Raw genomic sequence first — 56,663 nt, forward strand, 5'->3', positions numbered from 1 at the left:
GGCAGGTGAGAGTCGTCTGAAGCATCCATCAAGATAACATTCACCTGCTATTTTACCACTGCCAAAAGCAGAACACTGGAGTGAGTTTGATAATAAAGTATTGTCTCTAAGTAGTGAAAACTTAACCCGATTAATAGATGGGTTATGTTTAAGTGAAGCTCATGGAGTACTTATTAAAAAATATCTGTCAGCAGCAGATTCTGAAGTCAGAGAGTTGATAGCGGGCGCACGCAACCTACATATCGCTTGGGAAAGGCGTGGTGGTAATTGGGGAAATACGTTATCGGGAGAACAGATAGATGGTTTTGGAAATTATCTACAAAAGGCGCATGAGAACCTTTCTCATAGATTTAGTACTGCAGTTCTTGAGGCAGAGTCATTTGCCCGTCTAACTAGAGTGTATATGGGTTTCAGTGATATTGAGGCTGTGCAGTCAAGTTTTCAAAATGCCTCTTATCTAGTCAATGACCATTTACTAGCTCACCTAAATTACTTTAAAGCCATTTCTCCTAAATGGTTGGGTGATGTAGAGCTTCTGGGAAGGTTTGTTCTAAATGTAGAAGATAAAAGTTTGAAAAACTTGCTGAAGTTGATGTATGTAGTTGAGTTGTATAGTGATAAGTATTATAGTACATATGATGAGGCGAAAGTGAATTATGAAAAAGCAAAATTCGATTACGTGTCCAAAATCCTATCGGATATCCACCCTCTTGAAGATGATTCGCTGATAGGGATTTATACAAATAATTATATTGCCTGCTTATATAGGATATTAGGTATGCAGCTAAAAGAAATAAAAATGAGCAAATATCTTGTTGCAAGACGTACTAATTATCCATGGGCTTATTTTGGGTAATTAGTGATTAACGTGATGTGCATAGTTAGATAACTTGCTTCTATCTGACTAATCGCACAATGCAGATAAGCGCAATAATGTAAAAATAGCTTTTGTCTGATCTTACTTAATCATTTGTTACTAGGCTATCTACCGCCCCAACTCTACACCAGCCACACCCGCCCGCCGGAACAGCCACCCCGACAACACCCACAGCCCGGCGAAAATGGTATTCAGCACAGTCACCCACAGCACACCCATGGTCAACTCGGGTTGCTTGATAAGCAGGGCCACGAACGGCACGGCAAATTGAGTTGCGGCCGCCGCAAACATAGCGCGAGCCATGCCCAGTGGCTGAAGTTTCGCCAGCATGGCCCCGATGAGGCCCACGGCCAGCACCGCGCCGTACAGCAGATTCATGGGGTTGTCTTCGCTGCCAATGAAACCCACGGCCAGGTTGCCCCACACCAGCAGCAGGGCGGCCGCCGCGGCTACCCCCGCGGCCAGCTTATACGTGCCGCTGCGGCCCCGGCTGGCGACCAGCAGGTAAAGAATTCCCAGGACCAGGAGCAGGATGCCGGCCATCACAACATGGGCTGTGCTCATATGAGTAGTGCGTAAAGTTGAGGAATGATAGGTACTAGGCCAGTTGCTGCTTGAAACCAGAGCTAGTGGTGTCAGCGCGGCGGAACAGGAGGCCCGCAACGGCCCACAGCGCGGCAAAAACGGTGTTGGCTACCACCACATTCAGCAGCGGAGCGGCGGGCTCGGCGGCCGCCCCGGTGGGCGTCCAGACAAACAAAGCCAGCACCGTGATGAGGGCGTAGGTAGAGGAGGCCGCGAACATGGCATTGGACGTACCCCGGGGGCGGAAGCGCGCCACCATGGCCCCGCCGAGGGCCACCACCAGCACTGCGCCGTAGAGCAGGTTCACGGGGTTATCCTCGCTGCCCACCAGGCCTACCGCCGCGTTGGCCCACACCAGCAGCAGCCCGGCGGCAACTGCCACGCCCGCCGCCAACCGGTACGTGCCGCTGTTGCCCATGCGGTCCACCAAAATAAAGGTCAGGCCGGCCCCGAACAGCAGTACCCCGGCGAATACAAAGTCAGAGAAGGTCCAGTTTACTTCCTGGGTAAACTGCATGGCTACCAGCGGGATAAGCAGCAAAAAGGCCGTAGCCAGGGCGAGGCGAACAAGGCTTTTGGTGAGAGACATGATGGGAAGAGGTAAGATGTTGGGACGAAAGAAGAATCCTGGAAAGCGGGTAGCAGCCAGCGGCAAAGGGGGCAAGCGTGGCCGCCGCCGGAGAGCAGCCCGGCACTAAGTGAAGCAGCAGCGGTATAAAGCAAATAAAAGAACTTTGAAATACAAAGTTAGTACGCGCTATTTTTCTTGAAGGTTGGTTGTGAAGTCTTTAAATAAGGATGTTGCTGCTGATAGTAGGCCAGGCTTTGCCAGGGGCTTCCGGTGCTGCATTCAGAGGGCTCTGGTAAGCAACCGGCGGACGGAGGCCAGCCTACGCGCCGTAGCCGGCCGCCGCGGCTGCCACCAGGGCAGCCCCACTACCGCGCCAAGCGTAACGGTGAATTTGCTATCTTCAGGAGTCTGCTCACCTTCCGGTCATCTTACCGCCTTCTGCCATGGATACTGCTACCCTTCTGGGTCCGCTCAAGGACGCCACCCGCCGCGAAGTAGGCGGCGTGCAAGTTGACGTTGTTCGGACCAGCGGCTCCTCGCGGGTGAAGCGCGTGGTGTATCCCGCGGGGTTCCGCTGGTCGAAGGACCTGAAGCCCGTGCTTGGCACCGAGCTGTGCCAGCACGCCCACGTAGGGTTTTTGGCGGCCGGGCGCCTGGCCATTCAATACGCCGACGGGACGCAGGAGGAGTACGCGGCACCCCAGGTGGTAGCCATTGCCCCCGGCCACGACGGCTGGGTGGTGGGCGAGGAGCCCGCCATCCTGATTGAGTTTGATTTCGAGGGCGAAACGGTGGAGCGTCTGGGGCTGAAGCGCCCGTAAACGCCGCTTCCTGCCTTCCCTGGAACGGCAGCCCCCGCCAAGCCCATGGTGGGCCGGCTACTTGCTGGTCGCGTGCAGCTGGGTGTTCATCAGGGTAGCCAGCATGGAATCGGGGAGGAGCAGGCTGGAAAAGAAGTTGACCTTGGCGCCCAGAGTGGGTAGGGAACGGGCCGCGCCTTCCATCAGGGCGTCGTAGCCTTCCTGGGCTACCTCGCGAGCCGAGGCCGGGTGCTGCGCGGCGCGGGTGTTTTCGGCGTGGGCCGTGCGGAAGAAGTTGGTGTCAGTAGGCGGCGGGCAGAGAATGGTCATTGTAACGGCCGACTTCTGCTGCTTCAGCTCGTGCTGCACGGCCTCGGCGAAGCTGAGCACGAAGGCCTTGGTGGCAGCGTACACCGCCTGGCAGGGGCTGGGCGAAAACGAGGCCACCGAACCCAGCTGCAGAATCCGGCCTTCATTGCGCGCGACCATATCCTGCAGGTAAAGCTTGGTGAGGTGCACCAGGGAAGCGGCATTCACCTGAATCATGCGCAGCTCCGTTTCCAGGTCGGTATCCGTGAAGTACCCGGTTTCGCCGAAGCCCGCATCGTTCACCAGCGCGTCAATCTGCAGGCGGCGGCGCTCGGTTTCCGCGTACAGCTGTCCGGCCGCGTCGGGGTGGCTCAAATCGGTGGGCAGCAGCACAATATCAACGGTACTGAACTCCTGGTGCAGCAGGCGGCGCGCTTCCTCCAGCTCGTTGAGGTGGCGGGCTACCAGCACCACACGGTAATCGTCGCGGGCGAAACAGCGCGCCAGCTCGAAGCCAATGCCGCTGGAGGCACCGGTAATCAGGGCAGTCTGGTTATTCATGGCGAAAAGCAGGATAAGAAGTACGGGATAGTAATAATATACTGATTTTCAGCTGAATTACTGCCATTTATCTGCCCTGGCTGCCGCCGTTGCTACCCGCCTGGCCCGCCGGGGCAGCGCCCTGGCCCACTTGCTGCCACCTGCCACCTTGCTCCGCTTCCGGCGTTCCGCGGCTAGAACGCAACGCCGGCTTTCAGACCGAAAGCCCGGTAGTGCAAGTCAACAGCGCCCGTTGCGGGCGGCGACCAGCGTGCGCCGCACAAAGTAGCGGCCGTCGTGCAGGCGCAGGGCGCGTAGCTCACCTACCTCCTGGTAGCGGCGGGTGGGGGCCTGCGCATCGGCCCGGAATACCACGCCGTTGTTCAGGGCAAACTGCGGAATGGTGAGCCGGCCGCGCAGGGTGTCGCCGGCGGCCGTTACCAGGTAGCCCGGTTAAGTACGACCGGGTTCCTAGGCCAGCGTCAGGGCTGGAAGCAGCTTGCCGCCGCACTCAGCGCGCCCGGCGGCAAGAAGGGTAGACGTGAAGTGCCGGTGATAACGCCCCGCACCACGCCGGGCGAGCCCGCCCGGGCCGCCCTAGCGCGGCGGAACAGAATAAAGCTGAACCAGATGACTTGGGAGCGAAAACAACGGAATTTGGCGTACGCGCCGGATAATGGGGAAGGCTTACTTTCCGGCCGCTACCCCTAAGAAAACCCGCTTTTCTACCCGGCAACTACCGACCGGGGGCCTGTGGTTGCGCGGCGAGCCGGGGCAAAGCCCGCCGATAAGCGACTGATTAGGGCGTAGTTGTTTGGATGACAGTACGCTATCTGATAATTTTGAGCCTTGATTTTTCTGCTTAGTACCGCTTTTGCTTATGTTGATTGCTGATTTACTGGAACTAGGCTTTCGTGACTCCTCGGAGTGCCCCCCCGCCTGGCAGGATAAAGGGCGCGTGGTATGCCGGCATTTCGACAAGGCCCTGATCAGCGTGCTGTGGTATTCTGACTCTTCTGAAATTGAAGTTCTGGTGGGCCCCGTACACTCCCCGCTGCTGCACTTCCGCTCCTCGCTGCTGACGCTGGCAAACCTGCAAGCCCTGTTGCGCGACTATTGGTCGGCGGCTTAACCTGCCCTCAGGGTAGCCGGGGTAGCGTAACCCTCCTGGCTAAGCATAATGCCCTTGCAAACAGGGGCCCGGTACACACTGTACCGGGCCCCTGTTTGTATGATTCTTGGTAGTATGCTGATAACGCGGCGTTAGGCCGCTTTTGCCGGCATAGTTTGTTGCAGCAGCCACTGGTAGAGCTTCTCCACGTCTGCTTGGCGGAACAGCTCGGTACCGGGGTTCATGGTAGCAGCCGTGCCGCAGGCCACGCCCAGGCGTACCGTTTCCCGCACCGAAAGGCCCGTGGACAAGCCGTAGACCAAGCCGGCCACCATACTGTCGCCGGCCCCCACGGTGCTGCGCTTTTTCACGGCCGGGGCCGGCACGTGGTCTACCAGGTCCTGGGTAACCACGCAGGCCCCCTGCGGGCCCAACGACGTCACCACGATTTCGCACTTGCCCTCCCGCACCAGATTGTGGGCGGCCTCGGCCACGGCTCCGCTGTCCAGCTCACTAACTCCGGCCATCTTGCTTAGCTCGCCCACGTTGGGCTTGGCCAAATACACCCCCTCGGCTAGCACCTGATGCAGGGCCGGCCCCGAGGTATCAATGACCACCTTGATGCCCAGGCCTTTGGCGGCCCGCACAATGCGCACCAGGAACTCAGGCTCCACGCCGGGGGGTAGGCTGCCGCTGATAACCAGGAATTCGGGTACCGTGGCCAAGCCCTTCAGGGTAGTCAGAATCTGCTGCTGCTCCTGGGCAGAGAGCGGGGTGCCGGGCATGCCAAAGCGGTACTGCTGGCTGGTGGTGGCATCTACCACAATGAAATTTTCCCGGGTGCGGCTCACGGTTTCCACCGGCTGCTGCTGAATGTGCTCCTGCTCCAGCAGCTCCCGCAGCAGCACGCCGCTGGGGCCACCCACCGGAAACACCGCTACTGAGTCGGCGCCGAGGCGCTTGAGGGCCCGCGAAACGTTGATGCCGCCCCCGCCGGGCTCGAATTTGGGGGCCGCGCAGCGCAGCTTCTGATCAGGAATGATCTGGTCGGCGGTGGTGCTTTTATCGACGGCTGGATTCAGGGTCAGGGTGACAATAGGCTTCATAGGAGCAGCAGTAGCAAATGAGTGGGGCCAGCACAGCGCTGGCCGCCAGCAAAGTAGTACGCGTATGTACTGGTAGCAGCTTACTTGGTTGCGCGGCGCCCGGCTACCCCCGGCTGGCTTTGGCAACCTCAGCCAGCCACCGGGCGCCGGCAGCAGCTTCAGAAACTACCGGAATTATCCGTCCTTTGCGGGCCTATTCCCTTCTTTTCCGTGCAGTATGCAGGTGAGCGACCTTTCCTTACGAACCGTTGACGTAACGCGCTACGTCACCCCGCTGCGCGAAGGCGGCTCCCTGCCGGCCTTGGTAGAAGCCGATGACGGCTTTCTGTACGTGGTGAAATTTCGGGGGGCCGGCCAGGGGCTCAAGGCCCTGATTGCCGAGCTGATTGTGGGCGAAATGGCGCGGGTTCTGGGTCTGCGGGTGCCGGAGCTGGTATTTTGCCAGCTCGATGAAGCCTTTGGCCGCACCGAGCCCGACGAGGAAATTCAGGATCTGCTGCGCTTCAGCACCGGCCAGAACCTGGGCCTGCACTACCTCTCCGGGGCCAGCACCTACGACCCCCTGGTAACCACCATTGAGCCCCGCCTGGCTTCCCTGATTGTGTGGCTGGACTGCCTGACGCTGAACGTGGACCGCACGGCCCGCAACACCAACCTGCTCATGTGGCACAAGGAGCTGTGGCTGATTGACCACGGCGCAGCCCTCTACGTGCACCACGCCGGCCCTGGCTGGGCCGAGCCGCGGCCCCGCCCCTTCGCTCAAGTCAAAGACCACGTGCTGTTACCTCAGGCCAAGGAGCTGGCCGCCGCCGATGCCGAGGGCCGTGCCCGCCTCACGCCCGAGCGCATCCAGGCTATTGTGGCCGCCGTGCCGGCCGACTGGCTGGCTGAGCCCTCGGTAACCGTGGAGGAGCAGCGCCAGAACTACGTGCGGTTTCTCACCGCCCGGCTCGCCGCATCAGAAACCTTTGTTCAGGAAGCCGAAAATGCCCGAAAAGCACTTGTTTGAGTACGCCGTTCTGCGCGTGGTTCCCCGCGTGGAACGGGAGGAGTTCCTGAACGTCGGGGTGATTGTGTACTGCTCGGCCCAGGGGTTTCTGCAGGCGCGCTTTGATGTGCCCGAGGCCCGGCTGCGCGCCTTCGCCGGCGACCAGCTCGACCTGGCCGACCTAACCGAGCGCCTCCGGTCCTTCGAGCGAATTTGCCGGGGGCGGAAAGAAGGCGGCCCCATTGGGCAGCTGCCGCTGGCCTCGCGCTTTCGTTGGCTCACGGCCACGCGCAGCACCGTCGTGCAAACCTCGCCCGTACACCCCGGCCTCTGCGAAGATGCCGCCGCTACCTTGGCCCGGCTGCACGCCGAGTTAGTGCAGTAACTAAGCACCGTGTAGAGCCTTTGCTACCCTTGCGTGGCTGTACCTGCACATTATTTACGGTGTCCGTTGCAGCGCCAAACCTGTCATTCCGAGCGAAGCGAGGAATCTGGGTTACTCACCAGAGGCTAACCCAGATTCCTCGCTTCGCTCGGAATGACAGGTTTGGCGCGCATATCACCCGGCCAGGAGCTGTTGCTCGCGGAGCCAGTCGAATATCAGCTGGTCCACGGCGGATACGGCAGGCCGGTCGTGGTAGGTAAGCCAGACTACTTCCTCAATTTCAGCGGCCGGCTGCAGGGTGCCTGTATACTCAGCGTAATAGCAAGTCATCTGCACCAGAACGCCTTGCGCGTGGCCGTGGGCCGGCGCCGTGAAGGTGCCGGCGTGCACCACGGTAGCCAGGTCCAGATCCACGGTCAATTCTTCCTTGATTTCTCGCAGCAGGGTTTGCGCGTCCGTTTCGCCGGCTTCGCGCTTGCCGCCAGGAATGTAGTACCGGTCTTTGCCGCGGCTGCGGGTGCTGAGCAAGCGGCCTTCGTGCAAGTGCAGCCAGGCAATTTTGTCGATGAGGGGCATGGGCAAACGGTTGAACTCGGAACGGGCTATAAAAAAGCTTGCCGACCTGTAAAAGGCCGGCAAGCTAATAAAAGAGCAACTAGAGGTAAGCTAGTTTACGGCCTGGTAGGGCACACCCATGTTCTGGAACAGGAAGGCCCACTTATCGGTCTGCTCACTGATAACCTGAGCCGTAGAGCGGCCGGCACCGTGGCCGGCTTTTGTCTCGATGCGGATGAGCACCGGAGCGGGGCCCTGCTGGCTTTCCTGCAGCTTGGAGGCAAACTTAAAGGAGTGGGCCGGCACCACCCGGTCGTCGTGGTCGGCGGTAGTTACCATGGTGGCGGGGTAGGCGGCGGGCTTCAGGGCGTGGTAGGGCGAGTACTTGTAGAGGTACTCGAACATTTCCTTGGAGTCCTGGGCCGTGCCGTAGTCGTAGGCCCAGCCGGCGCCGGCCGTGAACTGGTTGTAGCGCAGCATGTCCATCACGCCCACCGCCGGGAAGGCTACCTTGAATAGCTCGGGGCGCTGGGCCATGGTAGCGCCCACCAGCAAACCGCCGTTCGAAGCGCCCGAAATAGCCAGGTAATCCTTGGAGGTGTAGTTGTTTTTGGTCAGGTACTCAGCCGCGGCAATAAAGTCGTCGAACACGTTCTGCTTCTGTAGCTTGGTGCCGGCCAGGTGCCACTTCTCGCCGTACTCGCCGCCACCCCGGATGTTAGGCACGGCATAGATGCCCCCATTTTCCAGCAGAATGATGTTGCTGGTGCTGAAGCCGGGCGTTACGCTGGAGTTGAAGCCGCCGTAGGCGTAGAGCAGGGTCGGGTTCTTGCCGTTCATCACCAGCCCTTTTTTGTAGGTGATAATCATCGGAATTTTGGTGCCGTCCTTGGAAGTGTAGAACACCTGCTTCGACTCAAACTTGCTGGGGTCGAACTGCACGCCGGCCCTCTTATAAACGGTAGACTTGCCGGTGGCAATGTCGTACTTGAAAATGGTGGGCGGGTAGATGTAAGAAGTGAAGGTGTAGTAGGTTTCCTTTTCCTCCTTTTTGGCGTAGAAGCCGCCGGCCGTGCCCACCGAAGGCAGCGTGATGGCGCGCTCCTTCTTGCCGCTCATGTCGTACTGCTCAATAAGAGAAGTAGCGTCTTTGAGGTAGTTGGCGAAAATTTTGCCGCCCCCGGTGCTCACGTTCAACACGTTCTGGGTTTCCGGAATCAGGTTTTTCCAGTTGGCGGGCTTGGGGTTGGCCGCGTCTACGGTTACTACCCGGTTATTGGGCGCGTTCAGGTTGGTGAAGATGTAGAGCTTGCTGCCCACGTTGTCCACCACATCCACGTTGCTTTTCTCGTTGTCTACTACCTGCACAATGGGGCTGCCGGGCTTGCTCAAATCCTGGATGTAGAGCTCATTGCCAGTCGTGGTGTTGGCCCCGCTAATAACCAGGAAACGCTCGTCCTCGGTAAGCGAAGCCCCAATGTAGCGGCGCGGTGTTTTTTCGCCCCCGAACACCAGCTTATCAGTGCTTTGCTTGGTGCCCAGCTTGTGATAGTAGAGCTTGTGAATCTGGGTTTTGCCGGCCAGCTGGCTGCCCGCCGTGGGCTTGTCGTAGGAGCTGTAGTAGAAGCCGTCGTTGCCCTTCCAGGCCAGGCCCGAGAACTTCACGTCCTTGAGCGTATCGCCCACCAGGCTCTTGTCGGCCGTTTTCAGCACGATAACCTTGCGCCAGTCGGAGCCGCCCTCCGAAATCTGGTAAGCGGCCAGGGAGCCGTCCTTGGTAAAGTTGATGCCCGCCAGGGAGGTAGTGCCATCCTTGGAAAACTGGTTGGGGTCGAGAAACACCTCCGGCGCCCCGTTGCCCACCTGCCGGTACAGCACCGACTGGCTCTGCAACCCCGTATTCTTGCTGAAGTAGGTGTACTTGCCCTCCTTGTAAGGAGCGCCGTACTTCTCGTAGTTCCAGAGCGTTTCCAGCCGCTTCCGGATGGCCTCCCGGTAAGGAATCTGGCTGAGGTAGGCCTGAGTCACCTTGTTTTCCTCCTGCACCCAGGCCTTGGTGTCGGGGGCCTGGTCGTTTTCCAGCCAGCGGTAGGGGTCGGCCACCTTGGTGCCGAAGTAGGTGGTAACGGTGTCTACCTTCCTGGTTTGGGGGTAGGGCTGGGTTTTGATGGGCGCCTGGGCGACGGCTTGGGAGCCGACGAGCAGGACCGCCAGGGAAGGAAACAGTCTTTTCATCGTGTGGAAGTAGGGTGCAGGAAGAAGATGAGCTTCTGACTAAGTGAACTGTCACAGCCAAGATAAGAAAGCTGCATGCAGTCTGCGCTACTTCCGCAGAGGCGGGCTGCAGAAAAGCTACTCGCCCCAGAACCTCAGACCCGGCGGGCTGCGTAGGCGCAGGGCCGGGCCGCCCAACCGGCGTACTTGCTCGCTCTCTGCCTATGCCCACTACCTACATCGGCTGCTCCGGCTTCTCCTACCGCGACTGGAAAGGCGTGTTTTACCCCGCCGACCTGCCCCCGCGCAAGTGGTTTGCCTACTACTGCACCCAGTTTACCACTCTGGAACTGAACGTGACCTTTTACCGCATGCCCGAGCTAAAGGCCTTTGAGCAATGGTATCAGCAAAGTCCCGAAGGCTTCCGGTTTGCCGTGAAAGCGCCGCGCCAGGTAACGCATTACAAGAAGTTTGGGCCGGAAGCGGAGCCTATCCTGGCGGCGTTTTACGCTACCATCCGGGAAGGGCTGGGCGAAAAGCTGGGCCCGGTGCTGTTCCAGCTGCCCCCGAAAGCCGCGTATACGGAGGAGTATTTGAGCCGCATTCTGGAGCAGCTTGACCCTGATTTTCACAATGTCATCGAGTTTCGGCACCCGAGCTGGTGGGATGGGGAAGTGTTTCGACGGCTGGCTCGCCACGGCGTCAGCTTCGTGGGCCAGAGCCACCCGCTCCCCCTGCCCGATGAGGTAATCATTAACACGCCGCAGGTGTATTACCGCTTCCACGGCGTACCGGAGCTATATAAGTCGGCGTACAGCCCGGAATTTCTGGCCCGGGTAGCCCACGAAGTTGCCGCCGCCGGACAGGTCCGGGAAGTGTACCTCTACTTCAACAATGGCATTGGTGGGGTAGGGGCCTTGAACGCGCAACAGATGCAGCAGGTATTCAGCCAGAGCGCACAGCAGTAGGACGCGTACGTAAACCGACGGCCGTTTGCTCCCCTGAAACGCCCCGGCGTACTTGCTGATGCGTCATCTCGGCCGTAATCGAAAAAGTGCGTCTGCACCCCAAACGCCTGTCATCCTGAGCAAAGCGAAGGGCCTTGTCACGTCAGCGTAAATCGTTTCAACGATGTTCGTGCTGGCGTGCTAAGGTCCTTCGCTCTGCCCAGGATGACAGGCAGAAGAGTGTGGTTGCCTTCTGGCGGTGTGTCTGTCACCCTCCGTGCCTTTTGTACTCTGGCAGAAGTACATTTTCTGCTAGCGGTAACACGGCGCGCGGCGGGTAACTGAGTCGGGAGGCGTGGCCTAGTCGTTGCCGGCGGTGGGGTTTTTGCTGGAAGAGGTGTTCATGGCGGTTTCACCGGTTTGGCCTTCGCCGCTCTTGGCGCCGGCTCGGTTGCCTTTCTCCGTGGGGGCCGTCATGCCGGTGCCACTGTCCAGGTCGCCGGCAATTTGGTTTTTAAAGGACTCAGGGCGGTTGCCCACAGCTACGTGCGGCTGACTGGCCTGACCCGGCAGGCCACTGCGCACCGAGCGGTCCTGATCGGTGGAGCCCAGGTGCTGGGCTTGTTCCGAGGACTGGTTGCTGATTTTATCGTTGGCGTTGGCCCCGGAGTTGGGGTCGTGCTGGCTGCGTTTTCCAGATTGCTTAGACATGCTCGTAGAAAGTATGGTGAGAGAATGTGGCCGAAAACCTGGCGTGTGGTGCCAGCTTGGGGCCCGTTAGTGGTACGCTGCCCAGCGGGCTCAGTTGCATTGGCGGCGGAAAAATCAGCTGCCATAGTTTTAAGCTCATCTGTTGTTAACCAGATGGTTAGGTAGTCAATGTTAGCAGAGCATCGTGCCGGCCTTATGCTATTGTGGAAGCCGTGGTTTGGTGCTCCGGGGTGCGGGCAGGGACCGGCTGCGGTTAGCTCGACATAACTTTTCGGCCCGGGTGCTACGTACGCTCCAGGTATCCCTTACGCATCTGTTCAGCCATGATGAAACTGGTAGTTGCTACCTGGCTTACCAGCCTACTTCTGCTGACTGGGCCTGATGCCTGGGCCTGCCGGGTGTGCCGCCCCCGGGTGCAGGCTGGCATTCACACCGCCGACTACACCGCCAACCTACTCTTGCTGCTGCTGCCGGTGGCAGTGGTGCTCCTCGTGGGCGTGGGCGTATTCTTCGCGCCGGCCCTGAAAGCCCGCCTAACTTCTCCCTCCGCCCATGACTGAACCCCTGCACCGTACCCCCCTTATTGCTGCCGGCCTGCTGATGGGGGCCGGACTGGGCGGCTTCCTGGATGGCATTGTGCTGCACCAGATTCTGCAGTGGCACAACATGCTTTCCAACCAGCTGCCTCCCAATACCCTGGTAGCTGCTAAAGTAAACATGTACTGGGACGGGGTTTTTCACGCGGCCGTGTGGGTGCTCACGGCTATTGGGCTGCGGGTGCTGTGGGCTGCTAGCCGGCGCCCGGACGTGGCCTGGTCGGGACGCACGTTGGTGGGCGGGCTGCTGCTGGGCTGGGGGCTGTTCAACGTAGTGGAAGGCCTGATTGACCACACCCTGCTCGGGCTTCACCACGTGTATGAGTACACCGAGGATAAGCTGCCCTGGGATATGGCCTTTCTGGCTTTTGGGGCCCTGCTGCTGCTGGCGGGCTGGGGCCTGATCCGGGCCGGCCGCCGGGACGTAACGCCGCGAACCGCCTACGGGGCCTAAGGTATGCCGATGCTTCCTCCGGGTGCCGCGCCGCTCCCAACCACCTACCACATTGGCTGCTCGGGCTTTCACTACAAGCACTGGAAAGGCGTATTCTACCCCGAAAAGCTACCCCAGCGCCGCTGGTTTGAGTTTTACCACCAGCACTTCCGCACCCTGGAGTTGAACGTGACCTTCTACCGCTTCCCCCAGCTTGCAACCCTGGAGAGCTGGTACCAGCAAAGCCCCCAAGACTTTCGTTTTTCGGTGAAAGCTCCCCGGCTGATTACCCATTACAAGCAGTTCCACGCCACTGAGCAGCTACTAGCCGACTTCTATGGCACGGTGCAGGAGGGCTTGCGCGAAAAGCTGGGGCCGGTGCTGTTTCAGTTGCCCCCGCGCCTGACTTACTCCGAGGAGCGGCTGGCCCGCATCGTAGAAAGCCTTGACCCCAGCTTCCGCAACGTGGTAGAGTTTCGGCACCCAAGCTGGTGGCTGGGCCACGTGTACCAGGAGCTGGCCCGGCGGCGCATCGCCTTCGTGGGCCAAAGCCATCCGGCCCTGCCCGATGAAGTTGTAACCAACACGGAGCTAGTGTACTACCGCTTCCACGGCGTGCCGGAACTCTATAAGTCGCCGTACCCGGAGGAGTTTCTGCGCCGGGTGCTGGGCGAAATTCAAGTTGCCGGACAGGCCCGGGAAGCCTACCTCTACTTCAACAACGACATTGATGCCTCGGCCATCGGCAACGCCCGCCAGATGCAGATTTTAGCAGGGGGCTAGCCGGGGACAAACCAGGTGCGAACGGGGCTGGCACGTTACCCAATGGGTACGGGCCGGGTAGTGTCAAGTCAGCGCGGCGCTGGTTCGCACTACAGTCACCAGAAACACAACCAGTATGCCCCGCACCCTGAAAACTGGTTTGAGAGATGAATTTCTTGTATGATTTGTCTGATAAAAAAGATAAATTAACAGGCACACTCTTAACCACTTACAACTATGGAGACAAGGCCAAGAAGATACATGGGCTTGGGATACCGCCTGGCGCATATGCCCTGGTGGGCCTATGTATTGGTAATCCTGGGTGTTTATCTGTTGGGCTGGGTGATGCGCCTGACGGGCATCATACCTGGTCACTGAATAGCTGCATGAACCAAAACCCAGGCGCGGGTAGTAGGCAATCTACTATACTGCCTACTACCCGCGCCTGGGTTTCAGCTTCACTGGCCAGCATACTTACTGGCTGGCCGCCACTGCGCCGTTGGGTGCCGGGGCCAGGCGCAGTAGCAGCACGTACAGCATATGGTAGATTTCCTGCAACTGTGCCGGATCGGTGATGCCTTCTTCCTTGGTACAAGAGAGTACTACTTCCGCACCAGGCTCAGACGAAGTGGGCGCCAGGCTCAGACGCAGTTCCGGGTAGGCGAGCAGGGTAGCGCGCACGGCCGAGTCGGTCAGCAGAGCACGTAGGGTTCCGGCGTCGTTGGTAGTAATAATGAAGGCGGCATCCAGCTCAGGGTCGTCAAGTTCTACGTCAGTCAGGCCGAGCAGCTTGCCTATTTCATGCACCCAATCCTGCTCGTGGAGAGCAAAGTGAAAGTCCGGGCGGCCCGCCACTACGGCCCGGAATGTGGTTAGCTCGTAGCCGCCTTCAAACCCGCCGCCCAGGTCAATATCCAGCTCAAACTGAACAGAGTAACCTCCTTGTCGCAGCTCGGCCCGGTACGCATACTGGTTTTCTTCCTGGGCCAGGTCGGCGGCTACTTGTTGCCACAGGGCGGTTTCGGTTGGGGCGGAATAAATGCGGCTGGTGCTCATGGGCAGGAAAACAAGGTCACAGGATACAACAATGCACCGCTCGGCCGTAAACCAATGGGTCGCTCTGTTCCTGCCGTTACGCTACAGCGGCGAAACCTGTTTCCCGCAGTGTTTAGCCGGAGCACGTACTACGGCAAGCGCAGGGCGTCCAGGGCCTATTACCAGGCAGCTCCAATCCGGAAACCCAGCGGAATATAGCTTCCCTCGTGGCCATAGTCGCTCATGCCACTGGTGTAGCGGGTACCATTCACGGTAGAGCGGGAGGATGCCTTGCGCAGTCCTATCCCAAGGAAGGCATCAACAAACAGAGGAGTGCCGGGCAGAAACGTCTGGGTTCCTATCACGGCGCATACCCCGTACCGGTCTATTACTTCGGTTTGGGGGCGCAACCGGTACTCATAGTACGTGAGGCCATTGGCTCCCAGCTCAGGTGCCCAGCTACGACTCTGAAACGCCAGGCGGAAGTGCTGGTAACTGGGGCCATAAGCTATGTAAAAACCCTCGACGCCGGTGGTTTCCTCGCCCAGGTAGATGCGGTGCTGCACATCCAGGCCATAGCCGCGCACCCGGTCCTGTTGCCCCTCGCTCAAGTCGGAGGTGAAGTTGGACACTGGGCCGTAATAAAGCTGGGGCGTAACTACCCAGGCGCTGCGGGAGGCGGGGCTCCACAATTTCTCTCCGCTGACATGAAAGCCACCGGCCACTACGGGAGCCATGCCCAGCTTTACGCTGTGCAGCCGCCCCGCCGGACGCGGCCCCACGGACTGCGCCGCTGCCGCAATACTTAAACTCAACAGCCCCGCGCTCAGTATTCCCCACATCGGCAAGCTGCGCATTAGTTGGTCGGAATAATGGGTAGATGACTCAGGGGCGTCAGTGTGCTGCCGCTATAGCGATACTGGTACAGCCCTCGGGGCCCGATGGCCAGCAACAACCCACGGTGCGGAATAACGTCGGACAAGCTGACACTGAACGTTTGCGGGGGCGGCAGTACCGGCGTCGTGCGGGTGCTGAAGACTTTCAGTTGGTCTTTGTCGCACACAAACAGCAGAGTACTATCTACGCCCAGCCCCAGCGGGTGCGTCATGGGGTACGATTGAACCAGGCGCGGGGCGCGCAGATTAGTCAGGTCGATAACCTGGAGTTGGTTGGGGCCACCTCCGCAGCTGCGGCCGTCGCGCAGGGTTACGTAGGCGTATCGGTCGTCCACTACCACCGGGTCGCAGCTGACCACGTGCTGGTAGAAGGCTAGTTGCTGGGGCTGGGCCGGCTGACTGGCATCGAAGATGTACATGCCCCGTTGGGTACCCAGAAACAGGTAGGGCGCGCGCGGGTAAATAGTCTCGATGCCGAAGCCCAGGGGTACTACCGTGCCGCGGGCCGGAGCGGTCGGTATCGTCAGATCGAAGAGACGCAGGCTCTGGTTATCAACGACGTAGAGGGTATTATTAAGCACGGTAAAGCGGGCCAGGGAGCCACCTTTTCCGTCGCTACCGGGGGCCACGTCGGCACTGGCAGGGGCGGCGTCGCCTTGGGCCGAGCAGCTGCTTAGAGCTAGGCCGAGGCCACCGGCGAGGGTAGCCAGTAAGAGAGTAGAAAGTAAACGCATATCGGCAGAGAAAACAGAATTATAGCTTCTGCCAGCCGACCACTACCGCATCGGCGGGGCGGTTCTGGACCTGATATTCGGCGGGAACCTGGGCGGTTTCGGGCATGGGTAGCTCCGGTACGGCCTCCCGCACGCGGTGGAGCAAACGAGCCGCCCGCACGTTGGAAAGGTCGAAGGTGAGCAGATCCGGGCCGCTGTCGGCGTAGAGTAGGTTGCCCTTCATGGCCACGTCCACGTTGCCGGGAATGCGCAGAAAGGCTACCGGCTGGGGGTGGCTGGGGTCCTGGTTATTGATGATGTGCACCCCCTGATACTGCTCATTGATCAGAATGTACGGGTCGCGCAGGTAAATTTTGCCCGTGTTGTGCAGTTCTTGAGGCGGCAATACGGCTACGGCCTGCTCCAACTGGGTTCGGGCCATAAGCAGGGGCTTGTAGGATGGGAGCGGCACCCGGTCAACCGGCTCCACCAGGGGGCAAGCCGTGAGACTCAGCAGAAACGTGCTGCCTACTAAGAGAGAGTACAGTTGGCGCATAGCAAACATCGAAAAGTGGGTATCGGCAAGAGTGTACCCACCCGCGCAATGGTTGCACTGCGCCCCAAGAATAGCGGGCTCAATAACCCCGCTGCAGGTCCACCTGGTTTTCCAGGGGCTGCTGCTGGAGTAGGCGCCGAAGGTTACGCAGGAACACGGCCACTTTGCCCTCGTCTTCGCCGGGCTGGCCGCCCCCGCTGTGCTGGGTGAGCAGTACGCGCGGCAAACTCCAGAGCGGGCTCTCAGCAGGCAAAGGCTCCTGGGCCGTTACATCCAGCACGGCGCCCCCAAGCCGGCCCGCTTGCAAGGCCGCAATCAGGGCAGGCTCGTCGGTGGTGTTGCCGCGGCCCACGCTGGCGTAGAGGGCATCCGGGAGCATGGCGGCAATAAGGTCGGCGGAGAAAAAGCCTTCGGCGCTACCCGGCAGACAGTTCACCACAATGTCGGTAGCGGGCAGGGCTGCGCGCAGTTCTTCCGGGGAATGAAGCTGCGCCTGCGGATCGGTGCGGGCCAGAAACTGCACGGAGCACCCGAAACCCGTGAGTTGTTGGGCTACGGCCTGGCCAATGGCGCCGCTTCCCAGAATAACAACGCGCTTACCGCGCAGTAATCCGAGTTTCGGGCGCACGGGGCCACCTACCCACTGTTTTTTGGCTTGAAGCACCGCTAGCTCAGGCACGTAACGCAGCAGGCCCAATAGGCCTGCCACCATCGTCTCGGCGCAGGGCCAGGCAAAAAAGTCGCCCATGTTGGCTACCGGGCAGCTAAGCGCTACCTGCTGATACCGTTCAATGCCGGCCGAATCAATTTGCCAAAACCGGAGCCGGGGCGGCGCGGGCGTTAGCCAGGCCGCAGGCGGGTTGCCTAGCAGCACATCTGCCGACTGTAGTGCCTCCTGCTGGGTCGGAGCTGCCAGCCCGGAGCGGAAGGAAACGGTGACGTCGGGGGGGAGTTGCGCCAGCAAGTCGGCCTGCGCTCTAGGGTTCAAGTCAGAGTAAACAAACACGTGCATAGTAGCCATACTCGCTAACTCCGCTTGGGGGTTGCACGCGGAGGGGCCGGCAGCCGGTTCGCAAGGTGCCAGGGTAGGCGGCTGGCCCGTTCACAAAAAAGCCCCGAACCGGGTGGTTCGGGGCTTTATAATCTGCTACAGCTACTCTTGCGTTAGTCTCTGCGCGAATATTGTTCGTGACGAACAGGATCTTTTTTCTTGTCTTTCTTACGGCCAATAATGCCACCGGCCGCTGCGCCAGCTACGCCGCCCAGCACGGCTCCTTTACCGCCGCCTATCACGGCCCCGGTTACGGCGCCGGCGCCCCCACCAATGGCAGCCCCTTTTGCTTTTCTGCTCCAGGTTTTCTTGGGTGTGGTTTGTGCTTCCGCAGTCGATGTTACCACAGTGCTTTCCATCACGAAAAGGGCCGAAAGCATGGCCGCATATATCTTGAACGTTTTCATGGTCAGTATGATAAATCCTGAATGGATGGAGTTTAGCCTTTTAACGAAGCGACAAAAGGCGGGTTTCATACTGGCTAAAATTTTATACAATCGGCTATTGTGTAGTATATAAAAAACAATATAGATAATGGCTGCAAAAAAAATACCCCCAGACCAATGGCCCGGGGGTAGTGCAAACAATACCAAACAGCGCTTACCGAACGTCGGCCTTGGTATTCTCCGTAGCGGGCGCGGTGCTGGCTTTCTTTACGTAGGTGTCGAGCCAGGTATTCATCTCCCACAGCATATGCATGATGGACTCGCGGGCTGAGTAGCCGTGCGACTCGGCCGGTAGTACTACGTAGCGCACGGTAGCGCCGTGGCCCTTCAGCGCGTTATAAAACCGCTCGCTCTGGATGGGGAAGGTGCCGGAATTATTATCAGCCTCGCCGTGAATCAGCAGAATTGGGGTTTTGATTTTATCGGCGAAGTTGAAAGGCGACATGGTGTTGTACACTTCCGGTGCCTGCCAGTAGGTGCGCTCCTCGCCCTGGAACCCGAAGGGCGTCAGGGTGCGGTTATACGCGCCGCTCCGGGCAATACCTGCCTTGAACAAGTTGGTGTGAGCCAGTAGGTTGGCCGTCATGAATGCCCCGTAGCTGTGGCCCATTACGGCTACTCGCTTGGGGTCTACCACCCCCAGCCGCTGCCCTTCGTCGATGGCCGCCTTGGCCGAGGCCGTAAGCTGCTCCACGTACGTGTCATTGGGCTCCTTCGTGCCCTCGCCCACAATTGGAATGCTGGTGCCCTGCAGAACGGCGTAGCCCTGGGTTACCCAGTACACTGGGGAGCCCCAGTTCAGACGGGCAAAGGTGTAGGGCGAGCCTTTTACTTGGCTGGCGTCCTTCTTGTCTTTGAATTCTACCGGGTATGCCTCCATCAGGGTTGGCAACGGGCCATCTTCCTTCTTGTAGTTCGGGGGTAGGTAGAGGTTGGCCGTCAGCTCTACCCCGTCGGCGCGCTTGTACTTCAGCACCTGCTTCTGCAGGTTGCCGAGGCTGGCGTAGGGATTTGGAAATTTGGTCAGAGGGGTGAGTTTCAAGCTCGGAGCATCGCGCAGGAAGTAGTTTGGCGACTCTTGGGGCGACTCCCGACGGGTCACGAACGTACGCTTGCCCGCATCCAGAATCGTGACGGGCATCTCGTAGTAAGGCGCCTCGGAACGCCACCACCGGGCGCTTTTCTTGGTGCGCACGTTTAGCTCGTCAATGAAAGGCCGGTCGCCCTCGGGCGAGGCACCCGCACCAATGAAGTACACTACGTCGCCGGCCCCATCCGTAGCCAGAACCTGGCGGCCCTGGCTGTTGCGGTGCAGGTACGGGGTTCCTGGGTCAGTGTAGGTGTCCTGGGAAGAACGCTCAAACAGGGGCGTGAGCGAGGTTTTGGTGGCCAAGTCCAAGGTCCAGGTGGTTTCCTTGCGGTCAGCCCAGCGGTAACCTTCTACCAGGGCCAGCTTATCGGTACCCCAGTGAATGTCGCGGAAGCGCAGGGGTAAGGCCGCCAGCTCCTGGGGCTGCCCATCGAAGGGGGCCGCTAGGGCGAAGAGCTTGTCGCGCACGGCCGCCTCTGTTTTAGGATTGCCACCGTCTTGGGCCTCCACCCAGAATACGGTGTTGGGGGCATCTTCGCGCCACCCGAACTGACGGCGCCCAGTAGGCACGGCGTCAAAGCTGGTGGGTACGTTATCGGCCAGGGGCAGTTCGGCTAGCTCCTTTACTACCAACCCTTCCAGGTTCAGTACTTCTACTCGTTGCGGGAAGCTGCTGACGGGCAGAGTGTACGAGTAGGGGCGGTGACGGGTGCGCACCAGCACGTAGCGGCCATTGGGCGAGGGAACGGCCTGCTGAATCATGCCGGGCTGACCCAGCGGGGCCATGCGGCCATCGAGGCCCACCTTTACTACCTGAGCCAAGGCATAGTAGTCGAACAGACGCTCATCAACCGGGCTTTTCAGCAAATCCTGATAGGTGCGGGCAGCGGCGGTGCGGCCAATATTCTGCTGAATAGCCGGGCCTTTGGGCACTTCAGTAGGGTTGGGAGCCTCACCCCGGCCACCTACCACCGCGCGGGCAATGATGGTTTTGTTGTCGGAAACCCACTCGAATGGAGTGCCAAAGACGCTGTTCAGAAACAGGTTGGGCACCAGGCGAGCTGAGGCCGAGGCCACATCCGCAATCCACAGCTCCACGTGGTTGTTGGTAGTGTGGGTAAAGGCAATTTTGGTATTGTCCGGCGACCATTGCACGTCGCTGATGCGGGCATTGGCGGGCAGGCCCGTAATAAGCAGTTCCTTGCCATCGGGCAGCTTACGCAAGCGCAGGGACGAAACGTAGGCCGTGCGGCTAGGTCCGTTGGTGCGCGGGTTGATGCGCAAGCCCGCCAGCCGCAGTTCTGGCTGGCTTAGCTCGGCAATAGATGGCATGTCGCGCACATCCATCAGCAGCATCCACTGCCCGTTGGAGGCAAAGCTAACCCGCGGGGTAGGGGCAGCATCGGCCAACGCGGCAATGGCCCTGGGGGGCGTTTGGTACGGCAAGTCCTGCGCCGTTGCCAGGCTCAGCGTGCTCACGCACAAAGCCAGGGTGAGTCGAAATATTTTCATAGAAAGAGGTAAGCAACAGAAAATTACTACAAAGGACGGCACAATCCGTCAGATTTTCTAAAGGATGTACAACTCCTTGCCGTATTCCCACGTAACGCCGAGCTTTTGCGGCTGGCTACAAACGGCAAAGCCCCTACCCATGGGCAGAGGCTTTGTACCGGCAATGTGCATTTTTGCTGAATACGCTGGCTTTTAAAGGCTTAGTGGTTGATAGGTGCTTCAATCAGCACAAAGTGGCTGGTGGCCTCCACCTGAATAGACACCAAATCTGTGTCCCAGAGCCCGATGCTTTCCCGCGCGGCCACTACCTGCCCGTTCACGGTTAGCTGGCCTTCCATCACGAACACAAACACACACTTATTAACTGGGTTTAGGCGGTACTCTACCTGCTGGCCGGCGTCAAATAAACCCAGGCTGAGCCGGGCGTTCTGGTTGATCCAGCAGTGGGCGGTGCCTTCCTCGTTGCTGACAATGGTGGTGAGCTGGTTGCGGCGTTTTTCGCGGGGGAAGGCGCGGCGCTGGTAGCGGGGCGTCACGTTCTGCAGCTTGGGCTCAATCCAGATCTGCAGGAAGTTCACTTCGTCCTCGCCGATGTTGTGCTCCTCGTGGCGCAGGCCGCTGCCGGCGCTCATAATCTGCACCGAGTCGGGTCCTACCTCTTCCGAGTAGCCCAACGAATCTTTGTGGTTCATGCGCCCGGCCAGCATCACGGAAATGATTTCCATGTTGGCGTGAGCGTGCAGGCCAAAGCCGTTTCCGGGCTGCACAAAGTCATCGTTGAATACCCGCAGCAGCCCGAAGCCGGCACGCTCGGGGTTGGCGTAGGGGCCGAAGCTCAGGGAAAAATGGCTTTGCAGCCACCCAATGTCTTTCAGGCCGCGGTCGGCGGCTCGGGTGAGGCGGAAGGGCATAGTTTAGGCGGATAGGCTTTCGTGAAAGACAATTTCGGTGAGCGGCTTGCGCTGGCGCGGGGCTTTTTCGCGGCTCAGGAAGGGCTCCTCCAGTTGTTCGGCCGCGCCCAGGTAGCCCAGGGCAATAAAGGTTACCGGCTGCAAATTCTCCGGGATCTGAAACGCCTCCCGGGTTTTGGCCGCATCGAAGCCGCCCATGAAGTGGCCGTGCAGGCCCAGAGCCGTAGCCTCCAAAATAAGGTTGGCGTTGGCCAAGCCCAGGTCGTGAAGAGCAGCGCCGTTGGGGTTGCCGTTGTCGTACTGAGTTTTGGCCAGGGCCAGAATCAGAACGGGGGCATTTTTGGCCCAAGGCTGGTTACCGGGCAGCAGGCAGTCCACCATTTTCTGGAATGCTTCCTGGTTGGCGTGGTGGGCGTAGATGTAGCGCCAGGGCTGCTCATTCATGGCGCTGGCGGCCCAGGAGGCAGCTTCAAACACCTGCTGAAGCGTTTCCGGGGCTACGGGGTAGCTGGCAAAGGACCGTGGACTCCAGCGTTTGCGGATAGTTTCCTGAACGGGAAAAGTAGTGGGGGCGTGTTTCATGGTAGCTAGTAAACCATACTTCCCGCCATTGTTTGGGCCGAGGCAAAACAAAGAGCGGGAAGCAGGCAAAAACAGGTGTGTAGTGGTGAAAGTAAATCGGGCGTCTTGACCCTCCGCCGTAAGTCGGCAGACAACGCCGGTTCGTCGGTGAAGCCTACGCGCTGGCCCGCCGGAATGATGCAGGGCAGCGGGGCCTTACAGGGTCATGGGTACTTCCATCAGCAGCAGGCGCGTAGCAGAATCGGCTTGCACCGTAAAGCTTTCCGCGTCCCAGATGCCGAACCCGTCGCGGCGGTGCAGGGCCTGTCCGCCTACTGTCGCGTCGCCTTCCAGCACAAACACATACACGCCGTTACCGGGCTTTTTTACCTGATATTCTGCCGTGAAACCTGCGTCAAAATCGGCTAAATGAAACCACGCGTCCTGGTGAATCCACACGCCTGCATCATCGGGATTCGGCGACAATACCTGCTGAAAGCGGTTGTGGCGGTCCTCGGCCCGGAACGTCTGCTGATCGTAGCGGGGGGTAACATTACGCTTGTTCGGGAATACCCAAATCTGCAGGAACTTCACTTCCTCCCGCTGGCTGTGGTTTTTCTCGCTGTGGGCAATGCCCGTGCCGGCACTCATTACCTGCACGTCGCCGCTTTGGATAATGCCGTGGTTGCCGGCGCTGTCCTTGTGCTCCAGCGTGCCGGAAAGGGGAATGCTGATGATTTCCATGTTGTCGTGGGGGTGGGTGCCGAAGCCCATGCCGCCCGCCACGGTATCATCGTTGAGTACGCGCAGCACCCCAAAGTGCACCCGCTCCGGGTTCTGGTAACCCGCGAAGCTGAAGGTATGATACGAAGTAAGCCAGCCGTGGCTAGCGTGGCCCCGGGAGGCCGCTGTATGAAGCAAAGTCTGCATGGTTGGTAAAAGGGTAAGATGAATCGAAGCGCACAATCGTATGTACATACATGAATTGTAGTTCAAAGATTCACTTCTTGCTATACTTTTGCAAGCAGGTACACAGCTGTATATTAATACCCTGCGTGTAACCTTTGCTGATAACCAAGTACATACGATGGCTACACGCGCAAAAGAATTTCCACAGTGCGCATTCCGGCAAACGCTGGACGTACTAGAAGGCAAATGGAAGTTTGCCATTATCGACAGTTTGCTCCAGCATGAGGTGCTACGCTTCAAGGAGCTGGAGCGCGACGTAGCCGGCATTACGGCCCGCATGCTGGTTAAGGAGCTGAAGCTGCTGGAGGCCCACGGCATTGTGCGCCGCCAGCCCTACGCCACCGTTCCACCTACCGTGGAGTACTCGCTCACCGACTGCGGCCACAGCCTGCAGCCTGTCATTGAGGCCATCCGAACCTGGGGCGAGCAGAACAAGGCCGCGCTGCAGCCTGCCTAGCAGGGTAGGGGTTACTTTTTTGTTACTAATTTATGCACCTGCATGACTTTCCGGTTGTTTCGCGGTTGGCGCCTACCCCCAGCGGCTTTCTGCACCTGGGTAATGCCATCAACTTCACGCTGACGTGGCTGCTCACGCGCCGGGCCGGGGGCACCCTGCACCTGCGCATTGATGACCTAGACCGGGCCCGGTTTCGACAAGCCTACCTCGACAATATCTTCCGCACCCTGGAGTGGCTGGGCCTCGACTACGACCACGGCCCCACCGGCCCCGATGATTTTGAGCGGCACTTCTCCCAGCGGCATTTTCTGCCCGACTACGAGGCCATCTTGCAAGCGGCCCAGCAGGCTCACCCCGCGGTATTCTACGCCTGCCGCTGCTCCCGCTCCGAACTCGCCCGCCTGGTCTTACCCGACGGCCGTTACCCCGGCACTTGCCAACACCAGCCGCTACCCCTTACAACTCCTGACGCGGCCTGGCGTGCCCACGTACCCACGCCTACCCCCGTCCGCTTCCTGGATCTGTTGCAAGGACCAGTAGCCCTCCAACTGGACGAAAGCCTGGGCGACTTTATTGTGCGCAAAAAGGATGGCGCGGCCGCCTACCAAGTAGCCTCCATAGTGGACGATGTGCGTTTGGGTATTACCCTTGTGGTGCGGGGCCTGGATCTGCTGCCCAGCACGGCCGCCCAACTCTGGCTAGCCCAGTACTTGCCTGGGCAGCACAGCTTTGCCACAACCCAGTTTGCGCACCACGGTCTCATTCTGGATACCGCCGGGCAGAAACTGTCCAAATCAACCCAGGTCAGTGAGCAGCGCGGTATAATAGAGGAGGCAAAAACTCCTCGGATAGTATACCAAGCCATAGTGCAGTTGCTTGGGCTGCCACCCGAAGCTGGGGAGTCGTTGAGGGCATTGCTAGCGGAAGTGAAGAGCAGTAGGTAGCACAAGGCTGCTGAAGCGCTTCGCATTGCTTTCTATGAAATCAGCGCTGTTTGATATAGATAGTCTAATGTCCAGATTGTTCATCCACTAGGCAACATGCAATAAGGTTTATAGACATAGAAATTAACAAATACCATTGCACTAATTATTGATGATATCAAAAAATATAGCAGCAGATACCCTAATTACCTCAATATGGGCAAAGGGTTTTTGCGATTATTTCATTTTTGGCATATGTTTATGAGGCCGACACGGTAGAGTTTAGTGAAATAACTAAAATAATAACCGTTGTTTTATCTCGTCCGGGCCGGTAGTAATCATCTTATTTCCCATTTTTCACTCATATGCGTAAAATTTTACTCAGCGCGTTACTCATGGCTCCAGCCCTGATGCAGCAGGCAAACGCCCAGACGCGTGAAATCTCAGGACGGGTTACCGACCGAGCTACGGGGCAGGGCCTGCCTGGTGTAACAGTGCTTGTGAAAGGCACCACCGTGGGAGCATCCACGAACAGTGACGGTACTTATGCCATTACTGTACCGGCAGGTTCTAGCGTGCTGGCATTCAGCTCCATTGGCTTCGTAAATGTGGAGCGCACCATAGGCCAGGACAACGTTATTAATATAGGCCTGGCCTCTGACAGCAAACAGCTGGGCGAGGTAGTGGTAACTGCCCTCGGGCGGGAGCAGCAGAAAAAGGCGCTTGGTTTCTCAGTTTCCGAAGTAAAAACAGAAGAACTAGTGCAAGCACGTTCCACCAACGTGGTAAACTCGTTGGCTGGTAAGGTAGCGGGCGTACGGGTGCAAGCATCCAACGGCATGGTAGGCTCCTCCGCTAACATTTTTATCCGGGGTCTAACGACGTTTACTGGCAGCAACCAGCCTTTGTTTGTGGTGGATGGTATTCCAATTGACAACGGTGGTGGAGGAAACGCACTGCAAGCAGGTGTTTCTAACTCCAACCGTGCCATTGACATTAATCAGGATGATATCGAAACGATTTCGGTGCTGAAAGGACCGGCCGCTGCTGTACTCTACGGTTCTCGGGCAGCCTCAGGAGCCATCCTGATTACTACCAAGCGGGGAGCTCGTCTGGGTTCTAAAAAGCAAAGTGTCACGTTGTTCTCCAACTACAACGTAGTAAAAGTGGGCCGTCTGCCGGACTACCAGAACGTGTACGGCCAGGGCAACCGCGGCGCGTTTAACGTTCTGTCGCAGGGTTCTTGGGGCCCTCGTGCCGAGGGGCAGACTATCACGAACTACCGTGGTGAGCAGGAATCCTTTACCATTAATCCGGATAACGTAGAGAACATCTTCAAAACCGGGTCCAACTTCCAGAATAACGTATCCTTGTCGGGCGCCACGGAGCGCACCCGATACTTTGCCTCATATGGCAACCTGCACGAGGTCGGTATCCTAGATAATAATGACCTAAAGCGCAACACCGTTACGTTCAACGGTTCTGCAAACCTCACGGAAAAGCTGCGGTCGGGGGTAAGCTTTGTGTTCACCAATACGGCTTCTGAAAGAACTGCTCAGGGTAACACACAGGCTAACCCTTTCTTTCGGACGTGGTTCTTGCCCCGCACTTACGACGTAACAAAGTACCCATTTGAGACAACTAACGGCGGGCAACGCTCCCCAGCCAGCACGGCAGCTTCAGAACTCACGCCAGCCAACTCCTGGTATAGCACGGACGATAACCCCCTATGGTCTATCAAGAACAACCGCTATAACGATGAACTAAACCGCATCGTGGGTAACGTCAACATCAGCTATGATTTCACGGATTGGTTGACCCTGGACTACAAGCTAGGAACAGACACCTACTCGCAGATTATCAAGTACGTGAACCCACGTGATGGTCGCGGTACGTTCATTGCGGGTACGCCTACCCTAATTGGTAACATCCAAGATGAAACCTTCACCCGTCGGGAACTTAGCTCTTATGCTAACCTGACTCTTAAGCACAATTTCAACGAGAACTTCGGTGGTCGGCTGCTGCTGGGTAATGAAATTAACCAGCGTCGTGCCACTGACGTGGGCATTGTCGGGAGCGATATTCAGGTGCGCGGATTTGACAATATTACCAACACGCTGACTTATACTCCCTTTGCTACCACATCGGAGCGCCGGCTGGTGGGCGTGTACGCTGATTTACAACTGGATTTCCGCAACTATCTGTTCCTAGGCCTGACCGGGCGTAGCGACTGGTCGTCTACGTTCGGACCTGAGCAACGCCGATATTTCTATCCCGGCGCATCGGCTAGCTTCGTCTTTACTGATGCCATTGCGGCGCTCAAGGGCAATAGCATCCTTACAAGCGGTAAAATCCGAGCGGCGGCAGCCAAAGTGGGCCGCGAGGCTCCTGAGTACAGCACTGATACGTATTTCGCATCTACTAATACTCCGGCCGACGGCTTTGGCCCTACGGTGGTGTATCCCTTCCGGGGGCAGCTAGGTCAATCACTGAATAACACGGGCGGTAACCCCAACCTGGGGCCAGAATTCACGACCACTTACGAGGGTGGCGTTGATCTGACCCTACTTAAGGGCCGCGTGGGCTTGGAAGCCACGTACTTCCACCAGAAGAGCGAAGACATCATCTTTGCTGTGCCGGTAGCCGGTGCTTCGGGTTACACCAACATTTTCCAGAACGTGGGTAAGTCGGAGTCGAAAGGTTTCGAAGTGCTACTCACATCCACGCCCGTAAAAATCGGCAGCTTCACCTACAGCAACTCCATTAACTGGACGCGCATCCGCAACCGGGTAGTAGAATTGGCTCCCGGTGTAACCCAAATTACTCTTGGTGGCTTCGTAACGCCTAGCACCCGGCTTATTGCCGGGCAGCCGTACGGCGTACTGTTTGGCAGCGTATTCGAACGCAAAGACGGTAAGCTCCTGATTGACGCCAGCGGCCGGCCACGTCTGGCACAGGACAACCAGATCATCGGGGATCCTAACCCGGACTGGACGGGAGGTATGACCAACACGTTTACGTTCAAAGGCCTCTCGCTGAGCGCCGTACTGGACGTGCGCTACGGTGGTGACCTGATTTCGCGTAACGTAAGCGACTTGCGTCGTCAGGGAGCTGCCAAGGAAACCCAGGACCGCAACCGCCTATACATTCATGACGGGGTAACAGCTGATGGCCAGCCCAACCGGGTGCAGATTACAGCCGAAGACTACTACAACGACCTTTACGGTTTCGGCCGCGCTGAATTTGTAGTGTTCGATACCTCGTGGCTGCGTATGCGCGAGCTGGCGTTAAGCTATAACCTATCTAAGGAGTTGCTTGATAAGACGCCGTTTGGCGGAGTTGAGCTGGGGGTAAACGCCCGCAACGTGTTCTTGTATGCGCCCAATGTGCCCCACATTGACCCAGAAGTGAATGCTCAGGGTGTAAGCAACTCGCAGGGCCTTGAGTTTAACGCCCTGCCACAGGCCCGTACGTTTGGCGGCTCCATCAAACTTACTTTCTAACTTTTTTCGTTGACCCTAATTATGCGTATTCCGCGCTTTACTAAATACTTGGCCGTTGTTGCTACCCTGGGCTTAGCTACGGCCTGCGACGACTTTCTGGATATAAACCAGGACCCCAACTCTATTCTCACTCCGCCCACGAATAACCTACTGGTAGCAGCTGAAACCAACCTGGGCTTCCTGATGGGCTCAGATTTGCACCGCTATACCTCGTTGTTTGCGCAGCAGTTTGCGGGCCAGGGCGGGTTGGTGCAGCCCGTCGACTACGACCGCTACATCATTACGGCAACCGACATGAACAACCTGTGGCGCACCAGCATTTATGCTAACGCCCAGGCCGACATGAAAAAGCTGATCGAGCAAACGCAGAGCAGTAGCCCGAAATACGCCGGCATCTCTAAAATCATGCAGGCCTTCCTGTTTGCCGTCACGACCGATGCTTTTGGCGATATTCCTTACAGCCAAGCGTTACAGTTTGAGGCTCAACTGCAGCCTACCTACGACAAGTCAGAGGACGTATACAAGGGCTTGATTACGCTAATAGATGATGGCGTAGCTGATTTGGACAAGCAATCGGTTCTTACTCCTGGCGCCGACGACCTGCTGTACAATGGGGACCTGACCAAGTGGAAAAAGCTGGCTAATGCGCTAAAATTGCGGTTGTATGTACACTACTACCCCAAGTTCGCGGCTACAGCTACTTCCAACATCAATACGCTGTTGTCGTCGGGGGCGCCCCTGATGACCAGCGTATCGGATAACTTCCAGCTCAACTTCCAGGCACTAGCAAACCGGACCAACCCGATTGACCAGTTTGAGCCGCGCCGTCCGAATCAGTTTTTTCCTAGCGCAACGCTGGTAAACCTGATGAATGGCAAGAGTGATCCGCGGCGCACGACTTACTTCACGGAGTCGCCGGCTGGTCAGTATACGGGGGTAGTAAACGGCACGGGCACTACCATCTCCACCAGTTTTTCGCGGATGCATACCTACCTGCGCGGCACCCGCACGGGAACTGGAGTTCAGGATTACGCCGGTGATGCTCCCATTCGTATGCTTACGTTTGCTGAGCAAAACCTGATTCTGGCCGAGCACTTCCAGCGCACCGGCAACGTAGCGCAGGCTACGAGGTACCTGACCGATGGCGTGCGCGCTTCGCTGACCATGGCCGCTATACCTGCGGCGGCAGCTGATGCCTACGTGGCAACCTTGCCTGCACAAATTGCGTCGCAAGGCCTGCTACGCACCATTATTGAAGAGAAGTTTGTGGCCAACTTTGGCGTTGCCGTTGAGCCTTGGAGCGACTGGCGCCGGACTAAGTTCCCGGCACTGACCCCGTCCGTGGGCGCTACCTTGCCCGCAATTCCGCGGGTGCTGCCTTACGCCGACTTGGAGCGGGTAACCAACCCGAATACGCCGGCGCGTAGCTCCTCCGACCTGACTATGCCACAGGTGTTCTGGGACCCCGGCGCTTAATTCCTCCTCAAACTTTCCTTTTTTGACTTCATGTTCTCTTTGTTTCCCATGAATAAATCCTTCCTTCTGTTGCTTTGGGTGCTCTGTGCAGTCGGCCCGCTTATGAGTTGTGAGAAGGACGACGAGGTGGTAATGGTTATGCCCAAGGCCAACATCGTTTTTGATGACAACATCGAAAAAATATCAGCTGATTACAAAGTCAATCAGCCGATTACCCTGAAAATAAGAGTTGGCAACGAAGCTACTTCGGTAAGGGTCATCAGCAACTATACGGTGGCTGCGGGAGCTAAAACCAAGGAATTCACCCTGCCTGTAACCAATGGAGTTGCTACGTTCACCGTTGCTGCCAACGACCTGCGCAACACCAGCGACGGAGCAGTGGTAGGTGCTGGCACCGCCCCAGCTTCAACCCGCGCCGCTAACACATTTAACCTGCGGGTAGATGCGCTTTTGGCTGGAGGAGCTTACGAAAGCCGCTTCTATACATTGACTGTGGTGCAGTAAGCATCTTTGTAGTCTTCTCTCCTAATGCAAAAGAGCTTGACCATATGGTCAGGCTCTTTTTTGTATCGGTGGTATTACTGCGGGGCAAGAGGTTACTCTGTTGGTGGCGAATGTCTTACCACAGCTCCTTTTTGAACTCCTCGGCCCAATGGTCGGCTAGGCGGGTGGGCTCCGGGAGCTTGTAGCCGCGCAAGCAAGCCAGCGTAAGGCGGGTAGCTGTGGGTTGGTCGCAGCGGTGGCCAGGGCTCACGAACAGCGGATTTACCTTGTCCTTGGAGCGAATGACTTCCCCTAGTAGCTCACCGTTTCTTTCGGTAAGGGGCGTGATGCTGCCCTTGGTTACGGCCGGCTCCTGGTAGGTGCCAGTGAGGCGCTGTTTGGCTACCCCAAACGTGGGCACATCCAGCAGCACGCCTAGGTGGGCCGCAATACCCATACGACGCGGGTGGGCAATGCCGTGGCCGTCCACCATGATTATGTCGGGTTTGTGCTGAAGCTTATCGTAGGCTAGCAGCAGGTTAGGGGCTTCCCGGAAAGCCAGCAGGCCCGGAATGTAAGGTAAAGTGACCGGGCTGGTGTGGTATACTTTCTCCACAATTTCCAGGGTAGGAAAACGCAGCACCACGAAGACCGAGAGCACCGTTTCCGGTGTGGGGAAGGAAGAGTCGCAGCCGGCAATAAGCTGGGGCTCCCGGGGTATGGGCTGCAGACGAACCTGGGTGCGTAGCTCATCCTGCTGGCGGGTAAGGTCGCGGACGAGAATGGGGTCGGCGGGTGGGCCGGGCGGACGGTAGTAGGCCATCGGGTGAAGAAAAGGTGGAAGCTGCTTGTACTAGCCCCGGAACGATGGGGTTGTAGGGCCGGCCAGCGAGGGGCTACAACCTGCGCGGTTGCGGTACGTTAGGTTACCAACTACCTTCCTTAGTTATGTCCAAAGCTGAGCAACCCGCCCATACCGGCAGCGGCCCGTTTTTCGAGCGCCGTTACTGGGTTGATGTGCAGCACCCGCGCCAACCGGCGGCCGAGTTGCTGCAACACATCAAGTGCCATTTGCCTGAATACTCGCCCGATTTGCTGGCCGATTTTGAGAAAAAGCACGGTGCGGCCGGCAACCTGCAGGTCGGCGACGAGTTCCGAATTAAGATTCTGGGTCCGTGGAACGGGGAGGTGCGCGTGACGGAAATCGGCGCGGATTATTTTGAGCTGACTACCCTCGAAAACCACCCAGAGGCCGGCAAAATCTGCTTTTCGTTGCGGCCCCACGCTACCCTGCCCGATACCCTCCGGTTCGAGATTCACTCCAGGGCCCGCTCCCGCGACGGACTGGTGGCCCTGACCTACGACACGCTAGGTATCGGGCGGAAAGTGCAGCAGCAAACCTGGGAAACGTTTTGCCAGCGGGTGGCCGAGCACAGTGGCGGCCTGCAGCTGGTGCCAGTGCAGGTGGAAACCATCAAGCAGGAAAGTTCTGGAACTCACGTCAGCCACGATGCCTAAGCCGCCGCATGAGTTGCAGAAAGCTCGGCTGGCGGCCTACACCCAGGCGGGCTACAACTTCGACCTGACGCGCACGGCCGAGTACACCCCCGAAAATGGCTGGCGCGTAGATGACTACGAAACGGAACTGCCCCTGGAAGCGCCCGGTCCGCCCGATGCGCACGGCTCCTGGGCGGCCGCCCGGGAAGTGCTGCGCAACTACACTTTTCCGCCGCCCGACCTGATTACCGGTATTTTCCTGCCCGACCAGCCCCTGGAGCAGCGTGTGATGGTGTTGCGGGGGCGGTTTTTGCTGTTCACTTTCTGGTTCGGTGTGCGCATTGGAGGCGTCACGGATGAGGTGCGTACGCTCCCAGACGGGCAGCAGGAGCAAGTGTGGGGCTATAACTACCGCACCCTGGAGGGGCATTTCGAGCGGGGCCAAATCGACTTTACCATTCATAAAAACCTCACCACCGGCCGGGTGCGGTTTCACATTCACGCGTTTTCTCAAACGGGCCGCATCAGTAACCCATTTTACTGGTTGGGCTTCAAGCTGTTCGGTCGGCGGCTGCAACGCAAGTTCTCCACGGAGTCGTTGCAGCGGATGCGGGCCCAGGTGACGGAAATGCTGCGTAAGGGCTGGCAGGCACCAGCCGCACAGGCTGGTCCGCCGGTACAGGCCGTGTCAAGCCAGCCCGGCGCCCAAGAGCAGCTTCGCAAGTCTGGGGGCTAGCGAAAGGCGCTAGAGCCGGCTGTACAGCGCAATGCCTACTACTACCAGCCCCATGCCCACCCAACTAATGGCCGGCGGCAGCGGAGCGCCTAGCAGCGTGACTTCCAGCGCCACCGTAGCCAGCAGCTCCACCGTTTGGGTGGCTTCCACGGCCCCGAGTTGGGTAGCGTTGTGGCCTACCAGCGCCAAGGCGTAGTAAAAAAGCCCGGTGGCCAGCACGCCTGCCAGCACCGCCACCACAAACGTATAGCCCCATTGCTGGGGGGTAGGGCCCGGGCCGCTCAGGCCGCCCCACACGCTCAGCAGCGCCCAGAACGGCAGGCTGCCCAGAGTCAGGCCCAGCACCATTTGTGCCGCCGAAATCGGGGCGCCCGTGCTTTCCAGGTACACCAGCACCTTGCGGTTAGCCAAGGGGTAGAGAAACGTGGACAATACCACCAGCCCAAACCCCAGCACTGCCCTGCCCGAAAAGCCCTGCAGCAGATGAGGAGCCTGCATCAGCAGCACGCCCACTACTACCAAGCCCGCCGTGCGCAGAGCTGGAAAATTCAGCGCGGCTCGGTGGTCAGAGTAAATAAAGGGCGTGAGCAGCAGGCCTGACAGCAGCACTAGCTGAAACGAGCCGGCTATCAGCCAGGCCGGACTGAACTGCGCCGCTACGGCAATCAGCGAGTAAAACACGCCTATACCCACGCTGCCCCACAGCACCCACACCCGCCAGGAGCGGCGCCAAAACAGCCAGAACGGGCCCCACTCCCGGCGCACAAGCAGATACCCTACCAGCAGCAAGGCGGTGTACACGTACCGAAGCACGGCCGTCCAGACCCAGGCGCCACCCGTGGTGGCCATCAGGCGGTTCAGCAGGAAAGTGGAAGAAAACAGCACTGCCCCCAGCGTAGCCAGCAACACGGCGCGGTAGGGTAGGGCAGCAACGGACGACGAAGTACGCATGAACGAGGAGCGGCTTGCTTGTGGCCGCTACGGCAAGGTCGCCCTTACGCCTGCTCGGCGGGGCCGCCCCCATGAATCATATCCGAAACGATGCCCCGGTTTTTGGTCAGCTCGGCGTAAACAACCCCTAGCAGATGAGCGGCGGTAAAAGCCAGTACGAGGTACATCGTGAAGTTGTGCACTTCCTCCACGGTGTGCTCTATCTGGTGGAGCGCTTCCACGTCGTCGGCGTATAGCAGCACCAGCCCCGTTGCTACCATCACCACCAGCATCAAGTAATAGGCGAGGTAGGAATATTTCACGAGCAAGGAATGCCGGGAATCCTGCAAATCGGGGCCGCGCTGCCGGAAAATGCGGCGCGCCACGGCCAACTTTACGCTGAAGCGCTGCCCGCCTTTCTGCGCAACTTCTACCACCACGCGCAGCGCCAGGAGCGCCGTGAGGGCCACGCCCAGCCCAATGTGCCAGTCCCAGATACGGTGCGAGACAATGCGCGTCAGGCCCCGCACCTGCTCCCGCGAAAACGTAACGCCTTCCGTGGCCAGCACCTTCTGAAATTCCGGCCCCACGGTCTTCATCTTGACAATAACGAACAGGAACAGAATGGTGAGCAGCAGGCCACTGACCACGGCCGTGTTGGCCCAGTGCCAGAGGCGTAGCCCCAGGGAGTTGCGTTTCAGGCCGGTCGTTGGCCCGGCTTGTTCGGTTTGCGGAGTCATGGAGAAGTGAAAGGGAAGAGAACTTTTGTTTCGTAAGGTAGCGCTTGGCGGCATCTTCCTAAACAATTGGCTTCTGAAACCGTTGTTGCGGTTCGTTCCTGCGTTTCAATCCTCTACAACCAACCCTTCTCATGTCAGAAGCAAAAGGCTATGCTGCTCCGGCAGTTAACGCTCCCCTCGTTCCCTTTGATTTCCAGCGCCGCGAGGTAGGCGCCCACGATGTACGCATCGAAATCCTGTTCTGCGGCGTCTGCCACTCCGATTTGCACCAGGTGCGCGACGAGTGGGGCGGCTCGGTATTTCCCATGGTGCCCGGCCACGAAATTGTGGGCCGCGTAACGGAGGTAGGCGCCCACGTAAAAGGCTTTAAAGCCGGCGACCTAGCCGGCGTGGGCTGCATGGTAAACTCCTGCCAGCACTGCCCCGAGTGCAACCAGGGCCTGGAGCAGTACTGCGACGAAGGCTTCGTGGGTACCTACGGCGCCACCGACCGCGACGGCACGGTGACCTACGGCGGCTACTCCAACAGCATTGTGGTCACGGAGAAATTCGTGCTGCACGTGTCCGAGAAGCTGGATCTGGCCCGCGTGGCCCCGCTGCTGTGCGCCGGCATCACCACTTGGTCGCCGCTACGCCAGTGGAACGCAAAAGAAGGCGACCGGGTAGCGGTAATGGGCCTGGGTGGCCTGGGCCACATGGCCGTGAAATTTGCCGCCGCCATGGGCTGCGAGGTAACCGTGTTCAGTACCTCGCCGGGCAAGGAAGCCGATGCCAAGGCCCTGGGCGCCCACAAGTTTGTGGTAACCAAGGACAAGGAGTCAATGAAGTCCGTGTCGAATTACTTCGACCTGATTATCAACACCGTATCAGCTCCCATGGACCTGGCGCCCTACATCAACACCCTGCGCGTAGATGGCACCATGGTACTGCTGGGCGTACCGCCGGAAGCTCCGCAGCTGCACGCCTTCAACCTCATTGCCAAGCGCCGCCGCATTGCCGGCTCCCTGATTGGCGGCATCCAAGAAACCCAGGAAATGCTGGATTTCTGCGCCGAGCACAACGTAATGAGCGACATCGAACTCATCCGCATGGACTACATCAACGAGGCCTACGAGCGAATGCTCAAGTCCGACGTGAAGTACCGCTTCGTGCTGGATTTGGCGACTATCTAGTTGCAAGGACTTAGCATAGAAAAAGCCCGGCTGCCAGAAGGTAGTCGGGCTTTTTGCTGCAAAATTCAGGGTGCCGCAGCTAGGCGGCTTTTTGACGAAAAGAGGCGACCAACCAGCGTGGCCCAGAGGCCTATACTGGCAACTGTGAGCAGGTTAGAAAGCCAGCTACCCAGTTCAGTGAGCGTATAGCCAGCCACTGCGGCGGCAATACGGCCAGACGTATCCACGGCGGTGAAATCTTGTGGGAAAGTAATGTCAGCTTGAAGAAGTGTATCAAAGTGAATAGGAGCGTAATACCAGTTGCCATTGTGCTGGTAGGCTACCTCCAAGCCATTTTGGCTTTCTGATTCCAACACTACCTCTTTGCCAGAAGTTAGCAAATACTCTACCCATTCAACCTGCCATGTTCCTTTGGGGTATTGCCACAGGAAATACAACTTGTCTACGTGGTGCTCAGGGTTTTTGATGATAACCGAACCAGGCGTAGAAGCCGCAGTACCCGGTGAGCTTAACAGAAAATTAATTCCGGTTAGCGGTATGGCCACTATGATAATGGTAAGAATAATGGGCCACTTGACCGATGCAACACGTGGCCTCAAAAGCAATTTTGCTAGTAGGCTCACGATGAAAAAGTCTGCCGCAATAATCAGGATGGCTAATGGCGAGTTTAGTTGATATAGCACAAGCAATAGTAGATTTAGTAGGTAAAATCACCTTTTTACTCCTTCTCCACCGGATACCGAAACGTGCCTTCCAAGGTCAGGCGCTTGCCCCCACGGCCTGATTCGCAGACCTGGCAGCGGTAGGTACCCATCAGCCAGTGCCGGGCCGCATTTACGCCGGTGATGGTAACGGAGCCGGGGTTATCGGGGCAGGATTTGGAGTAGGCGGCGGTGCTGCCGTAGCGGTAGGAAGCGTCGCGGTTGCGCCCGCTCAGGATTTCCTGGAAGCTGTATGTGCCGGCCTGAATCGAGAACCGGTCGATGATGATGGTCAGGCCTTCCCCGTCGGGGTCGTCGACCCGCACGATATTAAGGCGAAGGGCCCGGTCGGCGCCCAGGTAAAAGCGGGAGCTGGTGGTGTCCGTCGCCACCGCTTGTCCGTTGATGCGCAGGGTAAGTACGCGGGCCGAGTCGGGGGTAGGGCGGCTGCTTTTGGGCGCCAGACCCAGTAGCGGAAGTAGCAGGAGAAGCAGGAAGCGGTTCATCGGGCCTGGGAAAGGCAAAAATCAGCCCAGAAGATCTGGAAAGTATGGAATACAAGGCGGGATTGCTGCTAACAGAACGTGCAGTTCCCTCAAGCTAGTACTATCCAGCTAAATCGATGAAAGCACCTATCATGCCGAGCGGACGCCAAGTTTCTAGCGCGCTGACGGCAGCGTGGGTGTAGAGACGCAACATCTTGCGTCTCGATGTTGCACGACTGGTTTAGAACAGCAGGTCTAGCACTATACCAGGTAAAACAACCTCAGCACCGACGAGAGGCAAGGTGTTGCGGTTCTACAACCGCGCAACAAGCTAAGCCTGAGGCTTGACCTTGGCAGAATGGACGCGGGTGTAACAGCAGGTGCCTTTGGGTGGCAGCAGTTTCTTCCCAATTGATGGCTACTCCTGCCGGCCGGGATAGTGCTGCAGGGCTACCTCCAGGCAGTCCATGGCTTGGTTGATAACGTGCTGGTTTACCACGTAGGCCAGGCGCATCTGCTGGCGGCCAAGGTGGGCAGTAGCGTAAAAACCCGCCGCCGGCGACACCATCAGGGTCTGGCCCTGATACTGAAACTCCTCCAGCAGCCACTTCGCAAACCGCTCGGCATCATCCACGGGGAGGTGACAGAGCACGTAGAAGGCCCCGCGGGGTAGGGGACATTGCACGCCCGGCATGGCCCGCAGGCGGCGTACCATCAGGTCGCGGCGGGCCTGGTATTCGGCTTTGGTGTGGTCGAAGTAGTCCTCGGGCAGGTCGGCGGCAGCTTCGGCCAGCAATTGGCCCAGGCCTGGTGGACATACCCGCAGTTGGGCCAGCTTGAAAATAACGTCGCGCAGGGCCTTGTTTTTCGTGACCAGCGCCCCAATGCGGGCCCCACAGGCACTGTAGCGCTTCGAAATCGTGTCGAGGAGCACAATGTGGTTATCGGCCCCTGACAGGTGCAGGGCGCTGGTGTACTCGTCGTCGTAGCAGAACTCCCGGTAGGCTTCGTCGGAAAGCAGGTACAGGTTATGGCGTAGGCACAGGTCCTTGAGCTGCTCCATTTCCTGGCGGCTGTACACGTAGCCGGTTGGGTTGTTGGGGCTGCAGATAAGGATGGCCTTGGTGCGGGGCGTGATTTTCTGCTCGAACTCCGCAATGGGCGGCAAGGCGAAATCCTGCTCCAGGTGCGAGGCTACGGGCACTACGTGCGTACCCGTGGCAACGGCAAAGGCCTGGTACGGACCGTAAAACGGCTCGGGCACAATAAACTCGTCGCCGGGGTTCAAGCAGGCCAGCAGGGCAAAGGAAATAGATTCGCTGCCCCCGGTTGTTACCAGAATATCCTCGGCCACCACGGGTAGACCCAGGCGCTGGTAGTACTCGGCCAGTTTTTGGCGGTAGCTCAAGGTACCGGCGGTAGGGCCGTACTCCAGCACCCGAATATCGGCCTGCTGCACCGCCGCTAGCATGGCCGGTGGCGTTTCAATATCAGGCTGGCCAATATTAAGCGGATGCACCGTAATGCCGCGCTGCCGGGCCGCATCGGCATACGGAGTGAGTCGGCGGTAAGGAGAGGGGGGCAGGGCCAGCCCACGCTGCGAAATCTGAAGCATGGGCTTAAAGATAGGCCACGGGGGCAGAAGCACCAGCTTTTTCGAAAGTTCTTGGTGGCCAGGCCGCTCGTCAAGAATTGGTAAAAATCATCTTGCTGAGACCCTGGAGCCGAAATAACGCGTGGTACTAGCGTACCCAACGCCAAGAAGGCTACCCGTGGTAAGTGCCGGCAGCCAAACCCCGCGGCTGGCGGGCTGGTTATGCTGCCATGACTGCATCTGCTGCTAACCTGCCGGAAGTGTGGCTGCGGGGCCCGCTGCCCGATGTACCGCCCCTGCTCCAGCCCGTGGCCCACGCCCTGCTGCAGGCCCGCGAGGAACTCCAGGCTGCCCTCCACGATTTCCCTGACCACCTGCTTTCAGCCCGGCCCGCCGGGGTAGCGTCAGTAGGGTTTCACCTGCGCCACCTGGCCGGCGTCCTCGACCGGATGCAAACCTACGCCCGCCACGAGCCGCTTACGGAAGCCCAATTTACGTTTCTGGCGGCCGAAAAAGAGGGTTCCGAGCCGCCACAAAGCACCCAGGACTTGCTCCAGGCGTTTTCCGTGCAAGTGGAAGGTATGCTGGCTACCCTGCGCGCTACCTCTGAGGCCATACTGCCGGAGTTTCGGCCGGTGGGGCGGGCCAGGCTGCCGAGCACCGTAATGGGGCTGCTGGTGCACGCCGCCGAGCACACCACCCGCCACACGGGCCAGGTGCTAGTAACGGCCCGCGTGGTACGGGCTGGATTAGGAGTAGGGTAAAAAGAAGGTGGCTGTTCGGCTAAGGTGGCTTGGTGTGGCTTGATCATTGGACAATTTCTGGGTAGGTTGCGGTAGTACGCGTTGCCCCATCCTACCCACCCCGCTATGATTACCCCGCTTTCCGCCCCCGATTTTCTGGAGCTGCACTACCGCGACGACCTGCAGATTTTGTTGGGCCGCTGGACTAGGCCTATTACCCTGGAAGAGTCAAGAAAGGGGTACACCCGCATGCTGGAGGCAGCGCGCCAGTACCAGGCCCGGTTCTGGCTCCTGGATATCCGGCGGCGCCCACATGTAGACAATGCCAACGTGCAGTGGCTGGTCAGCAGCTATTACCCGGAGCTACCCCTGGCGCTGGGCGGCACCGTGTACCTGGCCTACCTGCTGGCCCCGGACCTGAAGCGTGAGTTGACCGAGAGCGGCTTGGTTCCGGCCGATGAAGCCTACGAAGGTCACTCCTTCCAGATGGGAAAATTCACGGCCGAGCAGGAGGCTACGACGTGGCTGCAGGCTAAGCAAGCAACTGAAAAGCAACTCTGAACCCAGACTCCACCATAACCCCTCGGGCCTTCCTGGCGTTGGGTAAAGCTCAATCCTTTACCACTGCTATGGAAAATAAACCAACCACCTTGCCCCCGCAAGCTCAAGATCAGCAACCGGGAATCGAACAGGAAATGACCCCCCAGCCGGAATACATCCGGGCTGGCTATAAAGGAAGCGAGAAGCTGCAAGGCAAAGTAGCCCTGATTACGGGCGGCGACTCCGGAATTGGCCGGGCCGTTTCCGTACATTTTGCCCGCGAAGGCGCCGATGTGGCCTTTACCTATCTGCCCCAGGAAGAGCAGGACGCTTACGAAACGCGCCAGCTGGTGGAAGCCGAAGGGCGCCGCTGCCTGACCTTGCCCGGCGACCTGCGCGACCCGCAGTTCTGCCAGTCCATCGTCGATCAAACGGTGCAGGAGCTGGGCCAGCTCAACATCCTGGTGAACAACGCCGCCGAGCAGTTCGTGAATCAGGATGTGGCCGACATCCCGGATGAGCAGTGGCTTGATACGTTCCAAGTCAACTTCTTCTCCTTTGTGCGCGTGACCAAAGCGGCGCTGGCGCACCTGCAGGAGGGCGACTCTATCATCAACACGTCCTCCATCAATGCCTACCGCGGCAACCAGCAGCTCGTAGACTATACCTCCACGAAAGGCGCCATTACGGCCTATACCCGCTCTATTGCGCAGCAGCTGGCCGAAAAGAAAATTCGGGTAAACTCGGTAGCACCCGGCCCCATCTGGACCCCGCTCATTCCGGCCTCTTTCCCCCCCGAAAAGGTAGCTTCCTTCGGCAAGGATACCACCATGAAACGGCCCGGCCAGCCCTCCGAGGTTGCGCCTGCCTACGTGTTTTTGGCCTCCGAAGACGCCTCCTACATCACGGGCCAGGCCATTCACCCGAACGGGGGAGAGGTGCTCAATACCTAATAGTGAGCAGGGCGTATTTCAGCAAAAAAGGGCACCCGGTTTCGGGTGCCCTTTCTGATTATACCAACCCCTGACGGCTTAGTACATGGCATCAATGCCGCTCTTGTCGCCAGCCGAAAGGCCCGCGCGCTGAATCTCAAACGTGGAGCCGTCTTTTTTCGTGATGGTGGGCTGGCCGTTGGAAGAGAACGAGAACGAGCCGTACATCATGATGGAGCCGAAATCGAGCATGCCGTAGTCGGTGCCGCTGTAACCGGAGGTGGAGTACTTCGAGAAGTTGTTTTCGTAGCCGGCCTGAATGTTCTGGGTGAGAATGTTTACGTAGGTGTCCCGGTCGTTGCGGGTTTGCTCGTGGAACAGGCCCAGCGCGTGGCCGATTTCGTGGATGTTGTTGCCCGTAGTGCAGCCCGAAGCCAGGTTAATGTACTGGCGTCCGCCTATCATCCCGATGTTGGAAGAGCAGCCTGAACCTACCCGGAAGGTAACGTAGTTGGCTTGGGTTGTGCGCTTTACGAAGCGGATGGGCGTGTTGGCCTGCCAGTGGGCAATGGCGTCAGTTACGCGGGCCTGGTTGGGCAGCGCAGCATCAATGGTGTAATACACCACCGCGGAAGGCCACCGCCCGGAGGTACGGCCGGCGCTTTCGGGCTGGGCCGTTCCGTTTGATTTTGCTACCTGGTCGGCCGTCAGGATAATGTCGCCCTCATAAATCAACTCGCCATTAATGCTGCGGTACTCAATGGGCTGGCCGCTGAGGTAGCCCGCCCGGCTTTCGCCAGTCTGGCCGGGGTAGGCCTGCTCCACTTTGGCGTCTTGCTGGTGGCTGGCTACCGGCTGCACTGCGGCCGACTCGTGGTCTTTGCTGCAGCTAAACAGTGAAACGGTGCCCAGGGTAGCCAAGAAGGCCAAGCGAGAGAATTGAGGTACGCGCATGTGGTTTGGGTTTTGGTTGTGATAGAGAGGGAAAGCTGTAAGAAATCCGAAGACTTTCTTCAATACGACGGGCAAAATAGTGTCAATAATTCAAAACTAAACTAAAATCCATGAATTAATTTAAGTGATATGGCTTATATATTGTAATTTTAATAAAATCGCTGCGGGGGTAGGGCGCTTCCTATCCGCTGCCTGGCTTTGGCTACCCCATGGCTACGGGCCCCAATAAAAAGCAAAACGAGGCCGCCAGCCCGAGCGGGATGACGGCCTCGTTGGGGGCTTACAACAAAGGATGCGCAGTGTAGTGCTATTCCCGAAACAGTTGCTTATCGGCCCAGAACGTACCAAACGGTACCAGGGAAAGAGCCAGCGCCAACAGCGCCTTCCGCCACGACCAACTGCGCTCCAGGCTTACCTGCAGTACCAGCAGCACATAGGCCACAAACAGCACCCCATGGGCCATGCCTACTACACGCACTGCCGCAGGCTGCCCGAAAAAGTACTTCAGCGGCATGGCAATGCCCAACAGCACCAAAAATGAAACTCCTTCCAGAAAACCAACCGCCCGCAAGCGGCCTAAAGACGTCCGTAGCAACGAAGAAAGCATAAGATACTATGGTCAATGAAGCAGCAAGTTACGCTGCGGTTGGCTATGGGTGTACCCGCGCTAGCCCAGGTGCCAGATAAAGTCGATGTGCAGCAGTCACTGGCAGGTTACACGCAAAAGGGAAGCCCTTGCGAGCTTCCCTTTTGCGTGCGAATCACTTTCGAAAACTTACTTGGTCAGCAGTAGGCGCAGGGTGTGCACCTTGCCATCCAGCAGTAGCTTGCTGATGTAGAGACCGGGCGTGAAACCGGTGCCTTCTACCGTAAACTCGTACAGCTGACCGCTTTGGGCGGTGGCGTTGTAGTACGTTTTCACCAGTTGCCCAAGGGGGTTATAAAGCTGCAGCTGGGCCGGACCCGTACTGCTTGCCCGGAAGCGGATAACAGTGCGTTCCGTGAAGGGGTTAGGGTAAGCTTCAAACGCTGGCTCCGGGGTAGCAGATGCTGCCGCCGCGTCGGCTAGTTGGGCCGAGGAAGCGCTTCGGGCCGCTAGGGTAGCAGTAGAGCAGTTGCCAAGCTGGTCGCCGTGGGCAAGGTGAGCCGCCACGGCGTTATCGGAGACGCAGAGGATCTTGCCGTTATGGCACACGCTTACCCCATCATTTTCGTTGCCGCAACGCACATCCACTACTTGCAGCGTGATGCTCTTGGTGGCCGTGCAGCCGGAAGCAGAAGTTACGGTGACGGTATATGTGAACGTGCCAGCCGCATGTGCCGTGAATACTGGGGTAGCACTAGCCACATTGCTGAGGCCGGCCGCCGGGCTCCAGCTGTAGCTTTCCCCGCCCGATGCAGTAAGCGTGACGCTTTGTGGTCCGTAGCCCAAAAACAGGGTAGTAGGTACGCCACCAGTGTATACCTTAGAGGCAGCCGTAACGGCAATGGCGGGCGTTGGCACGGTGCCGGTAACCGTTACGGTAGCTGTCTGGCTGGCAGTGTTGCCGTGGGTGTCGATTACGGTCAGGGTAACAGTGTTGGCACCAATATCCTCGCAGCTGAACACCGTTTTGTTTAGTACTACTGATGCAATGCCGCAGGCATCGGAACTGCCGTTGTTTATCTGGTCAGCCGTGAGGGTAGCGCTGCCTTCGCTCAGGGCGAGGGTCAGGTTTTGAACCCGTACGGTCGGAGCTTGCTTGTCTTCCACGCTCACGACAAACGTTTTGATGTCGGTGCCGCAGGAGTTAGTAGCGCTGGCCGTAACAGTGGTAGCCCCCACCGGGAAGAAGTAAGGTGAGGAAATGGGAGTAATAACTCCGTCTTTCAGGATGGTGTAGGTGACAGGAGCCGCCGGAATACCGGTAGCCGTAGCCGCAAACGCCACTGAAGCACCACATTCCGTGGGGCTAGTCTGCACCGTAGCCAGCGAGGGCACGCTCAGAACTGGGTCAGTGCAGGCCACTCCGGTTTTCACTGTCCGGTACGAGGTACCCACCCGAACAGCATCTACTGCCAACACTGGCGAAGCAGAGCCCTGGCGCAAGGCTACGGAGCCAATGTTGTCGTTGGGAGCGGCGGGCGTGGTGCCGGTTTCGGTGGAGGTAGCTGAGGCCGTGGCCGGCTCCACGAAGGTAGTAGTGGGGTTCAGGAACAACTGGCTGACGCTGCCGGCTTCGTCGAAGGAGTACTTCACTACCACCAGATGGGTCGTGTTGAGCTCGTACTCCTGCGGGGCATAGGTGGCGGCTCCGGAGCCGCTGATGCCAAACTGGAGCTTGCCCCCAGCCGTTTTGCGCACAAACACGCGGCTCCGGAACGTGCTGCCAATAACCTTAGGGCCTAAATGGAAGAAGTAGTCGCCTGAAGTGGTTGCGTTGGCGACGTTCACCAAGAAGGAAGCGTACACTGGTGTGCGGCCGTACAACGGCTCAAAAGAGCGGTTTACGTCTTCGCCGCTGGCGGTCAGGGCGGCGGCCTTGCCGGTTCCGGCGCTGTAGGTGGGGTAAGAAAGGCCGGCTGCCGTTACCGCCACTGGCTTGGAGCCCGCGCCGCTGTGGGCCGCCCAGCCGTTAGCCGTCAGCAAGGAAGCCGGCGTGTACTCGAAGTTTTCTTCCAGTAGCAAAGCCACGGGCACCGCGGTTGTAGTCAGGGTTAGGGTGCCGGGCGAGGTTGTCAGGTAGTTCTCGGCGTAGGGCGTGTCGTTGTCGTTAAAAGCAAAGACGGTGAAATGGTACGGCGTATTCGGCCGCAAATTCGTGACCGTAACGCTCGTGCCGGAGCCATTGTATACCACGTAGTTGCCTTTGCCTAGCTGCTTGCCCGCGCCAAAAGCCGCGTCGGCAGCGTAGGTAACTGCATCAAGGGGCTCGGCATCTACGGCGCTGCCCAGGCGGGCTACTACCAGGTGCTTGGTGGCGTTGTTGCCCGTTAAAGTCAGTTGCACCGAGGTAGTAGTTACCTGGCCGGCTGAAAGCGCGCTGGCAACGGTAGGCTCCGAAGCCAACGGCACCGTTACGGTCGTAAAGGAAACCTCCTCGCCGTAGGCAGTGCCAGCCGCGTTGGTGGCGTAGGCCCGCGCATAGTAGGTAGTACCAGGCAGCAGGTTGCTGATAGTACTGGTGAAAGCCTCAGCGCCCACGCCATCCTCAGTTTGGGTGGTGCCCAGCACAGGGTTGGCCGTTTTTGACCATACCACCCCGCGGGCCATAATGGCGCTACCCCCGTCGGTAACCACGCTGCCGCCAGTTATGGCGCTGGTAGGCGTCAGGCCAGAAACCGCCGTGGTGCTCAGGGTAGCAGGGTAGCTAGCCGCACTGCCCGTACCGGAAACGGTGACAGTTTGCGCCGGGAGGCCGGCGGTAGTAACCGGAATAGCGGCCTGCGCAGCCTCGGCTGTGGTAGGGGCAAACCGAACGTCGATGGTGGTGGTGGGTACGATGCCGCCCACGGGCTCCAGCACAATGGCGCAGCAGGCAAACGGACTACTGCCGGTCCGGATTTCAAAGCCTGCCGGGGGCGTAATGGTGAGGCTGCTGGTCAGGCTGCTGCCGCTAACAGTAAAGCTCTTCGGCTGACTGCCCGCGCCAACTTCCACGGCGCCGAAGGTAGGGAGGCTGGACTGCGAAATTTGCAGACCCGGCGGCACCACTGGCGCTGCTACTGTCACGGCAAGGGGCTCACTTGCGCTGGTTACCGTACCGCAGGAGGTGGTAACGGTAGCGCGAGCCACCACGAAGTAACTGCCAGCGCCTGGGAAGTCAGTGCCTTTCAGCTGATACGTTGCCGAAGTTGCGCCCCCAATGCTGGTATACGGCCCGGTAGCGCTGGTACCATACTGCCAGGTGAAAGCAGCGGTAGCCGCGCCCGAAGCCGTAAGCATAGCACCCGTACCGTCCACTGGCAACGTCTGGGCTGAAGCAGGAGAAACAGTAACCGGGCTGGCTTCTGGGGTCAGGCTGATGCTTAGGTTGGTGCCATTGTCAGAGCCAAAGGTAGCGGGCGCATCGTTCAGCACCCGCACCCGGTAGCCGGTGCCGCTGGGTGTGCCGGCCGGAATTACCGCCGATATAGGAGAGCTGCTGCCCGACCCGATAATGCCCGTGGTAGGGCTGGTTGCGAAAACGCCGTTGGCATCGGAAAGCTGCACTTTATAGCTGCCCGTGTAAGTGCCATTGCTGGTGTAAGCCACGTTGAAGGCCGTGCTGCCCGCCGTGTTCGTCACGCAGAAAGCGGCGGCCGACGCGCTACCGGTGGTAATAGTTGCCGCGGGCGTTGGGGTTACAGCGCCTGAAAGGGTAGGGGTGATGCTGAGGTTGTCTAGGCCCAGGGCCTGCGCGTTGCCGCTACCCATCGTGCCCACATACGACCAGCGCAGGTAGGTAGTTGCTCCACTCGCCAGACTCAGGCCGCTAAGCACTATGCTTCGGGAAGTGCTAGCAGGTGGGTTTACTACCGCGTTAGCGCCATCGGGGCCATAGACCACGGTCAGGCTGGTTTGAGGAGCCCAGGTAACGCCATCAGGGCTGGTATAGAACTGCCACTCGAAAGGGTTGGTGCCGGTGCGGTACTTCTCTACGTCGTAGGCCACGGCCAGCTCCGTGATGGTAGCGCCCGTGTTGTTGCGCACGGCCAGCAGCAAGTGGCGCGGAGCCGCGTAGCTGCCGGAAGACAAAAAGCCCAAGGCCCGGTCGGTGGCCGTAGCCGTGGTGCCGTTGCCAAAGTTATAAGCAGCCCCGGCGGAGTTACTGGCCAGAGCGCCGGGGGCCACAGTGCCACTGGCCCGGGTGGTAACGGTTGTGTTGGCCGCGTTGGAGTAGTTGATGTCCGTGGTGCCTGCGGCCAGCACAAAGCCCGTCGGCACGGCACCAGCGGCGTTACCCTGGCCGTCAAAGTTTTCGGTAACCGGCGCGGCGCTGTTTAAAATGAGTTGGGCCTGTGCGGTAGAAGCAGTAGCCAAAAGTCCTCCGGTTGCCAGGCCAGTCAGAAGCCCGATAATCAGCTTTCTGGCCCGTCCGGCAACGTGTTGCTGCTTAGAAATGTAGTTCATATAATGACAGAAACGCCGCAAAATCAATGAGAAAGTAGGACTGAAGGCTACAGGACAGGACCGGCATCAACCTTCGATTCGATGACCGTCTGTACTTCAATCGGGAGCTTCGAGAGCAGGTCGTAGCCGGTGGCGGCCTCAATGGCGTTTACGGTAGTGCGATGCGTGCCCCAGTCCTGATTGAGGGTGTTGATGTTGGGCATATCCACGGCAATGACGCGGGTAGTGGCCGTAATTCGGGCCACGTCGTTGTCGCCCACGGGCAACACTACAAGTACTTTCCAAGTGCGGCTGGGCACCGTAAGGCGGCCCTGGTCGAGGGTCATCGTCAGGCCACCGTTGCTGCCGGTGCCACCTACCCCGTAACTGCCGCAAATAATGTACACTTCATTGTTCGGCAGGAAGGTGCGGGCGTAGCCTTCCAGTGTAGCCCAAGGCCCCTGGTTATTTTGGGGAGCCTGCGGCATCATGTTGGTCATCAGGAAGGTAGCCGAGTTGTTTTCGTCCGAAGAGGTTCGGTCGGCGCTGGGGCAGTTGTGGCCCCGGTCGAAGCCCGAGCCTGCATAGCTGTTGTCTTGCACCTGGTACCAGCCCTGGGGGAGGGAGGTATCGTTGCGGAAGTCATCCTGCCGGTTGCTGCTACCCCGGTCCGAGATGTCGAGGTGCCAACTTACCCAGTTGGGCTTGCCCTGGTCGCGGTTGTAGCCCACGGCAAATTGCGGCTTGAGCAGCAGGTAGTTGTTAGGGTAGCTAGGGTCGGGGGTAGCACCACTGGGGTTGCCCAGGGCCAGGTGGTCGTTATCGACGGAAGGCTGCGCAACGCCGTAATCGGTTACGGCAAAATCATCCAGGTTTAGGCGTGCCGCTCCCCCGGATGTTTTACGAATCTCAAACTTTACCTTGCCCGGAATATTTACCGTGAAGGCTGCGGTTTGCAGCGTAGCCGTGGTCGTAAATACGGTGTTGCCCACCTTCGTCCACTTATTGCAGTTGCAGGCTTCCGATTGCGCCCACAACTCCCAGCTGCTGCTGGCATCGGTGCCATAAATGGCGTGCTGCACAGTAACCGTGTTAGCGCCGTTGGGCACAAAAAAGGCCATGGTAAGTGTGCCCTTCTGCTGCAGGCGCACGGCCTGCGCCCCGTTTTTACGGTCGGCCTCTGCGCTGGCTAGCACTCCATCCGTCAGGACCCAGTCGCCGGAACTTAAGCTTACAGTGCCAGTAGGATAGGCTGGTTTGGTGCCGGTGTCAAAGGATTCCTGAGCGTTGGCCGAGGACAAAAGAGGCTGAAGCGCCAGACATGGCAGTAACAACCAAGCGTGCAAGGCACGTCGTAAAATTTTTGGCATATACCCGCAAGAAGAAAACAAGAGAACAAGTTCCGGATGGAACCACAGGCCCAACAGATTCGCAAAAATACGCCTGTTTTAGGACTTGATTATTTCCAAATTGTTAACAACGTGTTGGTATAAATATAATATATGTAAATAGTGCAATATACGTGCTTTTACTGCTGACCTGCTATAGCATGGTACTTCCACCGTGTATGGCTTAGCTCTAGTTGGGAATAGCAGTTATGAACCAGTACATAAGTAAAGGTGTGTATAGTTGTATTATATTGTAAGCAATAGAATCAAGAGAAATACTATAAAATATTGGTGAATCATGATATAAGCTCTTATCCTGGGGTAGCCTACGCTACTGTGTTGCAAGATTTTGCTTGCAGGTACAGTGCACTCATACAAATTGTAGCGTTACTGTAGTACTACTTCTTGCGCTTCCTCGGCCGAAGCAAATGCAAGTAACTCGTTGTGTCGGGGGTAGTAGGCGAAAGGACATGATGGGAGCCAGCGGGCGTGACCAGTAAGTGGGTAGTCCCTAGGCGGTGTAGCGCTGAGTGCGAACCATCTGGGTTGACAATAACGGGGGGGTTACTCTCTACATTCGGAACTACCGTATGTGTGCCATTGAGGTTAACCAGCACCGCTGAGCTGCCAGTTTGGTTTAGCACTGAGTGCGTACCGTCGGGGTTGACAACCACTGTCGTTTGCGCGTGTACTGCTGTTAAGCTGCTTAAGGTCAGTAGGGTAGCGAATAGATAACGTTTCATAGATCAAGCAAAAGGATAGACGGGAAGAACCGACCGGCGCAACAATAGTGCTAGATCCGGGCGGCTCCTGCCGTCTTTACCATCGAGGAACCGATGGGCGTAGCAGTTGCATAGGGGTAGCAACATCACTTGTCTTGCTCCATGCTTTTCCGCTTGGTCGGCCTACTTCTGGACCTGCTGTTTTTCCTCTGTGGTGCAGGCCTAAACCGCCGCCAAGCCCGCTACCTCTACCACCGGCCGTAACCCCTTCCCGCACCGATACCACCCGCCTGCGCCTCTCCTATGCCTAGTGGAAGCAGGTGCTCACGCTCAAGGCGTACCGCGCAGCCCGCGGTAAAGACACCGAGCGGCCTTTCACCGGTAAATATTGGAATGCTGAGGCGAAAAGCACCAACCCCTTTAAAATAAAACCCCGCGCCGGCTTTACAGCCAACGCGGGGTTTCATGGTGTAGTTGGCTAGGGCCAAGCTACTACATCCGGCTGATAATCTCGTCGCCGAACTCGCTGCACTTCAGCAGGGTAGCACCGTCCATCAAGCGCTCGAAGTCGTAGGTTACGCGCTTCGAGGCAATGGCGGCTTCCAGGCCTTTGTAAATCAGGTCAGCGGCTTCCTGCCAGCCCAGGTGCTCCAGCATCAGCGCACCCGAGAGGATAACCGAGCCGGGGTTCACTTTGTCGAGGCCAGCGTACTTGGGCGCGGTGCCGTGGGTAGCTTCAAAGATGGCGTGGCCGGTTACGTAGTTGATGTTGGCACCGGGCGCAATGCCGATACCACCCACGATGGCGGCCAGGGCGTCGGAGATATAGTCGCCGTTCAGGTTCAGGGTAGCCACTACCGAGTAGTCGGCGGGGCGGAGCAGGATCTGCTGCAGGAAGGCATCGGCAATGCTGTCCTTCACCAGAATCTTGCCGCTGTCCAGGGCAGCTTTCTGCTGGGCGTCGGCTACTTCCTGGCCTTGCTTGGCGGCTACCTTGTCGTACTGCGCCCAGGTGTACACTTTGTCGCCGAACTCCCGCTCGGCCAACTCGTAGCCCCAGGTTTTGAAGGCCCCCTCGGTGAACTTCATGATGTTGCCTTTGTGCACGATGGTCACCGAAGGCTTGTTGTTGTCGATGGCGTACTGAATGGCCGCGCGCACCAGACGCTCGGTGCCCTCTTTCGACACGGGCTTGATGCCGAACGACGACGACTCGGGGAAGCGGATTTTCTTCACGCCCATCTCGTCCTGCAGGAATTCCAGCATTTTCTGGGCCTGGGGCGTGCCGTTCATGTACTCGATGCCGGCGTAGATGTCCTCGGTGTTTTCGCGGAAAATCACCATGTCGGTCAGGTTCGGCTGCTTCACCGGCGAGGGAACACCTTCAAACCACCGCACGGGGCGTACGCAGGCGTACAGGTCCAGCTCCTGGCGCAGAGCCACGTTCAGGGAACGGATACCGCCGCCTACGGGGGTAGTCAGGGGGCCTTTGATGCCCACCAGGTAGTCGCGGAAAGCGTCCAGGGTTTCGTTGGGCAGCCAGTTACCCGTCTGCTTAAACGACTTCTCGCCCGCCATTACTTCCTTCCACTCCAGCTTACGCGAACCACCGTAGGCTTTCTCTACGGCCGCGTCGAATACGCGGACGGAAGCCGCCCAGATGTCCGGACCCGTGCCGTCGCCTTCGATGAACGGGATGATAGGTTGGTCCGGCACATTCAGCTTGCCGTTCTTGATGGTGATTTTCTCTGCCATTGTTGAAAAGGTACTTTGGTACTTAGGGTTTTGGATTGAGGGGTAATTACCGCCGGAACGTCATGCAGAGCGGAGCGAAGCATCTCGCTCGTGAGTAATCCAGTTACTCCGCACTGTCAGCTAAGCGAGATGCTTCGCTCCGCTCTGCATGACGTTCCAAGGGGCACTAATAGCCGAAAATCTCTTTCAGCGTGAGTTGCTGGACCTGGCCGTACTTGGCCAGCTCCTTGAAGTTGAGGCGGTCTTTGGAACCAATAACCAGAATCGTTTGGGGCTGACCTTTCACGCGGGCCTGCTGGAATTTCTGCAGGTCCTGGAAGCTCATGTTGGCTGTCTGCTCGTACACGTCGCGACGCACATCGTAGTCGAGGCCAAGGCGCTTGGCGCGCTCGTAGCTGAACAGGATGTCGGACTTGGTGATGCGCTCGGTGGCAATGCTGTTGCGGATGCTTTGCTTGGCAATCTGCAGGTTGGCTTCGGCCACGGGCATGTCGTTGAGCAGGGTGTTCATGCCGGCCATGGCCTCGGGCAGCTTGTCGCTCTGGGTGCCAATGTAGCTGAGGTTGTAGGAGCTGCGCCCTACCTTATCGGCCGAGGCAAACCGCGAGGAAGCCGAGTACGCCAGGGCCTTCGACTCGCGCAGTTCCTGGAACACAATGCTACCCATCGAGCCCCCGAAATACTCGTTGTAGAGGCTGGTCGTCGGCAGCAACCCTTTGTCAAACACCGGCCCTTTGCTCAGAAACAGGATTTCGGCCTGCACCATGTTGTAGTCCACCCAGTACACCTTGCGGTCCGTCATGGGCTGCTCCGCGAAGTCCTTGTTGGCAGGTACGGGCGTGAGCTTAGCGGGCGTTTTGTGCAACTGATTCAGTGACCAAAGCAAGCCCGGCATTACTGCCCGATTTTCAGGTTTCTGCGTTTGGTCACCTTTAATTACTGCTGGCTCATTAGCATCGGCCTTGCGCGGCCCGTAGTACAGCACGCGGTGCTGGTAGGTCGGGAGCTTCTGGATGAGGGCAGTGAGCTGCTCGGGCTTCAGGGCCTTTAGCTCTTTCTCGCTCAGCTGGCTGGTGAAGGGGTTTTTCGCGCCGTACTTGGCGTAGCTCACCAAGGCCTGGTTTAGGATCACGCCTTTGTTGAGCTTGGCATCCTGGCGGGCTTTGAGCACCCCGGCCACCATGTTCTTGAGGGCCGCTGCATCGGGCTTGGGCGCGGCTAGCAGGCTCTCAAACAGCTGCAAGGCTTGCTCGAAGTTGCTGTCGAGGCCGGAGAGGCTGACGAAGGTGCGGTCCTGGCCGCTTTGCACCGAGAAGGAGCAGCCGAGCTTGTAGAACTCCTGCTGGAGCTGGGCGGCGTTGTACTTGCCCGTGCCCAGGTACTGCAGGTAATCGGTGGCCAGGCCCAGCTTGGGGTCGTGGTTCGTGCCCAGGTCGAGCACGTAGTACAGGTTGAAGAGGTTGTTCTCGGCGTTGTGGGTGTAGTACACCGGCAAGCCCGAGGCCAGCTTCGTTTCCTGAATGTCTTTCTTATAGTCCACGAACACCGGCTGCAGCTCCGGCGAGGTCATGCCAGTAACCTGCTTGTAGAAGTCAGAGGCGGCTTCGCGGTTCACCGGCACGGGCGTAATGGCGGGCTTCACCACTTTCACCTTGTTGGGGTCCTGGCCGGTGCGCTTGTACACTAAGCCGTAGTTCTGGCCGTAGTACTGATTCGCCACGCGCATCACTTCTTCCTTCGTGATGGTGGCGAAGTCGTCGAACTGCTTGAGGTAGTCTTTCCAGTCCTCGCGGGCGACGAAAGCGGCCACGAAGGCGCCGGCGCGGGCCTCGTTGCTCTCGTAGCTTTTGGTGCGCTGCAGCTGCTCGTTGTTGATGATGGCCGGAATCAGCCACTCCGGGAAGTCACCCTTCTTTACCTTATTCAACTCGCCCAGCAGCAGGTCGCGCACCTGATTGAGGCTCTGGCCCTGGCGGGGGGTAGCGTACAGGATGTGGGTGGAGTAGTCGTTGTTGAGGTCCGTGAACGAAGCGGCGCTCAGCACGGCCTGTTTCTGGTTCAAATCCAAGTCGATGAGTCCGGCCTGCCCGTTGCTCAGAATCTTGTCCACCATGCGCAGCACCAGCGCGTCGCGCGTGGCGGTGCCAGGGAAACGGAAGCCAAGCATCACGTTTTCGGCATCCGGACCCAGCACTTCCTTCACGATGGGCGCCGTAATGGGCGCTTCTTGGGCCGGAGTGAAGGCCGGCACCGGCTTGCTTTGCAGCTTGCCAAAATACTGGTCGATGATGCGGATGGTCTGGTCGTAGTCCAGGTCACCCGAGAGGCACAGAGCCACGTTGTTGGGCACGTAGTACTGGCCGAAGTACTTCTTGATTTCGGTAATCGAAGGGTTCTGCAGGTGCTCGATGGTCCCGATGGTGGTCTGGGTGCCGTACTCGTGCTTCTGGAACAGGCTGGCATTCATGGCCTCAAACTCCTTGCGGAAGTCGGAGTCCAGGCCGCGGTTTTTTTCCTCGTACACGGCTTCCAGCTCGGTGTGGAACAGGCGCGGCACCATTTCCTGCATGCGCTCGGCCTGAATGGCGGCCCACTTTTCCAGCTGGTTGCTCGGAATGTCCTCCTGGTATACCGTCTGCTCCACGGAGGTGTAGGCGTTGGAGCCTTTGGCCCCGATGGCGCCCATCACCTTGTCGTACTCGTTGGCTACGGCGTACTTGGCCGCTACGCTGGAAATCGAGTCAATCTGGTGGTAGGTGCGCTTGCGGGCGGCGGGGTCGTTGCGCTGGGCGCGGTACTGCTCGTAGAGGGCCTCAATCTTGTCCAGCTCTACTTTCTCGGCGGCCCAGTTCTGGGTGCCCAGCCGGGAAGTGCCCTTAAACACCATGTGCTCCAGGTAGTGGGCCAGGCCGGTGGCGGTGCTGGGGTCGTTTTTGGAGCCGGCGCGCACGGCCAGGTAGGTCTGGATGCGCGGGGCGTCGTCGTAGTCGGAGAGGTAAACGGTCAGGCCGTTGTCCAGGGTGTAGATGCGCGCTTTCAGCGGGTCGCCCTCCACGGTCTGGTACTTGTATTCCTTTTGCTGAGGAGCTGGGGCCGGGGCCGTAGTCGGGGGGGCTACCGAGGCGGTGGGCTTACTGGTTTGGCACTGGGTCAGGCCCAGGGTGGCCAGGGCCGGAATCAAAAGCAAGTGGTTTTTTTTCACAGGAAGGCCAGCGCAGAAAGCAAAGCAGGAAGGAACAAGGAACCAAAGATAGGCGGCCCCCCCGGGAATAAAAAGCTTGACGAAGCCGCCGCGGCCTCAAAGTGCGGATTTTTGCGTATGAGAATCGGTATTTCCTGGTGCTGTAAGCCGGAGTACCCGTTGCTACCAAGCTGATTGCCACCCAATAGCCTGCCATTCAACTAGGTCTAGCGAATAGTTAAAGCTTCCGAACTGCGTGAGCCCGTCATACTCCGCTCGGCAGACTGGTCCTTGGGTTCATCGGAGGTTGGTTACGCTGTTAATCTGTCATCTGGAGCAGCGCGAAGGACCTTCTCGCAACCGGACAGCATCATAACAACAACCTAGTCACGGGTGGGGAAGGTCTTTCGCGCTGCTCAGAATGAAGGATTTTTTACTTACTGGGTAGGTTATTTGATAGAGGCCGTTTATAACAGAACCAGCCTAAAAATCCGCATCCAGGCCCAGCTTCTGCTTCATGGCCGTGAGCATGGGGTACTTTTCCATCAGGTACTCCAGTTTGTCGTTGGAGGTGTAGAGCTTGCGACCCGTCTCGATGCGCTCCACTACTTCGGCCTGCACGTTGAGGCGGGGGTAGCCCGTGCGGCGGCGTAACTCTCCCAGAAACTCGGCCCGAAACTCGTTGAACTGGTCTTCCTGCACCGGGTTGTCTACCCGTAGCATGATGAGGTGGTTTTCATTGGCTTGCACAGGCCGGTTCAACAGGCTGTAGTGCATCATGCTGATGGCCTTCCGCTCCTCGGTTAGCTCCTTCCACACCCGCTGCAGTACCTCATCGTTGATGACCGGCAAGCCCGTAACCGGGCCGCTGGGCTCGGTATCGACGGCTGCTTTGCCAGCGGCAGCTTGTTGCTCTAGTTGGGCCTTCATGGCCGCTAGGTTGCCCAGGCCCGGTAGCTTGCTGCCCAGGCCTATGGGTTTGCCGGTGGGCATGCCGGGGCGGGGTGGGGGTAGGGGAGCAGCCGTAACCGGCATCTGGCCCGGCTCGTGGCCAGCCACGCTAGGCTTGCCAATTTCCACGTGCGGCACCGAGTCGCGGAGCTGGGGCGTGGTGGGTACTTGGGTGGCGGCTTCGTCCTCAATGCTGGGCGTACCGTGCAGCTCTTCTACCCCGCTTTCAATGGGCGTAATCGGCTCGGGGTCGGCTGGGGCCGATTTCAGCTGCGAAACAGCTGCCGGGACGGGTGCTGGCACTGCTGGCAGTGGGGCGACGGGAGCGGCAGTAGCACCATTCAGCTGTGGAGCCGAGGGAACTGACGCTTCGGTGGTGCGGTGGGGTGCGGGCTGGTCGGTGGCAGGGGCCGGGGGAGTGGTTACGCTACTTTTTTTTTTCGCCTCGCCGTTGTCCGACGACGCCTGTTGGGGGCTGGCAGAGGCGGCCGGACCCGCGCCCAAGTCGCGGGCAAACTGCACGGCGCTGTTGAGGTAGGCCAGCTTCATGAGCATCAGCTCCACGTGCAGACGCTGGTTTTTGGCCTGCTTGAACTCCCGGTCGCACTGGCTTACCAGGTTCAGGGCCGAAAGCAGGAAGGGCAGCGGCGCCGCCTGGGCCTGCTGCACGTATTTCTGCCGGATGTTGTCCGAGACTTCCAGCAGCTGCACCGTTACGGGGTCTTTGCACACCAGCAGGCCGCGCAGGTGCTCGGCCGCGCCCACCACAAAGTTGTGCAGGTCGAAGCCGTTCTGCATTACCTCCTCCAGCAGCAGCAGCGTGCCGGACAGGTTTTCGGTCAGCAGAGCATCTACCAGCCGGAAATAGTACTCGTAGTCCAGAATGTGCAGGTTCTGGATAACGTCTTTGTAGCTCAGGTTGTGGCCCGAGAACGTGACCATCTGGTCGAACATCGACAGGGCGTCGCGCAGGCCGCCGTCGGCCTTCTGGGCCAGCAGGTGCAGGGCGTCATCCTCGGCCTGAATCTGCTCCTGAGTTGCTACGTAGCGCAGGTGGCCCCGAATGTCATCCACCCGAATCCGGTTGAAGTCGAAGATCTGGCAGCGCGAGAGAATGGTGGGGATAATCTTGTGCCGCTCGGTAGTGGCCAGAATGAAAATGGCGTAGGAAGGCGGCTCCTCCAGGGTTTTTAGGAAGGCGTTAAAGGCCGCATTCGAGAGCATGTGCACCTCGTCGATGATGTAGACCTTGAAGCGGCCCTGCTGGGGGGCGTAGCGCACCTGCTCCACCAGGCTCCGAATATCCTCCACAGAGTTGTTGGAGGCCGCGTCCAGCTCGTGCACGTTAAACGAGGCGTTTTCCTGGAAGGCCCGGCAGGACGAGCACTTGCCGCAGGCTTCCAGCTCGAAGGGCGTATTGTCGGGGTCCGGGGCCTTCTGCAGGGCGTCGGGCACGATGTCGGGCTGGGCTTGCAGCAGCTCCGAAACCGGGCGGCCCTTGCGCACGTGCTCCTCTATAAACTCGCAGTTGATGGTTTTGGCCAGAATTCGGGCGCAGGTGGTTTTGCCCACGCCCCGCGGTCCGCAGAACAGGAAAGCCTGGGCCAGGTGCTGGCTGACAATGGCGTTCTGCAGGGTGGTAGTAACGTGCTGCTGCCCCACCACGCTGCGAAACGTGGCGGGCCGGTACTTGCGGGCTGAAACAACGAAATTCTCCATACGACTAGCCACAAAGATACCCCGAAAAGCCGGGGTTTGGAAGGGCGAAGTAGGTGGGTGGCCGGGAGGAAATAGAACGGTCATTCCGATTGTGGGGAGGAATTCGGGGTAGGCCGGGCCTATGCCCCCAGATTCCTTGCTCCACTGGGAATGACACGTGGACGCCGGAACAATTTCGCCCCTGTACAACGTTTTCTCCCCAGCGTGCGTACATTTGCACCCCGCTACTTGTGGCGGAAATCGTTCTTTACCAATTGGGGCTGACCGGAATTGACAGCTTGTGCAGGTCGCGAGTAAGCGTGTCGGGAGTTGGATAAATCTCCCGCCAAAAATTCATCCAAACAACAACCGGCGAGTATAGCTACGCCATGGCTGCCTAGTCTAGGTACTAAGCACTGTCATCGTCCCGCACCCGTCTTCCTTCTCACGGGTGAGTTCGGGGCGTCGTAAGTAGTAGGATAGTCTTGGGGGCGCTGCGACTCCAAGGCGAAACTCAAGCAGATAAGGACAAACCAAGGCCTGATGTGCGCCTGGAATGTCTCGAAAATTCAAGCATAGATACACACGTAGAAAGCTCGACGCTCTCCTTGTCTGGACCAGGGTTCGAATCCCTGCAGCTCCACTGAATCCCGCTTTACGCCTCGTAAAGCGGGATTTTTTGTTTCTGTCAATAGTTTTGCCTACACATTACGCCTTCATCGTGACAGCGGAGTCGCCCGGTAGGGCGGCCGTGATGCTAGGTGCCGGCAAGTAAATGCTGCTCGCTCTGGAGCACGGAGC

Annotated in this window: 51 protein-coding genes and 1 other RNA gene; 21 read left to right on the forward strand and 31 right to left on the reverse strand. The window is 58.7% G+C overall.

Translation table 11 applies throughout. From position 1 onward, the window contains the following. Positions 1–100 precede the first annotated feature (100 nt). Positions 101–856, forward strand: a complete 756-nt coding sequence (locus tag IEW18_RS14880; RefSeq protein ID WP_188558667.1) for a hypothetical protein — start codon at positions 101–103, stop codon at positions 854–856. 129 nt (positions 857–985) lie between these two features. On the opposite strand, the gene IEW18_RS14885 is transcribed toward IEW18_RS14880, so the two are convergent. Together IEW18_RS14885 and IEW18_RS14890 are read right to left on the reverse strand one after the other, a co-directional pair. Next, positions 986–1,441 (reverse strand): hypothetical protein, encoded by a 456-nt coding sequence (locus IEW18_RS14885; protein ID WP_188558668.1) that lies wholly within the window; start codon positions 1,439–1,441, stop codon positions 986–988. 34 nt (positions 1,442–1,475) lie between these two features. Then, a complete protein-coding gene (locus IEW18_RS14890; RefSeq protein ID WP_188558669.1) occupies positions 1,476–2,051 on the reverse strand; it encodes a hypothetical protein in 576 nt (191 codons plus the stop codon). A gap of 425 nt (positions 2,052–2,476) precedes the next feature. Here IEW18_RS14890 and IEW18_RS14895 point away from each other — a divergent pair, with 425 nt between their 5' ends. Next, on the forward strand, positions 2,477–2,854 hold the full coding sequence (locus IEW18_RS14895; RefSeq protein ID WP_188558670.1) for a cupin domain-containing protein: 378 nt from the start codon (positions 2,477–2,479) through the stop codon (positions 2,852–2,854). A gap of 57 nt (positions 2,855–2,911) precedes the next feature. Here IEW18_RS14895 and IEW18_RS14900 read toward each other — a convergent pair whose 3' ends face one another. Both IEW18_RS14900 and IEW18_RS21885 read right to left on the reverse strand, forming a co-directional pair. Continuing rightward, positions 2,912–3,703 carry an SDR family NAD(P)-dependent oxidoreductase gene (locus IEW18_RS14900; protein ID WP_188558671.1) on the reverse strand — a complete coding sequence of 264 codons (792 nt, stop codon included), beginning with the start codon at positions 3,701–3,703 and terminating at the stop codon, positions 2,912–2,914. Between the two features lie 219 nt (positions 3,704–3,922). Beyond that, positions 3,923–4,057: a hypothetical protein gene (locus tag IEW18_RS21885; RefSeq protein ID WP_262891896.1), complete on the reverse strand. Its 135-nt coding sequence runs from the start codon at positions 4,055–4,057 to the stop codon at positions 3,923–3,925. Between the two features lie 505 nt (positions 4,058–4,562). On the opposite strand from IEW18_RS21885, the gene IEW18_RS14905 reads away from it, so the two are divergent. After that, positions 4,563–4,814: a hypothetical protein gene (locus IEW18_RS14905; RefSeq protein WP_188558672.1), complete on the forward strand. Its 252-nt coding sequence runs from the start codon at positions 4,563–4,565 to the stop codon at positions 4,812–4,814. Positions 4,815–4,945: 131 nt separating this feature from the next. Here the strand turns inward: IEW18_RS14905 and IEW18_RS14910 are convergent, their stop codons facing one another. After that, complete coding sequence (locus tag IEW18_RS14910) at positions 4,946–5,899, reverse strand: 1-phosphofructokinase family hexose kinase (RefSeq protein WP_188558673.1); 954 nt, start codon at positions 5,897–5,899, stop codon at positions 4,946–4,948. A 217-nt stretch (positions 5,900–6,116) separates the two neighbouring features. Here IEW18_RS14910 and IEW18_RS14915 point away from each other — a divergent pair, with 217 nt between their 5' ends. Continuing rightward, the gene (locus IEW18_RS14915; RefSeq protein WP_188558674.1) at positions 6,117–6,908 is read left to right on the forward strand and encodes a HipA family kinase; all 792 of its coding nucleotides are present in this window, start codon (positions 6,117–6,119) and stop codon (positions 6,906–6,908) included. Then, entirely contained in the window at positions 6,886–7,272 is a 387-nt protein-coding gene (locus IEW18_RS14920; protein WP_188558675.1) for a DUF3037 domain-containing protein, read from the forward strand. Before IEW18_RS14915 ends, IEW18_RS14920 begins: the two co-directional genes overlap by 23 nt. Before the next feature lie 174 nt (positions 7,273–7,446). On the opposite strand, the gene IEW18_RS14925 is transcribed toward IEW18_RS14920, so the two are convergent. Together IEW18_RS14925 and IEW18_RS14930 are read right to left on the reverse strand one after the other, a co-directional pair. Further along, positions 7,447–7,848 (reverse strand): NUDIX hydrolase, encoded by a 402-nt coding sequence (locus IEW18_RS14925; protein ID WP_188558676.1) that lies wholly within the window; start codon positions 7,846–7,848, stop codon positions 7,447–7,449. 90 nt (positions 7,849–7,938) lie between these two features. Further along, positions 7,939–10,062 (reverse strand): prolyl oligopeptidase family serine peptidase, encoded by a 2,124-nt coding sequence (locus tag IEW18_RS14930; RefSeq protein ID WP_188558677.1) that lies wholly within the window; start codon positions 10,060–10,062, stop codon positions 7,939–7,941. Between the two features lie 203 nt (positions 10,063–10,265). On the opposite strand from IEW18_RS14930, the gene IEW18_RS14935 reads away from it, so the two are divergent. Then, complete coding sequence (locus IEW18_RS14935; RefSeq protein ID WP_188558678.1) at positions 10,266–11,009, forward strand: DUF72 domain-containing protein; 744 nt, start codon at positions 10,266–10,268, stop codon at positions 11,007–11,009. Between the two features lie 339 nt (positions 11,010–11,348). On the opposite strand, the gene IEW18_RS14940 is transcribed toward IEW18_RS14935, so the two are convergent. After that, positions 11,349–11,699 carry a hypothetical protein gene (locus IEW18_RS14940; RefSeq protein WP_188558679.1) on the reverse strand — a complete coding sequence of 117 codons (351 nt, stop codon included), beginning with the start codon at positions 11,697–11,699 and terminating at the stop codon, positions 11,349–11,351. Between the two features lie 323 nt (positions 11,700–12,022). On the opposite strand from IEW18_RS14940, the gene IEW18_RS14945 reads away from it, so the two are divergent. Genes IEW18_RS14945 through IEW18_RS14955 form a run of 3 tightly spaced genes read left to right on the forward strand, consistent with a single transcriptional unit; the run spans position 12,023 to position 13,511 of the window. Beyond that, entirely contained in the window at positions 12,023–12,259 is a 237-nt protein-coding gene (locus IEW18_RS14945; RefSeq protein WP_188558680.1) for a hypothetical protein, read from the forward strand. Then, a complete protein-coding gene (locus IEW18_RS14950) occupies positions 12,252–12,749 on the forward strand; it encodes a DUF2243 domain-containing protein (RefSeq protein WP_188558681.1) in 498 nt (165 codons plus the stop codon). Before IEW18_RS14945 ends, IEW18_RS14950 begins: the two co-directional genes overlap by 8 nt. A 3-nt stretch (positions 12,750–12,752) precedes the next feature. Further along, entirely contained in the window at positions 12,753–13,511 is a 759-nt protein-coding gene (locus tag IEW18_RS14955; protein ID WP_229728766.1) for a DUF72 domain-containing protein, read from the forward strand. Positions 13,512–13,964: 453 nt separating this feature from the next. On the opposite strand, the gene IEW18_RS14960 is transcribed toward IEW18_RS14955, so the two are convergent. The 10 genes from IEW18_RS14960 to IEW18_RS15005 all read right to left on the reverse strand — a co-directional run bounded on the left by IEW18_RS14960 (position 13,965) and on the right by IEW18_RS15005 (position 23,191). Further along, the gene (locus IEW18_RS14960) at positions 13,965–14,546 is read right to left on the reverse strand and encodes a hypothetical protein (RefSeq protein ID WP_188558682.1); all 582 of its coding nucleotides are present in this window, start codon (positions 14,544–14,546) and stop codon (positions 13,965–13,967) included. Positions 14,547–14,704: 158 nt separating this feature from the next. Beyond that, entirely contained in the window at positions 14,705–15,382 is a 678-nt protein-coding gene (locus IEW18_RS14965) for a hypothetical protein (protein WP_188558683.1), read from the reverse strand. Next, positions 15,382–16,155 (reverse strand): LVIVD repeat-containing protein, encoded by a 774-nt coding sequence (locus IEW18_RS14970; RefSeq protein WP_188558684.1) that lies wholly within the window; start codon positions 16,153–16,155, stop codon positions 15,382–15,384. The genes IEW18_RS14965 and IEW18_RS14970 overlap by 1 nt, the downstream gene beginning before the upstream one ends. Positions 16,156–16,174: 19 nt before the next feature. After that, entirely contained in the window at positions 16,175–16,690 is a 516-nt protein-coding gene (locus IEW18_RS14975; RefSeq protein WP_188558685.1) for an LVIVD repeat-containing protein, read from the reverse strand. A gap of 79 nt (positions 16,691–16,769) precedes the next feature. After that, positions 16,770–17,678 carry a D-2-hydroxyacid dehydrogenase gene (locus IEW18_RS14980; protein WP_308428059.1) on the reverse strand — a complete coding sequence of 303 codons (909 nt, stop codon included), beginning with the start codon at positions 17,676–17,678 and terminating at the stop codon, positions 16,770–16,772. 176 nt (positions 17,679–17,854) lie between these two features. Further along, a complete protein-coding gene (locus tag IEW18_RS14985) occupies positions 17,855–18,217 on the reverse strand; it encodes a YMGG-like glycine zipper-containing protein (protein ID WP_188558686.1) in 363 nt (120 codons plus the stop codon). Between the two features lie 124 nt (positions 18,218–18,341). Beyond that, positions 18,342–20,789, reverse strand: coding sequence for a S9 family peptidase (locus tag IEW18_RS14990; protein ID WP_188558687.1), 2,448 nt, complete (start codon positions 20,787–20,789; stop codon positions 18,342–18,344). Positions 20,790–20,989: 200 nt separating this feature from the next. Beyond that, complete coding sequence (locus IEW18_RS14995) at positions 20,990–21,700, reverse strand: pirin family protein (protein WP_188558688.1); 711 nt, start codon at positions 21,698–21,700, stop codon at positions 20,990–20,992. A 3-nt stretch (positions 21,701–21,703) separates the two neighbouring features. After that, a complete protein-coding gene (locus IEW18_RS15000; RefSeq protein WP_188558689.1) occupies positions 21,704–22,282 on the reverse strand; it encodes a nitroreductase family protein in 579 nt (192 codons plus the stop codon). A gap of 195 nt (positions 22,283–22,477) precedes the next feature. Next, a complete protein-coding gene (locus IEW18_RS15005; RefSeq protein WP_188558690.1) occupies positions 22,478–23,191 on the reverse strand; it encodes a pirin family protein in 714 nt (237 codons plus the stop codon). Between the two features lie 157 nt (positions 23,192–23,348). On the opposite strand from IEW18_RS15005, the gene IEW18_RS15010 reads away from it, so the two are divergent. The 5 genes from IEW18_RS15010 to IEW18_RS15030 all read left to right on the forward strand — a co-directional run bounded on the left by IEW18_RS15010 (position 23,349) and on the right by IEW18_RS15030 (position 30,093). Next, a complete protein-coding gene (locus tag IEW18_RS15010) occupies positions 23,349–23,687 on the forward strand; it encodes a winged helix-turn-helix transcriptional regulator (protein ID WP_188558691.1) in 339 nt (112 codons plus the stop codon). Positions 23,688–23,719: 32 nt separating this feature from the next. After that, positions 23,720–24,631 (forward strand): glutamate--tRNA ligase family protein, encoded by a 912-nt coding sequence (locus IEW18_RS15015; protein ID WP_188558692.1) that lies wholly within the window; start codon positions 23,720–23,722, stop codon positions 24,629–24,631. A gap of 344 nt (positions 24,632–24,975) precedes the next feature. After that, entirely contained in the window at positions 24,976–28,113 is a 3,138-nt protein-coding gene (locus IEW18_RS15020) for a SusC/RagA family TonB-linked outer membrane protein (RefSeq protein ID WP_188558693.1), read from the forward strand. Between the two features lie 21 nt (positions 28,114–28,134). Continuing rightward, positions 28,135–29,589, forward strand: a complete 1,455-nt coding sequence (locus IEW18_RS15025; protein ID WP_188558694.1) for a SusD/RagB family nutrient-binding outer membrane lipoprotein — start codon at positions 28,135–28,137, stop codon at positions 29,587–29,589. A 30-nt stretch (positions 29,590–29,619) separates the two neighbouring features. Next, entirely contained in the window at positions 29,620–30,093 is a 474-nt protein-coding gene (locus IEW18_RS15030) for a hypothetical protein (protein ID WP_188558695.1), read from the forward strand. 115 nt (positions 30,094–30,208) lie between these two features. Here the strand turns inward: IEW18_RS15030 and nfi are convergent, their stop codons facing one another. Then, the gene (nfi, locus tag IEW18_RS15035; protein ID WP_188558696.1) at positions 30,209–30,895 is read right to left on the reverse strand and encodes a deoxyribonuclease V; all 687 of its coding nucleotides are present in this window, start codon (positions 30,893–30,895) and stop codon (positions 30,209–30,211) included. A gap of 125 nt (positions 30,896–31,020) precedes the next feature. On the opposite strand from nfi, the gene IEW18_RS15040 reads away from it, so the two are divergent. Both IEW18_RS15040 and IEW18_RS15045 read left to right on the forward strand, forming a co-directional pair. Then, positions 31,021–31,590, forward strand: a complete 570-nt coding sequence (locus tag IEW18_RS15040) for a peptidylprolyl isomerase (RefSeq protein ID WP_188558697.1) — start codon at positions 31,021–31,023, stop codon at positions 31,588–31,590. Then, entirely contained in the window at positions 31,583–32,305 is a 723-nt protein-coding gene (locus tag IEW18_RS15045; protein ID WP_188558698.1) for a DUF1990 domain-containing protein, read from the forward strand. The genes IEW18_RS15040 and IEW18_RS15045 overlap by 8 nt, the downstream gene beginning before the upstream one ends. 9 nt (positions 32,306–32,314) lie before the next feature. Here the strand turns inward: IEW18_RS15045 and IEW18_RS15050 are convergent, their stop codons facing one another. Together IEW18_RS15050 and IEW18_RS15055 are read right to left on the reverse strand one after the other, a co-directional pair. Further along, a complete protein-coding gene (locus tag IEW18_RS15050) occupies positions 32,315–33,256 on the reverse strand; it encodes a multidrug resistance efflux transporter family protein (RefSeq protein WP_188558699.1) in 942 nt (313 codons plus the stop codon). A 44-nt stretch (positions 33,257–33,300) separates the two neighbouring features. Further along, positions 33,301–33,975, reverse strand: coding sequence for a cytochrome b/b6 domain-containing protein (locus IEW18_RS15055; RefSeq protein WP_188558700.1), 675 nt, complete (start codon positions 33,973–33,975; stop codon positions 33,301–33,303). Between the two features lie 131 nt (positions 33,976–34,106). Between IEW18_RS15055 and IEW18_RS15060 the strand changes: the two genes are divergently transcribed. Then, positions 34,107–35,147, forward strand: coding sequence for an NAD(P)-dependent alcohol dehydrogenase (locus IEW18_RS15060; RefSeq protein ID WP_188558701.1), 1,041 nt, complete (start codon positions 34,107–34,109; stop codon positions 35,145–35,147). A gap of 65 nt (positions 35,148–35,212) precedes the next feature. On the opposite strand, the gene IEW18_RS15065 is transcribed toward IEW18_RS15060, so the two are convergent. The 3 genes from IEW18_RS15065 to IEW18_RS15075 form a co-directional block, all read right to left on the reverse strand. Then, positions 35,213–35,830 carry a hypothetical protein gene (locus IEW18_RS15065; RefSeq protein WP_188558702.1) on the reverse strand — a complete coding sequence of 206 codons (618 nt, stop codon included), beginning with the start codon at positions 35,828–35,830 and terminating at the stop codon, positions 35,213–35,215. Positions 35,831–35,865: 35 nt separating this feature from the next. Next, positions 35,866–36,354, reverse strand: coding sequence for a hypothetical protein (locus IEW18_RS15070; RefSeq protein ID WP_188558703.1), 489 nt, complete (start codon positions 36,352–36,354; stop codon positions 35,866–35,868). A gap of 397 nt (positions 36,355–36,751) precedes the next feature. Beyond that, a complete protein-coding gene (locus IEW18_RS15075) occupies positions 36,752–37,948 on the reverse strand; it encodes a pyridoxal phosphate-dependent aminotransferase (RefSeq protein ID WP_188558704.1) in 1,197 nt (398 codons plus the stop codon). Positions 37,949–38,157: 209 nt separating this feature from the next. Between IEW18_RS15075 and IEW18_RS15080 the strand changes: the two genes are divergently transcribed. The 3 genes from IEW18_RS15080 to IEW18_RS15090 all read left to right on the forward strand — a co-directional run bounded on the left by IEW18_RS15080 (position 38,158) and on the right by IEW18_RS15090 (position 40,163). Further along, positions 38,158–38,691, forward strand: coding sequence for a DinB family protein (locus tag IEW18_RS15080; RefSeq protein WP_188558705.1), 534 nt, complete (start codon positions 38,158–38,160; stop codon positions 38,689–38,691). Positions 38,692–38,796: 105 nt separating this feature from the next. Then, positions 38,797–39,231, forward strand: a complete 435-nt coding sequence (locus tag IEW18_RS15085; RefSeq protein WP_188558706.1) for a hypothetical protein — start codon at positions 38,797–38,799, stop codon at positions 39,229–39,231. Between the two features lie 68 nt (positions 39,232–39,299). Next, positions 39,300–40,163 (forward strand): SDR family oxidoreductase, encoded by an 864-nt coding sequence (locus IEW18_RS15090; RefSeq protein WP_188558707.1) that lies wholly within the window; start codon positions 39,300–39,302, stop codon positions 40,161–40,163. Between the two features lie 78 nt (positions 40,164–40,241). Here IEW18_RS15090 and IEW18_RS15095 read toward each other — a convergent pair whose 3' ends face one another. From IEW18_RS15095 to dnaX, 7 genes are all read right to left on the reverse strand, one after another. Then, positions 40,242–41,096: a M12 family metallopeptidase gene (locus IEW18_RS15095; protein ID WP_188558708.1), complete on the reverse strand. Its 855-nt coding sequence runs from the start codon at positions 41,094–41,096 to the stop codon at positions 40,242–40,244. 307 nt (positions 41,097–41,403) lie between these two features. Further along, complete coding sequence (locus IEW18_RS15100) at positions 41,404–41,703, reverse strand: DUF3817 domain-containing protein (protein ID WP_188558709.1); 300 nt, start codon at positions 41,701–41,703, stop codon at positions 41,404–41,406. Positions 41,704–41,871: 168 nt separating this feature from the next. Further along, positions 41,872–46,188 carry a T9SS type A sorting domain-containing protein gene (locus tag IEW18_RS15105; RefSeq protein ID WP_188558710.1) on the reverse strand — a complete coding sequence of 1,439 codons (4,317 nt, stop codon included), beginning with the start codon at positions 46,186–46,188 and terminating at the stop codon, positions 41,872–41,874. Between the two features lie 47 nt (positions 46,189–46,235). Continuing rightward, a complete protein-coding gene (locus tag IEW18_RS15110; protein ID WP_229728767.1) occupies positions 46,236–47,468 on the reverse strand; it encodes a DNA/RNA non-specific endonuclease in 1,233 nt (410 codons plus the stop codon). A 1,301-nt stretch (positions 47,469–48,769) separates the two neighbouring features. Continuing rightward, positions 48,770–50,032, reverse strand: a complete 1,263-nt coding sequence (gene icd, locus IEW18_RS15115; protein WP_188558711.1) for an NADP-dependent isocitrate dehydrogenase — start codon at positions 50,030–50,032, stop codon at positions 48,770–48,772. A gap of 166 nt (positions 50,033–50,198) precedes the next feature. Continuing rightward, positions 50,199–53,234 (reverse strand): M16 family metallopeptidase, encoded by a 3,036-nt coding sequence (locus IEW18_RS15120; RefSeq protein WP_229728768.1) that lies wholly within the window; start codon positions 53,232–53,234, stop codon positions 50,199–50,201. A 462-nt stretch (positions 53,235–53,696) separates the two neighbouring features. Continuing rightward, a complete protein-coding gene (dnaX, locus tag IEW18_RS15125) occupies positions 53,697–55,883 on the reverse strand; it encodes a DNA polymerase III subunit gamma/tau (protein ID WP_188558712.1) in 2,187 nt (728 codons plus the stop codon). 256 nt (positions 55,884–56,139) lie between these two features. On the opposite strand from dnaX, the gene ssrA reads away from it, so the two are divergent. Continuing rightward, positions 56,140–56,508, forward strand: a transfer-messenger RNA (tmRNA) gene (ssrA, locus tag IEW18_RS15130). Positions 56,509–56,663 lie beyond the last annotated feature (155 nt).

Source organism: Hymenobacter glacieicola (genome assembly GCF_014640315.1).
GTDB classification, from domain to species: Bacteria; Bacteroidota; Bacteroidia; order Cytophagales; family Hymenobacteraceae; genus Hymenobacter; species Hymenobacter glacieicola.

Bases quoted from the DNA above. Each gene is read 5' to 3' on its own strand.
- IEW18_RS14885 (WP_188558668.1), bottom strand. From the start codon at position 1,441: ATGAGCACAGCCCATGTTGTGATGGCCGGCATCCTGCTCCTGGTCCTG.
- IEW18_RS14890 (WP_188558669.1), bottom strand. From the start codon at position 2,051: ATGTCTCTCACCAAAAGCCTTGTTCGCCTCGCCCTGGCTACGGCCTTT.
- IEW18_RS14895 (WP_188558670.1), top strand. From the start codon at position 2,477: ATGGATACTGCTACCCTTCTGGGTCCGCTCAAGGACGCCACCCGCCGC.
- IEW18_RS14900 (WP_188558671.1), bottom strand. From the start codon at position 3,703: ATGAATAACCAGACTGCCCTGATTACCGGTGCCTCCAGCGGCATTGGC.
- IEW18_RS14905 (WP_188558672.1), top strand. From the start codon at position 4,563: ATGTTGATTGCTGATTTACTGGAACTAGGCTTTCGTGACTCCTCGGAG.
- IEW18_RS14910 (WP_188558673.1), bottom strand. From the start codon at position 5,899: ATGAAGCCTATTGTCACCCTGACCCTGAATCCAGCCGTCGATAAAAGC.
- IEW18_RS14915 (WP_188558674.1), top strand. From the start codon at position 6,117: ATGCAGGTGAGCGACCTTTCCTTACGAACCGTTGACGTAACGCGCTAC.
- IEW18_RS14920 (WP_188558675.1), top strand. From the start codon at position 6,886: ATGCCCGAAAAGCACTTGTTTGAGTACGCCGTTCTGCGCGTGGTTCCC.
- IEW18_RS14925 (WP_188558676.1), bottom strand. From the start codon at position 7,848: ATGCCCCTCATCGACAAAATTGCCTGGCTGCACTTGCACGAAGGCCGC.
- IEW18_RS14930 (WP_188558677.1), bottom strand. From the start codon at position 10,062: ATGAAAAGACTGTTTCCTTCCCTGGCGGTCCTGCTCGTCGGCTCCCAA.
- IEW18_RS14935 (WP_188558678.1), top strand. From the start codon at position 10,266: ATGCCCACTACCTACATCGGCTGCTCCGGCTTCTCCTACCGCGACTGG.
- IEW18_RS14940 (WP_188558679.1), bottom strand. From the start codon at position 11,699: ATGTCTAAGCAATCTGGAAAACGCAGCCAGCACGACCCCAACTCCGGG.
- IEW18_RS14945 (WP_188558680.1), top strand. From the start codon at position 12,023: ATGATGAAACTGGTAGTTGCTACCTGGCTTACCAGCCTACTTCTGCTG.
- IEW18_RS14950 (WP_188558681.1), top strand. From the start codon at position 12,252: ATGACTGAACCCCTGCACCGTACCCCCCTTATTGCTGCCGGCCTGCTG.
- IEW18_RS14955 (WP_229728766.1), top strand. From the start codon at position 12,753: ATGCCGATGCTTCCTCCGGGTGCCGCGCCGCTCCCAACCACCTACCAC.
- IEW18_RS14960 (WP_188558682.1), bottom strand. From the start codon at position 14,546: ATGAGCACCAGCCGCATTTATTCCGCCCCAACCGAAACCGCCCTGTGG.
- IEW18_RS14965 (WP_188558683.1), bottom strand. From the start codon at position 15,382: ATGCGCAGCTTGCCGATGTGGGGAATACTGAGCGCGGGGCTGTTGAGT.
- IEW18_RS14970 (WP_188558684.1), bottom strand. From the start codon at position 16,155: ATGCGTTTACTTTCTACTCTCTTACTGGCTACCCTCGCCGGTGGCCTC.
- IEW18_RS14975 (WP_188558685.1), bottom strand. From the start codon at position 16,690: ATGCGCCAACTGTACTCTCTCTTAGTAGGCAGCACGTTTCTGCTGAGT.
- IEW18_RS14985 (WP_188558686.1), bottom strand. From the start codon at position 18,217: ATGAAACCCGCCTTTTGTCGCTTCGTTAAAAGGCTAAACTCCATCCAT.
- IEW18_RS14990 (WP_188558687.1), bottom strand. From the start codon at position 20,789: ATGAAAATATTTCGACTCACCCTGGCTTTGTGCGTGAGCACGCTGAGC.
- IEW18_RS14995 (WP_188558688.1), bottom strand. From the start codon at position 21,700: ATGCCCTTCCGCCTCACCCGAGCCGCCGACCGCGGCCTGAAAGACATT.
- IEW18_RS15000 (WP_188558689.1), bottom strand. From the start codon at position 22,282: ATGAAACACGCCCCCACTACTTTTCCCGTTCAGGAAACTATCCGCAAA.
- IEW18_RS15005 (WP_188558690.1), bottom strand. From the start codon at position 23,191: ATGCAGACTTTGCTTCATACAGCGGCCTCCCGGGGCCACGCTAGCCAC.
- IEW18_RS15010 (WP_188558691.1), top strand. From the start codon at position 23,349: ATGGCTACACGCGCAAAAGAATTTCCACAGTGCGCATTCCGGCAAACG.
- IEW18_RS15015 (WP_188558692.1), top strand. From the start codon at position 23,720: ATGCACCTGCATGACTTTCCGGTTGTTTCGCGGTTGGCGCCTACCCCC.
- IEW18_RS15020 (WP_188558693.1), top strand. From the start codon at position 24,976: ATGCGTAAAATTTTACTCAGCGCGTTACTCATGGCTCCAGCCCTGATG.
- IEW18_RS15025 (WP_188558694.1), top strand. From the start codon at position 28,135: ATGCGTATTCCGCGCTTTACTAAATACTTGGCCGTTGTTGCTACCCTG.
- IEW18_RS15030 (WP_188558695.1), top strand. From the start codon at position 29,620: ATGTTCTCTTTGTTTCCCATGAATAAATCCTTCCTTCTGTTGCTTTGG.
- nfi (WP_188558696.1), bottom strand. From the start codon at position 30,895: ATGGCCTACTACCGTCCGCCCGGCCCACCCGCCGACCCCATTCTCGTC.
- IEW18_RS15040 (WP_188558697.1), top strand. From the start codon at position 31,021: ATGTCCAAAGCTGAGCAACCCGCCCATACCGGCAGCGGCCCGTTTTTC.
- IEW18_RS15045 (WP_188558698.1), top strand. From the start codon at position 31,583: ATGCCTAAGCCGCCGCATGAGTTGCAGAAAGCTCGGCTGGCGGCCTAC.
- IEW18_RS15050 (WP_188558699.1), bottom strand. From the start codon at position 33,256: ATGCGTACTTCGTCGTCCGTTGCTGCCCTACCCTACCGCGCCGTGTTG.
- IEW18_RS15055 (WP_188558700.1), bottom strand. From the start codon at position 33,975: ATGACTCCGCAAACCGAACAAGCCGGGCCAACGACCGGCCTGAAACGC.
- IEW18_RS15060 (WP_188558701.1), top strand. From the start codon at position 34,107: ATGTCAGAAGCAAAAGGCTATGCTGCTCCGGCAGTTAACGCTCCCCTC.
- IEW18_RS15070 (WP_188558703.1), bottom strand. From the start codon at position 36,354: ATGAACCGCTTCCTGCTTCTCCTGCTACTTCCGCTACTGGGTCTGGCG.
- IEW18_RS15075 (WP_188558704.1), bottom strand. From the start codon at position 37,948: ATGCTTCAGATTTCGCAGCGTGGGCTGGCCCTGCCCCCCTCTCCTTAC.
- IEW18_RS15080 (WP_188558705.1), top strand. From the start codon at position 38,158: ATGACTGCATCTGCTGCTAACCTGCCGGAAGTGTGGCTGCGGGGCCCG.
- IEW18_RS15085 (WP_188558706.1), top strand. From the start codon at position 38,797: ATGATTACCCCGCTTTCCGCCCCCGATTTTCTGGAGCTGCACTACCGC.
- IEW18_RS15090 (WP_188558707.1), top strand. From the start codon at position 39,300: ATGGAAAATAAACCAACCACCTTGCCCCCGCAAGCTCAAGATCAGCAA.
- IEW18_RS15095 (WP_188558708.1), bottom strand. From the start codon at position 41,096: ATGCGCGTACCTCAATTCTCTCGCTTGGCCTTCTTGGCTACCCTGGGC.
- IEW18_RS15100 (WP_188558709.1), bottom strand. From the start codon at position 41,703: ATGCTTTCTTCGTTGCTACGGACGTCTTTAGGCCGCTTGCGGGCGGTT.
- IEW18_RS15105 (WP_188558710.1), bottom strand. From the start codon at position 46,188: ATGAACTACATTTCTAAGCAGCAACACGTTGCCGGACGGGCCAGAAAG.
- icd (WP_188558711.1), bottom strand. From the start codon at position 50,032: ATGGCAGAGAAAATCACCATCAAGAACGGCAAGCTGAATGTGCCGGAC.
- dnaX (WP_188558712.1), bottom strand. From the start codon at position 55,883: ATGGAGAATTTCGTTGTTTCAGCCCGCAAGTACCGGCCCGCCACGTTT.